General features: G+C 60.3%; 49 protein-coding genes. 19 read left to right on the top strand and 30 right to left on the bottom strand.

Annotated elements, in window-relative coordinates; translation table 11 throughout:
* Positions 1 to 245 precede the first annotated feature (245 nt).
* The 3 genes from VF684_RS18750 to VF684_RS18740 all read right to left on the bottom strand — a co-directional run bounded on the left by VF684_RS18750 (position 246) and on the right by VF684_RS18740 (position 2,281).
* Positions 246 to 1,292: an NAD(P)H-dependent flavin oxidoreductase gene (locus VF684_RS18750; RefSeq protein ID WP_139441953.1), complete on the bottom strand. Its 1,047-nt coding sequence runs from the start codon at positions 1,290 to 1,292 to the stop codon at positions 246 to 248.
* Positions 1,289 to 1,567, bottom strand: coding sequence for a helix-hairpin-helix domain-containing protein (locus VF684_RS18745; RefSeq protein WP_139441954.1), 279 nt, complete (start codon positions 1,565 to 1,567; stop codon positions 1,289 to 1,291). Before VF684_RS18745 ends, VF684_RS18750 begins: the two co-directional genes overlap by 4 nt.
* Positions 1,568 to 1,639: 72 nt before the next feature.
* The gene (locus tag VF684_RS18740) at positions 1,640 to 2,281 is read right to left on the bottom strand and encodes a ribonuclease T2 family protein (protein ID WP_139441955.1); all 642 of its coding nucleotides are present in this window, start codon (positions 2,279 to 2,281) and stop codon (positions 1,640 to 1,642) included.
* A 203-nt stretch (positions 2,282 to 2,484) separates the two neighbouring features.
* On the opposite strand from VF684_RS18740, the gene VF684_RS18735 reads away from it, so the two are divergent.
* Entirely contained in the window at positions 2,485 to 3,045 is a 561-nt protein-coding gene (locus VF684_RS18735) for a gamma carbonic anhydrase family protein (RefSeq protein ID WP_005343397.1), read from the top strand.
* A gap of 80 nt (positions 3,046 to 3,125) precedes the next feature.
* Here the strand turns inward: VF684_RS18735 and VF684_RS18730 are convergent, their stop codons facing one another.
* Positions 3,126 to 4,034, bottom strand: a complete 909-nt coding sequence (locus VF684_RS18730) for an SAM hydrolase/SAM-dependent halogenase family protein (RefSeq protein ID WP_376899724.1) — start codon at positions 4,032 to 4,034, stop codon at positions 3,126 to 3,128.
* A gap of 198 nt (positions 4,035 to 4,232) precedes the next feature.
* Here VF684_RS18730 and VF684_RS18725 point away from each other — a divergent pair, with 198 nt between their 5' ends.
* From VF684_RS18725 to VF684_RS18715, 3 genes are all read left to right on the top strand, one after another.
* A complete protein-coding gene (locus VF684_RS18725; RefSeq protein WP_368173602.1) occupies positions 4,233 to 4,697 on the top strand; it encodes a hypothetical protein in 465 nt (154 codons plus the stop codon).
* Positions 4,698 to 4,823: 126 nt separating this feature from the next.
* A complete protein-coding gene (locus tag VF684_RS18720) occupies positions 4,824 to 6,323 on the top strand; it encodes a GGDEF domain-containing protein (RefSeq protein ID WP_376899722.1) in 1,500 nt (499 codons plus the stop codon).
* A 97-nt stretch (positions 6,324 to 6,420) separates the two neighbouring features.
* Positions 6,421 to 7,668: a DEAD/DEAH box helicase gene (locus tag VF684_RS18715; protein ID WP_376899720.1), complete on the top strand. Its 1,248-nt coding sequence runs from the start codon at positions 6,421 to 6,423 to the stop codon at positions 7,666 to 7,668.
* Positions 7,669 to 7,751: 83 nt separating this feature from the next.
* Here the strand turns inward: VF684_RS18715 and VF684_RS18710 are convergent, their stop codons facing one another.
* Complete coding sequence (locus VF684_RS18710) at positions 7,752 to 9,023, bottom strand: hypothetical protein (protein WP_376899718.1); 1,272 nt, start codon at positions 9,021 to 9,023, stop codon at positions 7,752 to 7,754.
* Positions 9,024 to 9,251: 228 nt separating this feature from the next.
* On the bottom strand, positions 9,252 to 10,016 hold the full coding sequence (gene cphA, locus VF684_RS18705; protein WP_376899716.1) for a CphA family subclass B2 metallo-beta-lactamase: 765 nt from the start codon (positions 10,014 to 10,016) through the stop codon (positions 9,252 to 9,254).
* A 461-nt stretch (positions 10,017 to 10,477) separates the two neighbouring features.
* Between cphA and VF684_RS18700 the strand changes: the two genes are divergently transcribed.
* The 3 genes from VF684_RS18700 (at position 10,478) to VF684_RS18690 (ending at position 13,077) form a co-directional block, all read left to right on the top strand.
* Entirely contained in the window at positions 10,478 to 11,191 is a 714-nt protein-coding gene (locus tag VF684_RS18700; RefSeq protein WP_376899714.1) for a hypothetical protein, read from the top strand.
* A 410-nt stretch (positions 11,192 to 11,601) separates the two neighbouring features.
* On the top strand, positions 11,602 to 12,504 hold the full coding sequence (locus VF684_RS18695) for a hypothetical protein (protein WP_376899712.1): 903 nt from the start codon (positions 11,602 to 11,604) through the stop codon (positions 12,502 to 12,504).
* A gap of 111 nt (positions 12,505 to 12,615) precedes the next feature.
* On the top strand, positions 12,616 to 13,077 hold the full coding sequence (locus tag VF684_RS18690) for a CesT family type III secretion system chaperone (protein ID WP_440174360.1): 462 nt from the start codon (positions 12,616 to 12,618) through the stop codon (positions 13,075 to 13,077).
* 96 nt (positions 13,078 to 13,173) lie between these two features.
* Here VF684_RS18690 and VF684_RS18685 read toward each other — a convergent pair whose 3' ends face one another.
* Complete coding sequence (locus VF684_RS18685) at positions 13,174 to 14,877, bottom strand: amidase (protein WP_376899708.1); 1,704 nt, start codon at positions 14,875 to 14,877, stop codon at positions 13,174 to 13,176.
* A gap of 128 nt (positions 14,878 to 15,005) precedes the next feature.
* Positions 15,006 to 16,103 (bottom strand): agmatine deiminase, encoded by a 1,098-nt coding sequence (aguA, locus tag VF684_RS18680; protein WP_159157587.1) that lies wholly within the window; start codon positions 16,101 to 16,103, stop codon positions 15,006 to 15,008.
* 156 nt (positions 16,104 to 16,259) lie between these two features.
* Between aguA and VF684_RS18675 the strand changes: the two genes are divergently transcribed.
* On the top strand, positions 16,260 to 17,213 hold the full coding sequence (locus tag VF684_RS18675) for a LysR family transcriptional regulator (protein WP_139441979.1): 954 nt from the start codon (positions 16,260 to 16,262) through the stop codon (positions 17,211 to 17,213).
* A gap of 473 nt (positions 17,214 to 17,686) precedes the next feature.
* Complete coding sequence (locus VF684_RS18670) at positions 17,687 to 18,031, top strand: endonuclease domain-containing protein (protein ID WP_139441978.1); 345 nt, start codon at positions 17,687 to 17,689, stop codon at positions 18,029 to 18,031.
* Between the two features lie 50 nt (positions 18,032 to 18,081).
* Here the strand turns inward: VF684_RS18670 and VF684_RS18665 are convergent, their stop codons facing one another.
* Positions 18,082 to 18,648 carry a TetR/AcrR family transcriptional regulator gene (locus tag VF684_RS18665; RefSeq protein WP_005335495.1) on the bottom strand — a complete coding sequence of 189 codons (567 nt, stop codon included), beginning with the start codon at positions 18,646 to 18,648 and terminating at the stop codon, positions 18,082 to 18,084.
* Between the two features lie 199 nt (positions 18,649 to 18,847).
* Between VF684_RS18665 and VF684_RS18660 the strand changes: the two genes are divergently transcribed.
* Positions 18,848 to 19,885, top strand: coding sequence for an alkene reductase (locus VF684_RS18660; RefSeq protein ID WP_162516188.1), 1,038 nt, complete (start codon positions 18,848 to 18,850; stop codon positions 19,883 to 19,885).
* 96 nt (positions 19,886 to 19,981) lie between these two features.
* Here the strand turns inward: VF684_RS18660 and rpoS are convergent, their stop codons facing one another.
* The 10 genes from rpoS to putP all read right to left on the bottom strand — a co-directional run bounded on the left by rpoS (position 19,982) and on the right by putP (position 28,445).
* Positions 19,982 to 20,965, bottom strand: a complete 984-nt coding sequence (rpoS, locus tag VF684_RS18655; protein WP_005335504.1) for an RNA polymerase sigma factor RpoS — start codon at positions 20,963 to 20,965, stop codon at positions 19,982 to 19,984.
* 45 nt (positions 20,966 to 21,010) lie between these two features.
* Positions 21,011 to 22,081: a LysM peptidoglycan-binding domain-containing protein gene (locus VF684_RS18650; RefSeq protein WP_139441975.1), complete on the bottom strand. Its 1,071-nt coding sequence runs from the start codon at positions 22,079 to 22,081 to the stop codon at positions 21,011 to 21,013.
* A 9-nt stretch (positions 22,082 to 22,090) separates the two neighbouring features.
* Positions 22,091 to 22,672 carry a YqaA family protein gene (locus VF684_RS18645; RefSeq protein WP_162516420.1) on the bottom strand — a complete coding sequence of 194 codons (582 nt, stop codon included), beginning with the start codon at positions 22,670 to 22,672 and terminating at the stop codon, positions 22,091 to 22,093.
* Positions 22,669 to 23,286, bottom strand: a complete 618-nt coding sequence (locus VF684_RS18640; protein ID WP_033138377.1) for a protein-L-isoaspartate(D-aspartate) O-methyltransferase — start codon at positions 23,284 to 23,286, stop codon at positions 22,669 to 22,671. Before VF684_RS18640 ends, VF684_RS18645 begins: the two co-directional genes overlap by 4 nt.
* Before the next feature lie 7 nt (positions 23,287 to 23,293).
* Positions 23,294 to 24,055, bottom strand: coding sequence for a 5'/3'-nucleotidase SurE (gene surE, locus VF684_RS18635; RefSeq protein ID WP_005335515.1), 762 nt, complete (start codon positions 24,053 to 24,055; stop codon positions 23,294 to 23,296).
* Positions 24,036 to 25,094, bottom strand: a complete 1,059-nt coding sequence (gene truD, locus VF684_RS18630) for a tRNA pseudouridine(13) synthase TruD (protein WP_139441974.1) — start codon at positions 25,092 to 25,094, stop codon at positions 24,036 to 24,038. The genes surE and truD overlap by 20 nt, the downstream gene beginning before the upstream one ends.
* Entirely contained in the window at positions 25,094 to 25,570 is a 477-nt protein-coding gene (gene ispF / locus VF684_RS18625) for a 2-C-methyl-D-erythritol 2,4-cyclodiphosphate synthase (RefSeq protein ID WP_139441973.1), read from the bottom strand. The genes truD and ispF overlap by 1 nt, the downstream gene beginning before the upstream one ends.
* Positions 25,571 to 25,716: 146 nt before the next feature.
* Positions 25,717 to 26,409 carry a 2-C-methyl-D-erythritol 4-phosphate cytidylyltransferase gene (gene ispD / locus VF684_RS18620; RefSeq protein WP_139441972.1) on the bottom strand — a complete coding sequence of 231 codons (693 nt, stop codon included), beginning with the start codon at positions 26,407 to 26,409 and terminating at the stop codon, positions 25,717 to 25,719.
* Entirely contained in the window at positions 26,402 to 26,719 is a 318-nt protein-coding gene (gene ftsB, locus VF684_RS18615) for a cell division protein FtsB (RefSeq protein WP_005335520.1), read from the bottom strand. The genes ispD and ftsB overlap by 8 nt, the downstream gene beginning before the upstream one ends.
* A gap of 208 nt (positions 26,720 to 26,927) precedes the next feature.
* A complete protein-coding gene (gene putP, locus VF684_RS18610) occupies positions 26,928 to 28,445 on the bottom strand; it encodes a sodium/proline symporter PutP (RefSeq protein WP_139441971.1) in 1,518 nt (505 codons plus the stop codon).
* Positions 28,446 to 28,771: 326 nt separating this feature from the next.
* On the opposite strand from putP, the gene VF684_RS18605 reads away from it, so the two are divergent.
* Positions 28,772 to 29,665, top strand: coding sequence for a VirK/YbjX family protein (locus tag VF684_RS18605; protein WP_047439441.1), 894 nt, complete (start codon positions 28,772 to 28,774; stop codon positions 29,663 to 29,665).
* 69 nt (positions 29,666 to 29,734) lie between these two features.
* Here VF684_RS18605 and VF684_RS18600 read toward each other — a convergent pair whose 3' ends face one another.
* The 8 genes from VF684_RS18600 to VF684_RS18565 all read right to left on the bottom strand — a co-directional run bounded on the left by VF684_RS18600 (position 29,735) and on the right by VF684_RS18565 (position 37,814).
* On the bottom strand, positions 29,735 to 30,661 hold the full coding sequence (locus VF684_RS18600) for a L,D-transpeptidase family protein (RefSeq protein ID WP_005354531.1): 927 nt from the start codon (positions 30,659 to 30,661) through the stop codon (positions 29,735 to 29,737).
* Between the two features lie 187 nt (positions 30,662 to 30,848).
* The gene (locus tag VF684_RS18595) at positions 30,849 to 32,090 is read right to left on the bottom strand and encodes a mechanosensitive ion channel family protein (protein WP_040068363.1); all 1,242 of its coding nucleotides are present in this window, start codon (positions 32,088 to 32,090) and stop codon (positions 30,849 to 30,851) included.
* Between the two features lie 143 nt (positions 32,091 to 32,233).
* A complete protein-coding gene (locus tag VF684_RS18590; RefSeq protein ID WP_005354534.1) occupies positions 32,234 to 33,433 on the bottom strand; it encodes an acetate kinase in 1,200 nt (399 codons plus the stop codon).
* Between the two features lie 221 nt (positions 33,434 to 33,654).
* On the bottom strand, positions 33,655 to 34,125 hold the full coding sequence (locus VF684_RS18585) for a YhcH/YjgK/YiaL family protein (RefSeq protein WP_047439443.1): 471 nt from the start codon (positions 34,123 to 34,125) through the stop codon (positions 33,655 to 33,657).
* A 314-nt stretch (positions 34,126 to 34,439) separates the two neighbouring features.
* Complete coding sequence (locus VF684_RS18580) at positions 34,440 to 35,546, bottom strand: 1-acyl-sn-glycerol-3-phosphate acyltransferase (protein ID WP_047439445.1); 1,107 nt, start codon at positions 35,544 to 35,546, stop codon at positions 34,440 to 34,442.
* A 130-nt stretch (positions 35,547 to 35,676) separates the two neighbouring features.
* Positions 35,677 to 36,375: an aspartate/glutamate racemase family protein gene (locus VF684_RS18575; RefSeq protein WP_204381570.1), complete on the bottom strand. Its 699-nt coding sequence runs from the start codon at positions 36,373 to 36,375 to the stop codon at positions 35,677 to 35,679.
* A 126-nt stretch (positions 36,376 to 36,501) separates the two neighbouring features.
* Positions 36,502 to 37,092 (bottom strand): LysE family translocator, encoded by a 591-nt coding sequence (locus VF684_RS18570; RefSeq protein ID WP_040068358.1) that lies wholly within the window; start codon positions 37,090 to 37,092, stop codon positions 36,502 to 36,504.
* Between the two features lie 125 nt (positions 37,093 to 37,217).
* Complete coding sequence (locus VF684_RS18565) at positions 37,218 to 37,814, bottom strand: LysE family translocator (protein WP_005335536.1); 597 nt, start codon at positions 37,812 to 37,814, stop codon at positions 37,218 to 37,220.
* A gap of 116 nt (positions 37,815 to 37,930) precedes the next feature.
* On the opposite strand from VF684_RS18565, the gene VF684_RS18560 reads away from it, so the two are divergent.
* The 3 genes from VF684_RS18560 (at position 37,931) to VF684_RS18550 (ending at position 41,659) form a co-directional block, all read left to right on the top strand.
* Positions 37,931 to 39,307, top strand: coding sequence for an aminotransferase-like domain-containing protein (locus VF684_RS18560; protein ID WP_139441967.1), 1,377 nt, complete (start codon positions 37,931 to 37,933; stop codon positions 39,305 to 39,307).
* Between the two features lie 54 nt (positions 39,308 to 39,361).
* Complete coding sequence (locus tag VF684_RS18555) at positions 39,362 to 39,829, top strand: hypothetical protein (protein WP_139441966.1); 468 nt, start codon at positions 39,362 to 39,364, stop codon at positions 39,827 to 39,829.
* A 168-nt stretch (positions 39,830 to 39,997) separates the two neighbouring features.
* A complete protein-coding gene (locus VF684_RS18550) occupies positions 39,998 to 41,659 on the top strand; it encodes a hypothetical protein (protein WP_139441965.1) in 1,662 nt (553 codons plus the stop codon).
* 117 nt (positions 41,660 to 41,776) lie between these two features.
* On the opposite strand, the gene VF684_RS18545 is transcribed toward VF684_RS18550, so the two are convergent.
* Positions 41,777 to 42,190 (bottom strand): CBS domain-containing protein, encoded by a 414-nt coding sequence (locus VF684_RS18545; protein WP_040068349.1) that lies wholly within the window; start codon positions 42,188 to 42,190, stop codon positions 41,777 to 41,779.
* 154 nt (positions 42,191 to 42,344) lie between these two features.
* Between VF684_RS18545 and VF684_RS18540 the strand changes: the two genes are divergently transcribed.
* From VF684_RS18540 to VF684_RS18530, 3 genes are read left to right on the top strand one after another with little or no spacing between them, the layout of a single operon-like run.
* On the top strand, positions 42,345 to 44,255 hold the full coding sequence (locus VF684_RS18540; RefSeq protein ID WP_139441964.1) for an ABC transporter ATP-binding protein: 1,911 nt from the start codon (positions 42,345 to 42,347) through the stop codon (positions 44,253 to 44,255).
* Positions 44,248 to 44,709 (top strand): DUF2390 domain-containing protein, encoded by a 462-nt coding sequence (locus VF684_RS18535; protein WP_162516419.1) that lies wholly within the window; start codon positions 44,248 to 44,250, stop codon positions 44,707 to 44,709. Before VF684_RS18540 ends, VF684_RS18535 begins: the two co-directional genes overlap by 8 nt.
* A complete protein-coding gene (locus tag VF684_RS18530) occupies positions 44,703 to 45,557 on the top strand; it encodes a 23S rRNA (adenine(2030)-N(6))-methyltransferase RlmJ (protein ID WP_139441963.1) in 855 nt (284 codons plus the stop codon). The genes VF684_RS18535 and VF684_RS18530 overlap by 7 nt, the downstream gene beginning before the upstream one ends.
* A 103-nt stretch (positions 45,558 to 45,660) precedes the next feature.
* On the opposite strand, the gene VF684_RS18525 is transcribed toward VF684_RS18530, so the two are convergent.
* A complete protein-coding gene (locus VF684_RS18525; protein ID WP_127006139.1) occupies positions 45,661 to 45,867 on the bottom strand; it encodes a hypothetical protein in 207 nt (68 codons plus the stop codon).
* 191 nt (positions 45,868 to 46,058) lie between these two features.
* Between VF684_RS18525 and VF684_RS18520 the strand changes: the two genes are divergently transcribed.
* Together VF684_RS18520 and VF684_RS18515 are read left to right on the top strand one after the other, a co-directional pair.
* Positions 46,059 to 46,424 carry a DUF2061 domain-containing protein gene (locus VF684_RS18520; RefSeq protein WP_042084552.1) on the top strand — a complete coding sequence of 122 codons (366 nt, stop codon included), beginning with the start codon at positions 46,059 to 46,061 and terminating at the stop codon, positions 46,422 to 46,424.
* Positions 46,425 to 46,610: 186 nt separating this feature from the next.
* Positions 46,611 to 47,207 (top strand): MliC family protein, encoded by a 597-nt coding sequence (locus VF684_RS18515; protein ID WP_088868527.1) that lies wholly within the window; start codon positions 46,611 to 46,613, stop codon positions 47,205 to 47,207.
* A gap of 38 nt (positions 47,208 to 47,245) precedes the next feature.
* Here the strand turns inward: VF684_RS18515 and VF684_RS18510 are convergent, their stop codons facing one another.
* The gene (locus VF684_RS18510) at positions 47,246 to 48,421 is read right to left on the bottom strand and encodes an aspartyl protease family protein (protein WP_440174359.1); all 1,176 of its coding nucleotides are present in this window, start codon (positions 48,419 to 48,421) and stop codon (positions 47,246 to 47,248) included.
* Positions 48,422 to 48,913 lie beyond the last annotated feature (492 nt).

Below are 48,913 nucleotides of genomic sequence, written 5' to 3'. Positions count from 1 at the left end.
AGATCCAGCTCACATTGGCAAGGCTTTACCGCAATAAAATTGCAAAAAAGTGCAATTTATTAGTTATTCATATCAGCACACAGCCTTTATACAGACTTATCCACAGGAGTGGGTGAAATGCGGGGTTTTGTCTCCGGATAAGCGCCTCACAAGGGGACAGGCACTCATCCATCATCGCCGCACCGTCGCGTCCGACGCACTGCACCAACTGCCGCTTCTATATAAAGAGGCGTATATAGCACTGCTTACCCCAATCCAGCCTCTTTGACCCAGCACGCTATCAGCTCGCCAGCGGGAAGCTCCCGGCAGCCCGATACATCCTGCCCAGCCCAGAGCGGAGAGAAGCCACTGTCCCCCGCCTTCTCGGCGGCGACGCGCAGCGGTGCCAGTGCGCCACTGGCATAGGGGAAGTGAGGGGAAAAATCCGAGAGCGGGCCCAGCTCTTTCATGAGACGGTTGACGATCCCCCGCGCCGGACGGCCACTGAACAGATTGGTCAGTGCCGTCTGCTGGCCCTCTGGTGAATGGATGGCAGCGCGATGCAACGCCGAGGTGGTCGCTTCATGGCAGCAGAGAAAGGCGGTGCCCATCTGCACGGCGCTCGCCCCCATTGCCAACGCGTTGGCGATCCCCTTGCCATCGACGATACCGCCAGCGGCAATCACCGGCAGATCGGTCACCGCGAGGATCTGCGCCAGCAGGGTCAAGGTGCTCTGCTGCAAGGCGAGATCATCGGAGAGGAAATGACCGCGATGGCCGCCCGCCTCCAATCCCTGGGCGATGATGGCGTCGGCACCGTGCTGGGCAAGCCATACGGCCTCCGCCACCGTGGTGGCACTGGCAAATACCTTGGCCCCCGCAGCCTTCACCCGGGCAAGCAGCTCGGGGGCGGGCAAGCCGAAGTGGAAGCTGACCACAGCCGGTCTGAACTCGGCCAACATGGCGGCATGTTCCCCATTGAATGGGGCACGAGTTGGCGCTGTCGTAACGGCTGAGGGAAGTATGCCGAACTCGGCGTAGTAGGGAGCAAGGCGCTGCTGCCAACTGGCCAGAGCAACGGGATCAGGTTCACGTTGCCGATGGCAGAAGAAGTTGATGTTAAATGGCCCAAGGCCGCTTTGGGAAAGGCACTCCAATTCGCCGCGCAGCTCCGCTGGCGTGAGCATGGCGGCAGGCAAGGAGCCCAAGCCGCCCGCTCGGGTTACGGCCAGCGCCAGCTCGCAGCCCTGCACACCGGCCATCGGCGCCTGAATGATGGGATAACTCATCCCAAGTTCGCTAAAGAGACTCATTCATTCACCCCACTTGTCGTATCGGCGACCAGATGTGCACGGGCCAGTGCGATGGCACCGTCGATGGCACTGCGGGCCTTCGGGCTGTTCTGCCAGCAAGTCGAGCCCAGCATGCTGGCCACCAGCTGGACGATATGGGTGGTGTCGGCCTCGGCCAATCCGGTCAGGGTATGGTAGCCCAGCTGTTCGAGCCGCCCGATAACGGTCGGCCCCACCCCTTTCACCCCAAGCAGCATTGCCCGCTCTTGCGGGCCAAATCGGTTGTTGCCATCCATCTGTCAGACTCCTTTCCGATAGCTATGGTTACACATCAGGCCCGCAAGGGGCCCGATGAAGAGAGTGGAGGCTTAACGCACGCTGCGCAGCAGGAAGTCCGGCTGACCACAGGAGCGACGCTCACGCTTTTGCATCTCGGCGGAGCAGGTGACCGCATCTGTCCCCTCTTTATTGACGCAGATGTAGATCTCCCGCAGGAAGCGGCCACCATCGGCGCAAGCCACCGTGATGTTGTCGGGGGCTAGCCACTCGTTGGCGCTCGCCAAATCGGCCTTGAGCTGGAAACTGGTTTTGCGCAGCGGCTCTTCCGGGGATTGATAAGCCGCCGGGATCTTCACCTTCTGGCGCAAATCGCTCGCCAGCTGATGGAAGTCCTGCTGGCTCAAGCCGGAGCAGGTACCGTGCTTCTCCCACTCATGGCGATAGAGAAAACGGCTGGGGTAGAGGTCGGCAAACTCGCTCTCCATATCGGGATTGAGCCGTTCGCGGGTGCAGTTGCTGGGGTAACCGCGCTCGTACTGGGGCCAAAGACCATGCAGCACAAACCCCAGCTTGCGGGAACACTGGTCCCGATCCGCCGGTTTGACGGCACAATGCTCGGGCGACCAGGAGAGCGCCATGGCGTAATAGTCAAACTCCCCCGTCTCCCCTTTGGCCTGCACGGCCGAGGAGAGCAACAAACCACCCGCCAACAGGGCAATCATCTTCTTCATCTTTATATGTCCACCTTATGCGACTCGGGATGACAGCCATGCTCCCATATTCTGGCGGCGGGAAACAGCCATGCCGAGACGCCGCGCGACAAGGGTCAGACCAGTCAGGGGTTTCACCAGAGGGCGAGCAGGGGTAAGCTGACCGACCGGTAGGCTCCTCGTCCACCACCAGATAATCCCTCTTGGCAACCACAGGATGTAACATGATCCGCAAGAATCCCTCCGGCCATCTGCCTGTCATCGACGAATCCGCCTATATCGACAAGACCGCCATCATCTGCGGCAAGGTGATCATCAAAGAGAATGTCTTCGTCGGCCCCTATGCGGTGATCCGCGCCGACGAGGTGGATGCCAACGGCGAGATGGAACCCATCGTCATCGGCGCCAACTCCAATATTCAGGATGGCGTGGTGATCCACTCCAAATCCGGCGCCGCCGTCACTATCGGCGAGTACACCTCCATCGCCCACCGCTCCATCGTCCACGGGCCGTGCGAAGTGGGGAACAGGGTCTTTATAGGCTTCAACAGCGTGCTGTTCAACTGCCATATCGGCGATGGCGCCGTGGTGCGTCACAACTCGGTGATTGATGGCTGCGATCTGCCGCCGGAGTTCTACGTCCCCTCCACCACCCGCATCAACCAGCAGAGCGATCTGACCCATATCCCGCGGGTTTCGGTAGATGCCGCCGAGTTCTCCGAGGACGTGGCCCACACCAATATCGATCTGGTCAAAGGGTACAAGGCGCTCTCCAACGAGTTCTGATCCCTTTCTTTATTACCAGAGAACAAAACGGGCACCGAGGCGCCCGTTGCTGTTTCTATTTCTACTTATATATGTGCGGGTCAGGAGCACTTCTTCAGGCTGATATGCCAGTTGGCGCCGGATTGCACCTGATGCTTGGCGGCAAAGCTGTCCATGTTCAGCGCCACCGAGACCTGCAGCAGACTGTTGAGGTATACCAGCGGCTGACCTTCCGGTACGTCACCGAAGCTGCTGACGTAAGGGGCCTTGCCGTCATATTTGACCACATCTCCTTCGCGGATCTTGATGCAGGCGTTATCCCCCTTGTTGATCCCCGCCTTGGTCAGCAGGGCATCGTCGATATTGGTCCAGACGTTGCCGTACTGCACATCGAGGATCGGGATGGTGCCCTTGAGGGTGCCATCTTTCTCGGCTACTGCAGGCTGATAGGGGATCTTAACCACTTCGGCGGGCAGCAGCGGGCCCACCTGCTCGTAACTGATGGCGCCGGAGGCGAGCCGTGCGCCGGTATAGGCATACACATCGCGGCCATGGAAGGTGTAGGACTTCTCGGAGCCCTTGAGGCGGTTGAGTTTCTCGTCAATCTGGCGCACCGCCTCGATGCCGAAGTGCTCGGCCACCAGGGTCAAAGTGCCGTTGTCCGGAGTCACGATGTAGTGGCCGCTTCTGGTCTTGAGCACTACTGATTTGCGCTCGGTGCCGACACCGGGATCCACCACGCTGACAAACACGGTGCCCTTGGGCCAATACTGCAGGGTCTGGTAGAGGCGGTAGGAGGCTTCCCAGATGTTGTAAGCCGGGATCTCGTGGGTCAGGTCATAGAGCGGCAGGGTGCGATCCACCCCGAAGGCAACCCCCTTCATGGCCGACACGGCGCCATCTTTGAGGCCGAAATCGGTCTGGATCACCAGCGCTTCGTTGGCGGTGGCGATGCCGCTTGCCAGCATGAGGGCGAGCGCAATGGCGCGGGGAGCGGTACGAATATCCATATCTGAACTCCTGAATCATCTGAGGATAACGAAACGGCGACAGCCATTTAGACATCTAGACTGCCACCAATGGATTTTTTTGCAAGGGGTTTGCAACAAAGTGAGGGACGACTCGCAGAAATTGTGCTCGCCAAACGTCGATAGCGGGGGTATCAAAGGCAGAATGGGAAAACGTTTACAATACAGGAGCTCAGCACCATGACACAACCCGTACCGGAGATGATGACCCTGCTGCTGGAGATTGGTGAACAGAGCAGTCAGCTCTGGCTGAGCCAGCCAGATGCGGCCCCGTCACACTACCCGCTGGCCTTTGGCACCCACGCCATCCAGCCCGGACCGTTTCGCAATGCGCCACCCACCCCGCTCGAACTGGAGCGGGCCATCATGGTGGTGGAAGATGAGCTGATGCGCATCGCCCCGCAGATCCCGCCCGGCTTGCAGCTGACCCTGCGCAGCCAGCCATCGCTGGCCGAAGCGCTGGGGGACAACCAGCTCGACCGGGATCTGGTGGAACAAGCCTTTGGCCAGCTGGCCGCGATGGCGGAAGGGGATCCCCTCGCCGCCAGCTTGCTGCCACGCGACGAGCACTTTGCCGCCGTGCTGCTGATCGTCAGGGAGTGGCTGCACCATCTGGCCAGCGAGAACGTGCTGATCGTGGAGTAGGGATAAATAAGTGGTGAGGGCTTCAGCTTCTGGCAAGGTTTGTCGGTGGATCCTGTCGGGATTTCCTTCGCGTATACTTTGCCCGTATGGCGCCCGCGCCCCTATCGGTACTCTAACCAGACACCTATGACCTTATTTTCAGGTAACCCCCCAGCCTTGCGCTGGCCACCGGCGTTTGCTCGCCAGTTCATCGTCAAAGTGGCCGGATTGGCCCTGCTCGCCCTGACCGGGTTGGGCATTGTCTTCTACTACACCTATCTCACTATCCAGCACGACATGGATCTCATCACCGCCAGACAGAAGAACGTGTTCGAGGTCTTCTACCAGCGAGCCAAGATCCTCAAGGTGGAGAACATCACCAGCTATCTGGCACAACACCATTTGCTCGATCAGCCACCGCCCCCGAATAGCGTCGGCAGCGACTATCTCTACGGGTATGACCTCAAAAGCAAATACCGCTTTGCCGATATTCCGCTGCAATACCCGGCAGCCAATATCCTCAACACCTTCCGCTATGCCCTCTCCTATCCGGAGGTGATCAATATCTACACCATCTGGAATGACTACCGGCTGATCGGCATGGTGGCCGACAACAATGTGTTGCCCGCCAGACTGGCGCCGCTCAAGGTGGATCTGATGACACTGCCCGCCTGGTATCACTACTTCGGTTGCGCCAGCTTTGCCCCCGGCCGCCCCTTGTGCAGCGCCGATGAAGCCTTTGTCTCCGATATCGAGATCGACAGCTTCAGCATGCGCAACACCATAGTGATGTACTTCCCCTTCATCCATCAGTCGGGGCGCGGCGGTTACAAATACGGGCTGCTCGGTATCGATATCACCGTCGATGAAGCATTTAACGATGTGCTGCGACCCTTCGACACCATCAACCCGACCCGCACCAACATATCGTTTGAAGCCGCCGAGCCCTGCCGCCCCAGGCATCTCTGCCTGAGCAAACCCTTTATGCGCACCAAGGCGGGGGATGATCTCTATCTGAAGTGGTCCTACAGCTGGTTCGATTTCGTCAAGCTGGCCCTGCAAAGTGCGGCCTTCAAGGTCTATCTCATCGTGCTGTTGCTGGGCATGGTGGCCTGGAAGCAGATCTACCTGCGGCTGCGCACCCTGGCGCACACCGACCACTTGACCCGGCTGCCACGCAGGGATGTGCTCTGCCAGAGTCTGCTCCATGAGCACGACTACCTGATGATCCTCGATATCGACAACTTCAAGTCGATCAACGACACCTATGGCCATGGCATCGGGGATCTGGCACTGGTCGCCTTTGCCCGCCACCTCAGAAGCAATATCCGCAAGGTGGACAGCGCCATCCGTTGGGGCGGCGAGGAGTTTATCGTGCTGTTCAAGGGGATGGAGGATGACGAGATGATGATCCACTCCGCTGGTCGCCTGCTGGATCGGCCATTGGGGATCCCCGAGCTGCCCACCCCCATCACCTTCTCCGCCGGGGTGATCCGCATTCGAGACTACCTCACCGTCACCGAGGCGGTGCATCTGGCCGACGAGCTGCTCTACCACGTCAAACAGCACGGCAAGCACAACATTGCCTGCTACGAGGGCAAAAGGATCCGGCTGATCCGGCCGTTGCCGGACGACGCAGAGCCATAGCCGCCTTCTGCCGATCCCCCTGCTTCTGTTACCATCGCGGCCACGATCACTCATTGCATCGTGGCCGCAGGCCGCGATAACCCCGACTGGTGCCCCTATGTCCACAGCCTCCTTTGCCGAACTGGCCCTCTCCCCCTGCTTGCAGCAGACCCTGACCGAGCTCGGCTATGCCGCACCGACCCCCATTCAGGCTCGCGCCACCCCCGTCATTCTGGCGGGGCGCGATCTGATGGCGGGCGCCCAGACCGGCACCGGCAAAACCGCCGCCTTTGTGCTGCCGCTGCTGGAACAGCTGCTACAGCAGCCACAAGCAGAGCCCCGCCCGATCCGCGCGCTGGTGCTGGTGCCGACCCGTGAACTGGCGGTGCAGGTCGCCGAGAGTGTGGCGCGCTACGGCCAGGGGACAGGTCTCACCAGCACGCTGGTCTACGGCGGGGTGAGCATTGCGGCGCAGGTAGAGGCGCTTCAAGCCGGGGTGGATATCCTGATCGCCACCCCGGGCCGCCTGCTCGACCATCTGCGTCAGGGGGCATTGAGCCTTGATAGCCTCCGCCATCTGGTGTTTGACGAGGCGGACCGCATGCTCGACATGGGCTTTATGGACGAGATCAAGGCGCTGCTCAAACAGATCCCGGTGGATCGCCAGACCCTGCTCTTCTCCGCCACCTGCGACGACAACCTGTTTGCCCTCTGCAAGGTGCTGCTACGCGACCCCGAGCTGATTGAAGTGGCGCCTCGCAACACCACGGCGGCCGAGGTGGAGCAGCGGGTCTACACGGTGGACAGCGATCGCAAGCTGGCGCTGGTCGAACATATGCTGAAAGTGAAGGGCTGGGCCCCGGCGCTTATCTTCAGCCGCACCCGTCAGGGGGCGGACAAACTGGCCCAGCAGCTTGGCAAGGCGGGCATCAATGCGCTGGCCTTCCACGGCGATCTGTCGCAAAGCGCGCGTGAAAAAGTGCTGCTGGAGTTTCGCGCCGGTACCCTGCAGGCGCTGGTCGCCACCGACGTGGCGGCTCGCGGCCTCGATATCAGCGATCTCAACTATGTGATTAACCTCGAGTTCCCGTTTGTGGCGGAGGATTACGTCCACCGTATCGGTCGCACCGGCCGTGCCGGCAACAAGGGGCTCGCCATTACCCTGTTCAGCCCGGAAGATGCGCCCCTGCTGGAGAAGGTGGAAGCGGTACTCGACACCCGCCTGCCCCAGCAGTGGTTCCCGGGCTTTGAGCCGGATCTCACCCGCTTTGAGCCCGAGCCGCGCCGCAACAGCAAGGCGGCCCAGAAGCAGCGCGCCAGAAAGCAGGCCCTCGCTGGCAGCAAGGGTGGCAAGGGCAAGCGTTAAACCTCCCCTGCACCGCCAATAAAAAACGCCCGCACGGGCGTTTTTTGTTATCTGACAGGTGTCTGCTCTTGGCGAGTCACACCCTAGCGGGTCGCCAGCACCAGTGGCAGGGATCGCAAGATCTGCCGCTCCGCCAGGCTCGAGAGGATAAACATCACCATATAGCCAAGCCCCAGCGCCACGATAATAGCCACCACGTTGGCGGTGAACTCGGCCACCAGATAGTAGGCGGCGACCAGCGCCACTATGCCCGCCAGCCGGATCAACAAACTCCGGGTAAAGTGGCCGTGAGCCTTGATATAGGCGAGCTGATAGCCGTTGAGCATCATAAAGATGAAGAATATGGAGAAGTGGAACAGCACCGGCACCGCCCCCACGTAGTCGGCGGGAAAGAACAGCAACACCAGCGGCTTGCCCGCCAGCAGCATCAAGCCAAAGAAGATCAGGCTGACGATGGCGGAGAGGCGGAAGATCCAGCGCCGGATCAGCCTTATCTGGCGGTGATCGCCGTTGCGCAAATTGACCGCCAGCTCAGGCAGCACAAAGCGGTAGATGGGGAAGACAAACAAGGTGGTCATATAGGTAAAGATGGGGCGCACCACCACCTGAAAATCCCCCAGCTCGTCGATGCTGAAGTGGCGGATGGTGAGCAGCACTGTGATGTAGATCATCAGGATACTGGCCCCCGCCTCGAGGGATGCGGTAAAGCTCTTCTTCACATAGCTCACCATCTCGGGGCCGAGCGCCACCTTGGCGAGCGGCCTGGTGGCGATGGCCCGGCGGCGCGAAACATACATATAACCGGCGATGGCGAGCGACGAGAAAGTCAGCCCGTAGAAGAGCGAAGGGAGCGCATCCATCCCCAGTCCGAAATAGCAGGCCATAAACAGCAGGCCATTGGCCAGCGGCTCCAACCAGGTGACCCGGTTGGAGAGCGTATACATCCGGTACATGGCCACCAGATTGGTGAAGTAGACCTTGAGCCCCAGCCCGAAGATAACCCCCACCAGTTGCAGATACTCCACCCGGATATGGAGCCCGTGTTTGATATAGGGGATCACAGCCCCCCAGGTGAGCAGCACAATGCCGATGAGGAAGTAGCGGAAGATATTGATGATGTCCCGATCGTTCTTGGTCTGGGAGTAGCTCACCACCATGGAGGAGCGAAACCCTGTCATCAGGATAAAAGAGAGGGAGATCAAATCCACCACGCTATTAAACAGCGCCAGCTCCCCCTTGGCGACCCACTGCGCCAGCCACACCTTGAAGGCGAAGCCGATAACGATGCTGACCAGCGAGGCCCACATCCCGGTGATAAAGGCCTGCTTGAGGCGCGCGAGAGAGGCGTATTGCATAACGAAAATGGATAACTTTCAGGGAAAAGAGAGAAGGCCATCTTATGAAAGCCTCCCTCCCTTGAACAGCCTTAATCTCGCAGTGCCAACGCCCGCAATAAGTGGCCGCAGAAAAGCCGCAACAGCAAAACCCCCGCTTATTTCCTGAAAGCGGGCGTTTTGGGGTGTGCCGTTATGGCTGCTGATTGCAGCGATGGCTCGGCTTGCAGCCAGTCTGTCGCGCAACCCTTATGACTGCGGCGCCGCCTTGATCAGCTCCTCGTAGTGATCAATCAACTCGGGGCCGTGCAGCGGTGAGTCGTGACCGCCAATCACCGTCTTGATCGGCAACTTCATCGCCTTGAGCCGCTCGATGGTCTGCGGATAGGCCTTCACATTGGCAAAGCTCAGGTTGCCCAGCTTCTCCTTGAGGATGCAGTTGCCATAGAGCACCTGCTCGTCGGGGAAGTAGACAAAGATGCCGTCCGGCGTATGGGCCGGGCCCGCGTAGAAAGCGCGCACCTTGCCCTCTTGCAGGGTGAAGTCGCCATCGTGCACCACGTTGGGCAGCACCAGCGGCAGATCCGGATACTCCGGCAGCCCCTTGCGGGTAAAGGCGACAATCTCGGCCCAGTCGCTCTTCATCAGATCCCGGGTCTGGCGCGTCGCCACCACCTTGGCCCCGATGGACTTCCAGTAGGCGTTACCGCCCGCCCGATCGGTGTGGTAGTTGGTGTTGATCACCTCCAGCACCGGCTTGCTGCTGACCCGTTTGATCAGCTTGTGCAGCTCGCGCGCGGTATCCGGCGTCCAGGTCGCCCCCACCACCGTCACCCCCTTGGCCCCGAAATAGACCATGGAGTTTTCCTTTACGTAGTAGTTATCTTCAACAACATAGACAGGGCCGCTCACCTGCTTGAGCTCGATCCCCGCCGCCCGCACGCTGCCACCCCAGAAGCTCGCCATCAGCACCAGGGCCCCGGCCAATGTGCACTTCATCCAACCTTTCATCATCTTGCTCCTTCGAACCAACCGCCCCCTCACCACCCCTGTGGCAAGCCGGGCCTTTTAAGCAGTGGGCAGAAGATACGGGGGATTTGTGAGGGAAAAATGAGGTTGTGTGAAGTCTGGGTGAAGTCAGGTGGAATTCAGAAATATCAGGGGGAATCGGCAGCGAACCACGACAAAAATGGCGATTGGCAGTGCGGGAAGTGAAGAGAGGTAAAAGGCTCAAAACACACCATCACCGCCTTGCAGTAGGGGCGATTAGCGCAGCGTAATCGTCCGTTTACCGCGAACATGATGATGTAAAAACGTTCAAGCAACCTTGGATGCCAGCAACCTCTCGGCAACCTCCCTTTCGCGACCGTCCGAATACGCTTCGCTATTCGAACCTACGTCCCGAAGCAATAGATATCTCCCGAACATTCAGTTATATTTTTGAGCGGTCCAGGTTACTAGTTGAAGGTACGATAGTGTTCAATAAATATTTCTTATTTTTTGCATTACTCCTTCTTGCTTTATATCTTGCTTCCATGGTTGTTTACCCATTTTACATTAGCGGCCTAGACTGGAATTATGTACAGGGTGTGTGGAACACATGGCAAACTTTGAATGCGGCAATGATAGCCCTTTTGGCTAGTATTATTGCTCTTGCTGCCGCTATGTACTCAGAGCACCAGAAAAGGGAAAGAGAACTTTTAGCTGCAAAAGCTCTCCTGCCAGAAGCCTTAACTCAGTTAATCTATTTTTGTAAACACTCCGCGGGCCTTCTAAAGGATGCCTATATAAATAGGAATGAACCTAACAGCGATCGATATTTACTATATATAAATGGCGACTTCTATCAAATCCCAGAATGGGTGGGTTCAGCCTTTCAAGGTTGTATTGTTGCAGCAAATAAACCTGATGCCATATATATGGCTGATATTCTTGCTGAATTGCAAATCATTCGGGCTAGACTGGTAGATATTCATTATGATAGCAATAGAGAACAAGAATTGCTTGTTATGCCTGATGATATAATCGCTCATATTAGAAAACTTGGTTGTTTTGCCGCCAGGGTAACCGCATTATTTCCCTACGCTAGAGATGGAAAGCCTATCTTAAGAGAAGAAGTTAACAATGAGATGATTAATAAGGGCCTATCACAAATAGATGCTATTGAATCAGCATACACAATTGAGTAGAGCAAGAATTAAACAGAGCCATGATGCCAAATAATCTCTATTTAAAGCAAAGTTTCATTTTACTACTGCATCTACTTACGATTAAAAATTTGCATCCCTGATGACTAAAAGTAAAAATCATATAAAACCACCTGCATTTCGCAGGTGGTTTTTATTTTATCACCTAATTAGCACGGGATATTAATCCCAACACCACTCACCCCAACGGCGGCGTCCGCAGCGGCACCATTAGCTTGCTGCCGGTGGACTCAACGCCGAGGCAACACAGCAAACTGTTCCCCTCACACACAGCCAACACAGACCAGCCCCAAACTAAAATAGTGCAACCATGGCTAATAAACGCCGTTTTCACTGACGGGTATGATGCAGGCCAGATGTATCGCTTGTTAGTGAGATAAGGAACCAAGGTCATGGCTATTCATGGAGCTACCCCGGTGATGTTGAAGGCTATCGACAGCCTGCAGCTCGCCAACGTCAATCCCGGCAGCAATCAGAAGCTTGCCCTTCATCTGGGTGAAGGCAAGGAGTACACCATTCATATCGGCAAGAGTGGGGATGTCTCCGTACAACGGGACCTGGCCCATTTAAGCACGCTGGGCCGCATCAAAAATGCGGTGGTCGACTTCTTTAGCCGCGCCACCACCAAGGGGGAGAGTGCGCTCACCACCCGGGCCACTCAAATTCAGTCCGAAGTGCAGCGGCAGCTGACCGAACTTGGCCAAGCCAAGAAGATTGTGCAGCAAGCCTTTAACCAGCCCGTCAGCGAGTTCAAGAACGAGGCCCAATATCTGAAGCCGGGTAGCGACCCCAAGACAGCGACCATGGCCGATATCACAGATGCCAACAAGAAGCGCCTCGGTCTGGAGACGCTGAATAAGGACTCCCTGAGCTTTGTCCAGCAGCACTTCTCCAGCTTTATCAACGGTAAAGATGCCATCTTCAGCATGCTGAGCAGTCGGGTGATCGAGCGGACGATCGCCCTGCACGAGTCACTCTCGGGTGAGGCACTCAGTTCGGCGTTGAATACGCTGGGCCATGAATCGGAGGCGTTCAACGCCAAGGTCAATGCTGAGTTCAATCGCAGCTTCGTCCAGCTGTTTGAGCAAAGAGCCACCGCCGAACTGGACGCCCTGACCAAGGCAAACACCCGCGCCAACAAGACCTCACCGTTGGTCGAAGAGCACACTGGCTTATCGGACGGGGAGAACGTCGCCGCCAAGATGAAGAAAAGCGTGCGCTTTAACGACAATCCGGTGAGCGATGTCCGGATGTTCGAGCTGGAAGAGGGCCGAGCACTCAATATCAAGGTGTAACCCTTGCCATGAATATGGATGACGGCCCGGCCCGCTCGGTGGCGGGCCGTCTCTTTATGATCTTGCCCTGCCCCTTCGAAGACGACCGGGCAACCGGACTGGAGTGTTGTGTTGGATATCTATCAGAAAATCGTGGCCGAGCTGTCGGTCGAACCGCTGGCCTTCGATGAAAACGGCGTCTGCACGTTCGAGATCCAGCGAGCAGCAGGGGAAGCGAGCGCCCCCTTTGTGGTCAATATCGTGGCTCAACCCGACGAGATGGCACTGGTGCTCTCGGTGACCACGGCGAGCGATCTTCCCGAGCGCCTGTCTCGCGAATTGTTCCTGCGCTTTGGCGAGCATGCCCTCGCCCCCTTGCGCCATGGCTACGGGGTCGGCATCTATCCGGGCACCGAGCGGGTATCGTTTTTCTCCCGGATAGCGCTGGGGAGCTATCGTCCGCAGCAGATCAGGGAAAGACTCGCCGATCTGCTGGAGAAGGCCCACGAGTGGGAGGCCAGCTTGTCCCAGGATGAGCAGACCCCGCATGTGACAAAACGCGAAATGGGCGCGGGCCAGAACATCCGGGTGTGATGGCCAAAGCCAGAAAATGGACGAAAAAAGAGGGAGGCATGATGCCTCCCTCTCTCTTTGTGCCTGACCTAACAACAATCAGGCCAGTTGTGACGATCAAGCCAGCGGCGGCGTCCGTGGCGGCACCATACGCTTGCTGCCAGTGGACTCGAAGGCCGAGGCGAAGCGCAGCAGGTTGTTGTCGTCATAGGCGCGACCGGCAAAGGTCAGGCCCACCGGCATACCGATATCGGCCATCACCCCCATGGGGACGGTGACGGTCGGCACGCCGAGATGGCGAATGGCGAGGTTGCCGTTGGCAACCCAGATGCCATTGCTCCAGGCGATATCGGCGGAGGCCGGATTCACATCCGCATCAGCCGGGGCGACGTCGGCGACGGTGGGGAACAGCACGGCGTCGAGCTTGAGCCCGTCCATCCAGTCTTCCAGATCCAGCTTGCGGGTCTTTTCCAGACCACGCAGGCCGTCCGGCACTGTGGGGATCTCGTCCCAGGATTTCAGGCCACGCTTGGCCATATTGACGTACTCGTCCATGCCCGCCGCCAGATCGCCCTCGCGGTTCGGCAGGGTGCCCGGATCGTGGGGGAAGATCTTCGGCCCATCGACATCGGCCAGCTTGTTGAGCTTGGAATCGCCGTTGGCGCGCAGGAAATCGTCGAACGCCCAACCGGAGAGCTCCCACAGCTCGTCGTTGAGAAACTCCGAACTCACGATACCGCGATTGAACACAGTCGGCGCGCCGGGTCGGTCCCCTTCGCAGTTGGAGACCAGCGGGAAGTCCACTTCGATGACTTCGGCACCAGCGGCTTCCAGCGCCTTGCGCGCATCTTCCCAGAGGGCGATCACGGTCTCGCGGGTATGGATGCGCTGACCGGTCGGGCCGCCGATACCGGGGTTTTCGCTGGTGCCGGCCAGTTCATCCTTGTTGATAAACATGCGCGGCACGCCGAGGCGCTTGCCCTTGAGGGCATCGGGCTTGGCAGCCAGCTCCAGATAGGAAGCCGGACGCACTTCGGAGGCCTTGGGCAGTTGCACCCAGGGCTGCAGGCGCCACAGATCGCCACGGGTATCGGCATCGTCGGCGACCACTACGTCGAGCACTTCCAGCAGATCATTCATGGTGCGGGCATAAGGCACCACCACATCCATGGTCGGAGTCAGCGGCCAGTTACCGCGCACCGAAATCACGCCACGGGACGGGGTGTAGGCACACAGACCGTTGTTGGAAGCCGGGCCGCGGCCGCTCGACCAGGTTTCTTCCGCCAGACCGAAGGCAGAGAAGCTGGCGGCGGTGGCGGTACCGGCACCGTTGGAGGAGCCGGAGGCAAAGGGCGCAGTCAGGTAGTCGGCGTTGTAGGGGCTCTCGGCACGGCCATAGACGCCGCGCTGCATGCCGCCATTAGCCATCGGCGGCATATTGGTTTTGCCAAGGCAGATGGCACCGGCGGCGCGCAGGCGCTCAACGGTAAAGGCATCGCGCTGGGCCACCAGATCCTTGAAGGCCGGGCTGCCGGAGGCGGCGGTCAGCCCCTTGACCAGATAGCTATCTTTGGCGGTGTAGGGGATGCCGTCGAGCGGGCTCAGGGTCTCGCCACGGGCACGGCGGGCATCGGAAGCCTCGGCCTCTTTCAGTGCATCGGGATTGGCGACCACCACGGCGTTGAGTTTGGTGGCAGTCTCGGGGCCGTTATAGGCCTCGATCCGGGCGAGATAGGCCTTGACCAGTTCGACCGCGGTGGTGCGGCCTGATTCGAGCGCGGCACGCAGCTCGGCAATGGAAACCTCGGTCACTTCGATCATTTAGGATCTCCTGTAAAAGGGTGACTGTTTGTCATGATGATCGCCGCATCAGCGCCTGCGACCATCACACCATCAAGGGATAAAACCCCACGGCGTGGGGTTTTGAATTTCTACACTCTTCGACCAGCTTACTGACCTGAAGGGATCTGCTGGGTAATGCAGTGGATATTGCCACCGCCCAGCAGGATCTCGCGGGCCGGTACGCCGATCACGGTGTGCTCCGGGAAGATCTCTTCCAGAATGCGCTGGGCTTCGCCATCGGTGGCGGCATCCAGCAGCGGGTAGACGATGCGATCGTTGGTGATGAGGAAGTTCACATAGGAACCGGCCAGACGGCCTTCTGCCTCGCGCGGCACACCGCTGCCGCTCTCGACGCCGGCAGACTCCTCTTCAGTGCAGAACAGCGGGCCCGGCTGGGGCAGCTTCCACACTTTCAGCTTGCGACCCTTGGCATCGACCGCCGCTTCCAGCACCTTGAGGGCGGCCACGGAGCGGGCGTACTGGGGATCGTTCTGGTCGTCAGTCCAGTGCAGCGCCACTTCACCCGGACGCACGAAGCAGCACATGTTGTCGATGTGGCCGTCGGTTTCGTCCATGTAGACGCCTTCGTCCAGCCAGATAAAGCTGGTAACGCCCAGATAGTCGCGCAGGTAAGCCTCGATCTGCTCTTTGGTCAGGTGCGGGTTGCGGTTTTCGTTGAGCAGGCACTCGGCGGTGGTCAGGCAGGTGCCTTCGCCATCGACGTGGATCGAGCCCCCTTCCAGAATCAGCGGCGCATCGTAGCGAGCCATCTCGTGTTGGGTCAGCATCTGGGCTGCCACTTCCTCATCCTGATTCCACGGGTAGTAGAGACCGCCCTTGTGACCACCCCAGGCGTTGAAGCCCCAATCCACGCCACGGCACTCGCCGGCAGCGTTGGTAACGATGGTCGGGCCGGTATCGCGGGCCCAGCAGTCATCGCTGTCCATTTCGACCAGAGTGACGTGGGCGGGCATGATGGCACGGGCCTGCTCCATAAACTGGGCCGGTACACCCATAAAGACCGGGGTGGCGCCACCGATGGCATCGGCCACCTTGGCGAAGGTCTCTTGCGCGAAGCGACCGGCTACGCGCCAGTTGTCCGGGCGAAACGGCCAGATCATCCAGACGGCCTGCTGGTGCGCCCACTCGGCGGGCATGGTGAAGCCGTCGGCGGCCGGCGTGGAGTTAATGGTCTTGATGCTCATCGCAAGGCTCCTTGCATGGATTGAGGCCCCCGTTTACGCCAGATGCGGCGCGGGAACCTTGGAAAAATAACAGTGAGTCGCAGATTAAGACGTTGCGCCCCCATCCATCAAATGAATAGGATGGATTGTCCCATAAACACGGCGAATAATCCCCCCATGAAACTACACCAGCTCGACCTCAATCTGCTGCTCGCTTTTGACGCCCTGATGACGCAGGGCAGCGTCACCCGCGCCGCCGAGGCGCTCTTTATCAGCCAGCCCGCCATGAGCCACTCCCTTAACCGGCTGCGCACCTTTCTCGGCGACCCGCTTCTGGTGCGCACCCCGCAGGGGATGCTGCCGACCCCGCGCGCCCAACGGCTGCATCTCGGGGTGCAGCAGGCGCTGCGGCTGCTGGAGCAGCAGCTCACCGAAGAAGAGGAGTTCGAGCCAAGCCAGTCGAAGCGACGCTTCGTGCTCTGCACCACAGATTACGTGGAGTGTGTGCTGATCCCGCCGCTTATTCAGCGGCTCAGACGGCTGGCGCCCGGGGTCACCATCGAGATCCGCATCCTGCGCGACACCCTGCCAGAGGCCGAACTGGCAAGCGGCGAGATCGATCTGGTGCTGGGCTTTGACGAGTACATGCAGGTGCCGGGGTATCTGGGCAAGGAGACCTGGCTCACCGAGCCGCTGGCCGGCCTGGTGCGCGCCGATCTGCCCATTGCCAAATCGGCCCCCGCCGGCGCCGAGGATGACCCCTCCCAATGGATGGAGCGCATCACCTTGCAGCAGCTCATCGCCATGCCCCACGTGTTCCACTCGCCCCTTGGCACCTCGGAGGCGAGCCTCGACCGCTATCTGAAGAGTCAGGGCTTTAGCCGCACCATCTCGGTCAACAGCCAGAGCTATATGTCCGCCGCCGCCATCGTCAGCCAGAGCGATCACCTGCTGGTGCTACCCAGCATGGTAGCCGAGCTGCTCGCCACCCACTGGCCGCTGAAAAGCCTGCCGCTGCCCGAAGATGTGCCCGACTACCACCTCAACTGCGTCTGGCACCCCGTGCACGCGCAGCAACCGGCGCTGGTATGGCTGAAAGATTTGATGCAGGAACTGGTGGGGCCGAGGTAGGGCCGCAGCGTCTGGCATACCCCATCGGCGCATACGCAACAACCGGCACAGGTGTGGCTCAAGGATTTGATGAAGGAGCTTGTTGGCCGACCATGATGCCCAAACCGAACCTCGATCAATTCCCTCTCCCTCTGGGAGAGGGTTAGGGTGAGGGCGGCTCCCTCCCCCCTCATCCCCAGCCCTTCTCCCGCAAGGGGAGAAGGGAGCCGTTACGCTGCAACTTGCAGCATCGTAGACAGCCAGGCGATTCCCCATATATTCAAAAAGTTACCGTCATCTTCCTATTACTCAATCCAGCTTCCCCTGCTCGAATCCGGCAATGAACACAGTGATGATCAGCCCAATCCCAACCACAACTCGATCTGTTCCCTCTCCCATTGGGAGAGGGCTAGGGTGAGGGGACGCAATACCCAACCAGTAAACAGATGGGAAGCTGGCTATATCTATAAGGCGATACAGAGTGGGAGCAATTAATGGAGAGCAACCGTGGTGCCAAGAGACTGAGACGAGATGCCACACAGGCAGAGCAGAAACTGTGGCAACAGTTGCGCAATCGCCGTCTGGCGGGGCTGAAATTTCGCCGCCAAATGCCCATCGGCCCCTATGTGGTGGACTTCATCTGCCTTGAACAGGGATTGGTCATCGAAGTGGATGGTTCGCAACATGGAACACTAGCGAACCAGATGCATGATGAGGCTCGGACAGCTTATCTCAACCAGCAGGGATTTCGGGTGATACGAGTGTGGAATAACGATGTACTGGGCAGGCTCAACTCCGTGCTGAATTTTATCCTGCTCTCATTACGCCAATCTGGTTGACCCCTTCCCCCTCAATTCAAAAAGCAAAGAAGGAGAAGGGGAAACCGAACTTACGCCCGCAGGGCCCGCATCAGCTGGGCGACTACGTCGTCGAGCAGAGGGCGATCGGGGCGGCACTGGGCGAAGGTGACCAGACCTTGCAGGTTGATCAGCAGCAGGGCGGTGAGGGTGTGGATATTGCTATCCGGGGCCAGTTCACCCTTGGCCTGCGCCTGTGTCAGCAACTCGGCCAGATCCTGCTCCAGCTCGCCATAGATCCCCTTGACCCGCTGGGTCAGCTCCTCATCCTGCTCGCTCAGCTCCATCATGGTGCGGGTCACCAGACAGGAGCCGCAGAGCGCCTCCCCCACAATCCGGTCGAGATAGGCCGCAAGGCCCGCCAGCGGGCTCGGGTTGTCGAGCAGGGAGCGGCGCAGGGTGCGTTTGCCCTCGACATAGTGATCCACCGCCGCCAGCAGCAGGCCGCGCTTGTTGCCAAAGGCGCCGTAAATGCTGCCCGGGTGCAGGCCGGTGGCGGCCACCAGCTCCTGCATGGTGGTCTTGGCATATCCCTTGGCGCGAAACGCTTCCATGGCATTTCGCAGTACCTCGTCCCGATCAAACTCGGCTATGCGCATGGCTCCTCCCGTGGGAAATGGTTCACCGGCAAGGGGCAACAGGGCCCGCCGATAAAGAGTGGCTGGAAAGGGTGGCAAGTTTACCCCAGCCGCCCGCTCGGGCCAACCTTCTTGAACGCGCATTCAAAAAAAGCTTGCGCCCGACGCAAAAAACGTCTTGAATGCACGTTCAAGAATAACCCGTTCAGGACAACCTATCATGAATACCCTGTTTCAGCCGTATCGACTCAATGACACTCTGACCCTGGCCAACCGTTTCATGATGGCCCCGCTCACCCGCTGCATGGCAGGCCCAGGTCTGGTGCCGACCGAGCAGATGGCTGCCTATTACGGCCGCCGCGCCGACATCGGCCTGATTGTTTCAGAGGCCGTCATCATCCGCCCCGATGCTCAGGGCTACCCCAATACCCCGGGTCTCTTCACCCAGGCGCAGATCGATGGCTGGAAGAGAGTGACCAGCGCCGTACATGCCAAAGGCGGCAAGATCTTCGCCCAGCTGTGGCACGTCGGTCGCCTCTCCCACCCCTTCTTCCATCAGGCTGAAGTGCTGGCCCCCTCTGCCGTGGCGCACGAAGGCACAGTGCCCCGCATGCGCGAGCTGACCTATCAGGTGCCGCGTGCCCTGACCGAGGCCGAAATCGCCCAGCTGGTGCAGGATTACGCCCAGGCCGCTGCCAACGCCATCGAGGCGGGCTTTGACGGGGTGGAGATCCACGGTGCCAACGGCTACCTGATCGACCAGTTCCTGCACCACTCCACCAACCTGCGCAGCGACAACTACGGTGGCAGCCCGGAAAATATGAGCCGCTTCGCGCTGGAAGTGGTCGATGCCATCAGCGCCCGTATCGGTGGTGATCGGGTAGGTATTCGCCTCTCCCCGGGTGCCTATGTCCATCTGGCGGGCAGCCCGGAAGATCGCGCCGTGTTCGACTATCTGCTGGGCAAGCTGAACGATCGCCCGCTGGCCTATATCCACCTCGGCATCTTCGATGACAACCTCACTTTCGATTATCTGGGTGGCCGCGCCTCCGACTATCTGCGCGCCCACTACAAAGGCAATCTGGTCGGCGTGGGCAACTACGACGCCGAGCGCGCCGCTGCGGCCATCGAGGCCAACCGCTTCGACCTGGTGGCCATCGGTCGTCCGCTTATCGCCAACCCGGACTATCTGTCCAAGGTGAAGAAGGGTGAAGCGCTGGTGCCCTACGCCGACACCATGCTGGCCGAGCTGGTATAACAGCCCGCTATCGCCAGACAACAGGCAATAAAAAACGAGGGGAGCTGTTGCTCCCCTCGTGCTATCTGGCTGATGCCGTATTGCGTTGGTGCGGACTTAATTGGTACGAAATAGCGCCTCGATGGAGAGCCCCTGACTCAGCAGGATCTCCCGCAGACGGCGCAGCCCCTCCACCTGGATCTGGCGTACCCGCTCGCGGGTCAGGCCAATCTCGGCCCCCACATCCTCGAGGGTGGCCGGCTCGTACCCCAGCAGACCGAACCGGCGTGCCAGCACTTCCCGCTGTTTGGGGTTAAGCTCCTCCAGCCAGTGGACAATGCTGCTGCGCATATCATCTTCCTGTGACTCCAGCTCAGGCCCCATGCCGCGCTCGTCGGAGAGCACATCCAGCAGCGCCTTGTCGCGATCGCCGCCGATGGGGGTGTCCACCGAGGTGATCTTCTCGTTGAGCTTGAGCATGCGGTTCACATCATCCACCGAACGATCCAGCGCGAAGGCGATATCCTCGGCGGTCGGTTCATGATCGAGACGGTGAGAGAGTTCGCGCGCGGTGCGCAGGTAAACGTTTAACTCCTTGACCACATGAATGGGCAGACGGATGGTGCGGGTCTGGTTCATGATGGCCCGCTCGATGGTCTGACGGATCCACCAGGTGGCATAGGTGGAGAAACGGAAGCCGCGCTCGGGGTCAAACTTCTCGACCGCACGGATAAGGCCGAGGTTGCCCTCTTCGATGAGATCCAGCAGCACCAGGCCGCGGTTGTTGTAACGACGGGCGATTTTGACCACCAGTCGCAGGTTGGACTCGATCATGCGCTTGCGGGCGGCTTTGTCACCTCGCAAGGCACGACGGGCGTAGTAGACTTCCTCTTCGGCAGTGAGCAGCGGGGAGAAACCTATCTCCCCCAGATAGAGTTGCGTGGCATCCATCACCTTGTTCAGCTCAGGTGCCAGCAACTCATCGGAGATAGTCTCGTCCGCCTCGGCGGCTACCTCCTGCAACTCTTCTACCTCGTGAGATTCGGGTTCAGCGTCAAACTCTAACTCTGCATCCTGCATTACCAGTTGTTCTTGGCTCATGGTGTGTCTCCCTGACGTTACCAGAGTAAGACGGTCTCTCTGGGGTTAACGCTTTGGCAAATAGCTCATCGGATTGATCGACTTGCCTCTGTACCGGATCTCGAAATGCAATCGCACATCCGGCGCGTCCGTGCTACCCATGTTGGCAATGACCGAGCCCCCCTTGACGCTGTCCCCTTCCTTCACCCGCAACTCGTCGTTGTGTGCGTAAGCGGAGAGATAGTCATCATCATGCTTGAGGATAATCAGCTTGCCGTACCCCCTTAAAGCACTGCCAGCGTATACCACTTTACCGCTGCTGGCGGCGTAGACGGGTTGCCCCTTCTGGCCGGCTATGTCGATCCCCTTGTTACCCTGTTCTGCAACAGAGAACCCCTCGACAATCCGGCCTTTTGCGGGCCAGTGCCAAGCAAGTCTCGACTGGGAGTTGTTTGTTTTTTGTTCTTTGGACTGAGCGTATTCCTTCGGTGCTGCCGGAGCAACGGATTTCTGAGAGATGAATGGCGTGGTCTGACCAGATCCACTCGGCTCGGCCAACGGACGCGGACCGCTGCTCGGACGGCTCACGGCCACCGGTGTCACGGTTGCCGGACGAGTCGCAGCTACCATCTGGGTCGAACCGCCGCCTGCGGTCTGGACATTGAGCACCTGACCCGGTTGCAGCGCATAGGGGGCGCTCAGGTTGTTGCTCTGGGCCAGCGCCTGCGGTGTCATGCCGAACTGGCGGCCGATGCTGCTCAGGGTATCGCCGCGGCGCACCTCATAGGTACCGGTGCTACGACTGCTGCCCACGCTGGCGCTGGAACCATCGAGTCGCAGTCGCTGCCCCGGATAGATGTTGTAGGGCGGGCTGATGTTGTTGAGGCTGGCCAACGAGGGTACGTCGTTGCCGGAGTTGAAGGCGATGGAGTAGAGGGTATCGCCCCGCTTCACCACATAGCTGCCGCCCTGAATGGGGGCGCTGACCTGGGCACCGCTTTGGCGAGCCGGAATGGTCGAGACAAACTGCCCCTCATCAACACCATCTACCGGAGCTGCATTTTTACTGGAGGAGCAGGCAAGCAGCAGCCATGACAACACCACGACACTGCTTCCTTGCCAAATACGCGAACGCATAATGGATCCTTAACGACTAAACCAGAAATAGGCCACCACGGCCAGACCAATACAGAGCCAACCGAGCACATCTACGTAGTGCATCAGTTTGCGTTCCATCTTCTCGCCACCCCAGCGCATCAGGCCTGCAACCAGGAAAAAGCGCATGCCACGACCGATGAGGGAGGTGATGATGAAGGGCAGCAGAGCCATTTGCAACAACCCTGCCGTCACGGTAAACACCTTGTAGGGGATAGGGGTGAAGCTGGCAATGAAAATGACCCAGATCCCCCACTGCTCAAACCAGTGGCGAGCGATTTCGATCTTGTCCTGATAACCCACAGACTCCACCAGTGGCAGCACGACCGGATCCCACAGCGCATAGCCAAGGGCATAGCCAAACAGGGCGCCCAGCACAGAGAAGACGGTAGCCAGTGTGGCGTAGTGCCATGCCTTGTGGGGCTTGGCGAGCGCCATCGGCGCCAGCATCACATCCACCGGGATCGGCCAGAATACCGACTCGATGAAAGCGGTGATGGAGAGATACCAGGGGGCATGCTTGTGGCGAGCCCACTGCATCACCAGTACGTACAAACGGGAAAACAACTTCACTCAACATCTCCGTCAATCAGGGGAACAAAACGTACCGGCTCCAGAATACGGCTGGTCAGCTGGGATCCGGATCGTTCGATCAGTTGCAGGGTTTGCTGGCTGTCACCCACGGGCAACACCAGTCGGCCCCCTTCGGCCAGCTGATCGGTGAGCGCCGTCGGGATCTCGCTCGCCGCGGCCGTCACCAGAATGGCGTCATAAGGCCCCTTGTTGGGCCACCCCAGCCAGCCGTTGCCGTGCTTGGCCGAGACATTGTGCAGATCGAGCTGGCGCAGTCGGCGTCGGGCCTGGAACTGCAGCGACTTGATCCGCTCCACGGTATACACATGCTCCACCAGATGGGCGAGGATCGCCGTCTGGTAACCGGAGCCAGTGCCAATCTCCAGCACGTGGGCCGGATCATTTTGCATCAGCAGCTCGGTCATTCGCGCCACCATATAGGGCTGCGAAATGGTCTGGCCATGGCCAATGGGCAAGGCGGTGTTGTCCCACGCCTTGTGCGCCATGGCCTCGTCCACGAACAGCTGGCGCGGCACTTTCGCGATGGTCGCCAGCACGCGAAAATCGCGAATATCCTGCGCAATGAGCTGATTTAACAGGCGCTGTACTATCACACCACCCTCATCCCTGCAGATCTAACCAGGCCCCCAGACCGGCGAGACTGTCGTAGGCAGTCATGTCGATGGTCAGAGGGGTAATCGAGACATAGCCCTGCTCGATGGCAGCAAAATCGGTGCCTTCACCGGCATCCTGCTGGCTACCGGGGGGGCCGATCCAGTAGATGGGCTGGCCACGGGGATCCTCGGTGCAGATCACCGACTCCGCCCGGTGGCGATTGCCAAGGCGGGTGGTCTTGATCCCCTTGATCTGCTCGAGGGGCAAGTCCGGCACGTTGACGTTGAGGATCTGATCGGCAGGCAGGGGGTGTTTCATCAGCCCCTTCACCAGCAGGGCCGCATAGTGGGCCGCCGTGGCGAAGTGGGTCTTGCCTACCAGCGAGATGGCGATGGAGGGATAGCCAAGATGGCGCCCCTCGGTGGCCGCGGCGACTGTGCCCGAGTAGATGACATCATCCCCCAGGTTGGCACCGTGGTTGATGCCGGCCACCACCATGTCGGGTTCAGGACGCACCAGCTCGTTGACCGCCAGATGCACGCAGTCGGTAGGCGTCCCCTTCACCGCATAGCTCTCGCACCCATTAAAGCCGTTTTCTGCAATGCGGGTAACCCGCAGCGGTACTTCCAGCGTCAGGGAGTGACTCGCGCCGCTGCGGTTGCGATCCGGCGCCACCACAATGACCTCGCCGCAGGCGCGCAGCGCCTCGCTGAGGGCACGAATCCCCTCGGCATGCACACCATCATCATTACTGACCAGAATTCGCATCGGTCTGATTCCTGAAACCGTGATCGGCCTCTTCGGCCTGCATTAACTCGCGCACCACGCTGGTGGCAAACGCGCCCGCCGGCAGGAAGAAGGAGAGGGTCAGCGCCTCGCCGTCCAGCTGCCAGCTCATCTGCTCCGGCTTGAGCAGCAGCGGGCGGCGGTCCTGATCCAGCCCGGCCTTCTCCAGCCCGTCACACCAATCGCTGTAAGGAGCCAGCACGCCCTGTTCGAACTCGGCAGCGGCGCCCTGACTGGCCAAACGGCCACGGCCCCACTGGGGCGCGGTAAGTTGCACGTCGCCGGAGGCAAGACGCGCTTCCAGCTCGGGGGTCACGCTCTCTTCGCTGAAGATGGAGTGGCTGCCCTTGAGCATCACGCAATCACCGGCCAGCAGCTGATGAGCCAGCCCCTGCTCGATACGGGCGCTGACAATGGCGTTGAACAGCATGCTGCGGGCGGCAGAGAGGTAGAGGGAACGCTTGTTGCGATCCTTGATCCGCTTGCCGGCAAACATCGCCTTGGCCGCTTCCAGGTTGTTGCCATCGCGGCCAAAACGCTGCTCACCATAGTAATTGGGTACACCCTGAGTGGCGATGGCCTGCAGGCGCGCTTCCAGCCCGTCGGCTTGTTCCAGACCGGTGAGACGCAGGGTGAAGTGGTTGCCCTTGAGGTAGCCGACCCGCAGCTTCTTATTGTGGCGCTTCACCTCGAGGATCCGGATGCTGTCACCCTCGATGACGGAGAGGTCCGGCTCGGCCTTGCCCGGCAGGTGAATGCCGAACCACTGCTCGGTCACCGCGTGGCGATCCTTCAGGCCCGCCCAGGTCACCGCATTGCGGTTGACTCCAGCCGCATCGGCCAGCAGACCCGCTACCCAGGCGGTGTTTTCGCCGGTTTTGCGCACCCGGACGAAGATATGCTCCCCTTCCCCGCAAGGCTCGAAGCCGAGATCTTCATTGACCACGAAGTCGGCGGCCTCGGCCTTGAGGATACCGCGGGCGGTGGGCGCCCCGTGCATATAGGCAAGTTGTTCCAGCATTATTGTTTCACCAGTAGGACGACGGCTTCGGTGGCGATCCCTTCCTTGCGCCCCGTAAACCCAAGCTGTTCGGTGGTGGTCGCCTTGACGTTCACCCGGTTCAAATCACATTGCAGATCGGCGGCCAGCACGGCGCACATGGCGTCGATATGGGGCGCCATTTTGGGGGCTTGGGCGATGATGGTCACATCTAGGTTGCCGATGGCATACCCCGCCTTCTGTACCCGGACAAAGACATCACGCAGCAGAATGCGACTGTCGATCCCCTTGAACTCGGCAGCGGTATCGGGGAAGTGGCGACCGATGTCACCGGCACCGATAGCCCCCAGCAGGGCATCGCTTACCGCGTGCAGCACCACGTCGCCGTCAGAGTGGGCAACCAGCCCCTGCTCGTAGGGAACCGGCACGCCACCCAGCATGCAGGGGCCAACACCACCAAATTTATGGACATCAAAACCATGACCAATGCGCATCATCAGCGGCAACCTCCCAACATGCTGAAACCAACCCCATCAATTTTGTGTACGTCCACACCATGTCCAATCCGGATCATGCTAACTCCTTGTTCGGGCCTGTTTGTTCGAGACACTCTGCTCTGAACGGTCTGTTCTGACTGAGGGGCTTATGCCTGCTGGCTTAAAAACAGCCCCGCCAGCGACAAGTCTTCCGGCCGGGTCACTTTGATATTGTCGGCGCGCCCCTCCACCATCCGCACCGTGAATCCGGCCCGCTCCATGGCGGAGGCCTCGTCGGTGATGGTGGCGCCCAGCAGCAACCCCTCTTCGAGCGCCCGTTTCAGGGCACGGGTCGGGAACATCTGCGGCGTCAGGGCATGCCAGAGCTGCTCGCGCTCGACGGTAGCGATGATATTGCCCTCCCCATCGGAGCGTTTCATGGTATCGCGCACCCGACTGCCGAGAATGGCACCGCCGCAGTTCATGGCCGCGGCAATCAGCGCATCGAGATCGCCGTGAGTCAGACAGGGACGGGCCGCATCGTGCACCAGCACCCACTCCCCTTGCGCCACATGGAGGCCATGGAGGACGGAGAAGGCGCGCTCGGCGCCTCCCTCTACCCGCACAATCCGCGGGTCGGCCGCCACGGGTAGGGCCTCGAACCAGCGGTCATGGGGCGCAAGCGCCACGATCACCTGGGCGATGGCCGGGTGGGAGAGCAGCCGCTCCAGGGTATGTTCGAGAATGGTTTTACCCGCCAGTTGCAGGTACTGCTTGGGGCAATCGGCCCCCATCCGGCTGCCGATACCGGCGGCAGGGACGATCGCCGTCAGGCCGGATATCCGGCTGGCATCAGTCATCGTAGGGCTCATCGTCCGGCGCTGTCTCTTTGTCTTTCTCTTTGGGGATGATCCGGTAGAAGGTCTCCCCCTGCTTGATGTAACCCAGATCGTTGCGCGACAACTCCTCGATGGCCTCGAGGCCAGAGGTGAGATCATCTATCTCGCGGTAAATGAGGTCGTTACGATCCTTGAGAGTCTGGTTGTCCCGCTGTTGCTGCGAGATGGCCTCCGACAGGTTCTGATAATCGGATAGCCCGTTCTTCCCCAGCCAGAGGTCATATTGCAGTCCCCCCAGCAGGAGGATCAGGATCAGGGTGAATAGCCGCATGCACTAGGTCTCCTTCAGGCGGCCTAGTGTCCCATATTCGGTGCCAAGACAAAAGAAAGCGAGCACCCGGGAGCCACCGGCCGAACATAAAAAAGTGCCCAAGAGTGAATCAGATAGCACAAAGCCCCGCCAAACCGGTGCAAGGATGGCCAACCAGGGCGCTCCTTGTCCGGGGGCGGGGCTCTCAATCAGAAAGCGGTAAGGGGGATCAGTTCACCACGACCGGCTCTCCCGCGCTCTCGGCCGGCGTGTTGTACTCCTCCTCGGCATCGCGGAAACGCTCCAGCATCGCTTTTGAGGGCGCTTCGCCCAGCAGACTGCCCACCACGATGGCCAGCAGTGCAAACAGGAAGCCCGGGATGATCTCATACAGCCCCAGCCAGCCGAACTGCTTCCAGACGATGACGGTGATGGCTCCGACCAGCATGCCCGCCAGCGCGCCATTGCGGGTCATTCGCGGCCACAGCACCGATAGCAGCACCACGGGACCAAAGGCGGCACCGAAACCGGCCCAGGCGTAGCTCACCAGCCCCAGCACCCGGTTTTCCGGATTCATGGCGACGGCGATGGCAATCACCGCGATCAGCAGCACCATCAGGCGACCCACCCACACCAGCTCACGCTGGGAGGCGTTCTTGCGCAGGAAGGGTTTGTAGAGATCCTCTGTGATGGCGCTGGAGCAGACCAGTAGTTGACAACTTAGAGTGCTCATTACTGCCGCCAGGATGGCGGAGAGCAGCACCCCGGCGATCCAGGGGTTGAACAGGATCTTGGAGAGCTCGATAAAGACCCGCTCCGGGTTGCCGGTCACTCCAGCCGCCACTTCCGGGAAGCGGGCAAAATAGGCCAGCCCGAAGAAGCCGATGGCCACTGCGCCTGCGAGGCAGAACACCATCCAGGTCATGCTGATGCGACGGGCATTGGCCATGGAGTGGTGGGAATCCGCCGCCATGAAACGGGCCAGAATGTGGGGCTGACCGAAGTAACCAAGGCCCCAGGCCATCAGCGAGACAATGGCGATCACATCCAGATTCTTGAACATGTCGAGGTTGGTGGCGCTCTTGGCGGCCACCTCGATAATGGCGCTGTCTATCCCGCCGACGGCGATGATGACGAAGACCGGGGTCAGGATCAGGGCGAAGATCATCAGGGTCGCCTGCACCGTATCGGTCCAGCTCACCGCCAGGAAGCCGCCGAAGAAGGTGTAGGTGATGGTGGCGGCGGCACCGACCCAGAGGGCGGTGTTGTAATCCATGCCGAAGGTGCTCTCGAACAGGCGGGCACCGGCCACCACGCCGGAGGCGCAATAGATGGTGAAGAAGAGCAGGATCACCAGCGCCGAGAGAATGCGCAGCACCTTGCTGTGATCTTCAAAGCGATAGGTGAAGTAGTCCGGCAGGGTCAGGGCATTGCGGTTCTTCTCGGTATGTACCCGCAGGCGACCCGCTACCCAGCGCCAGTTGAGGTAGGCGCCGATCACCAGACCGATGGCGATCCAGCTCTCGGAGATGCCGCTGACGAAGACGGCGCCGGGCAGCCCCATCAGCAACCAGCCGCTCATGTCGGAGGCGCCGGCAGAGAGAGCGGTCACCCAGCTCCCCATCCGGCGGCCGCCCAGAATGTAGTCATCAAAGTTGCGGGTGGCACGATAGGCGACAAAGCCGATCAACACCATTCCGAGGATATACACCAGGAAGGTGATTAACATGGGTGTGCTAGCTGTCATGCAAAACTCCGTTTTGTGTCATTTTCTGCCCGCTCTGGTGACGGGCTCATCCCTAAAAAACCGGCCTAGCTTAATCAGCCGTTCGCGCCAGCTCAACCACTTTTAACAAACACAAAACACAATAAAAACCTTTGCGCATCAAATCATCTGCCGCATCAAGAGGATGGCGCCAGATTTCCTGCCGTGGCCGTGACGGTCATCTCGCAGCGCCAGCCGCTACTGAGCGTTATGTTTTCACATTTTGTTACTATCCATTTTTTTACAAGCCAGCGCCCCGCTCCTACACTCCCCGCCCTGTCTCATCACACCAGTCAGAGGTCGGCACCATGTCATCTCATCTGTCACACCTGCGAACCCTCGCCCGCCGCCTTCACCCGGTGGAGGAGTCGGGTCATCTCATCCGACGGGCCAAGTATGTGGGGCGTCTCTGGCTCAATCCCGGCGCCCGCGCCCTCTATCGCCAGCAGCAGGAGCAACCGCTGCTGGCGCAGGCGATCAGCCGCTTCCCCGATATTCTGGAAAAGCCGATTCACCCCTATCGCCACAAGGGGCTCCGCAAGCGCCTGCGAGCCGGGCTTATCAGCGGCCACTACCAGCAGCTGGCACGTCAGCTGCCCAAGGCGCAACAGCTGGCAATCTACAGCGGGCGCGGCCTGCTGCTGACCCAGTGGCAGAGCGACAAGCTGACGGCACCGCTGACCCTGCAACTGGATTACCAAACCCACATGGGCAAAGAGGGGGAGATGAGCCTGACCCTCAAGCTGGGTGACGCGGCCCTCTATTACATGGCCCTCAATCTGCGCCCCGCACCGAACCCGACCCTCGAAATCTGCTCGCTGCAGGGCGGCAAGGGGCAGAGCGAGGAGATCAAGCAGGTCACCAAGGCGTGCGGCGGACTGCGCCCCATGTCCCTGCTGGTCTATATGGCCGCCGAGCTGGCTCGGGGGCTGGCGTGCAAGAGCCTGCTCGGGCTCCGCACCCAAAGCCACGTCTATCAGAGCAGCAAACGCACCGCCGATCGGGTCAAGTTCGACCTCGACGGCTTGTGGCAGGAGCATCAGGGCAGCGTGCAGGATGAACTCTGGATGAGCCTGCCGCTGGAGGTGCCCCGCAAGACACTGGAGGAGATCCCCTCCCGCAAGCGGGCCAGCTACAAGGCGCGCTACCAGCTGCTCGATCAGCTCGGCAGCGAGCTGCAGGCAAATCTGCTGCGAAGCTGAGTCAACCTAGCAGAAACAAAAAGGGCGAACAGCATGCTGTTCGCCCTTTGTCATGACGGGGATTTACCGTTAGCGGTTGATCGCCATCGGCATGCCGTTGCGCTGCTCCAGCGCCTGCTTCACCAGTTGGGAGTCGCTGTCGGCGTGGGCAATGAAGCGGGTCACCGCCGGAGTCATCGGCAGCGGTGCCGGCAGCTTGGAGTTGAACTCCTCTTCGCTACGCGACAGCGGCTGATGCACTTCCAGATAGCGGACACCGTTGGGCTCGAGAGAGGCCTTGATCGGCTGGTTGACGAACTGGACGCGGGTACCGACCGGTACCTGCTTGAACAGGTAGGCGATGTCGTCGTTGCGCAGACGCACGCAACCGTGGCTCACCCGCAGGCCGATGCCGAAGTTGGCGTTGGTTCCGTGGATGGCGTACATCTTGCCGATGTAGAGGGCAAACAGACCCATGGGGTTGTCCGGACCGGCCGGCCATACCGCAGGCAGGCTCTCGCCACGGGCGGCATATTCGGCATGCATCTTGGCGGTCGGGGTCCAGGTCGGGCCCGCTTTCTTGCGCTGCACGCTGGTCACCCAGTTTTCCGGAGTATCGGTACCGAGCTGGCCGATACCGATGGGCAGCACTTCCACCACTTTTTTACCCTTGGGGTAGTAGTAGAGGCGCATCTCGGCCACGTTCAGCACGATCCCTTCACGGGGGGCATCCGGCAGGATCAGCTGCTGGGGGATCACCAGCTTCTCGCCGGTCTGTACCAGCAGGGGATCCGCATCGGGGTTGGCTTCGGTCATGTTGGTGAGCCCCAGCTGGAATTTGGCCGCAATGGCCTCCAGCGGCTGGCCGTTCTCTTCGGCCGGAACCACGTATTCCAGATTTTCCCCTACCAGACGGCTGTTGGCCGCAGGCAGAGCATATTCAACAGCGAAAACCGGCGCAGCGGTCAGCAGCAGGCTGTAGCAGAGTGTTGCCACACTATTGCGAAGGAGCTTCATAACTTTCCCATGATGATGACTTGAAGTGACGTCTCTGGGCTGGCAGCTGATCAAGAGGGGATCAGGGGCGCGAAGAGAAGGCCGCCATTTTTCTCCTCTGCACGGCAAATTTCAACTGACAAGTGGCGACGGGTCGATGATTAATATGCGGTTTTTTCCACGTCCTCGACCCGCCCCATTTCCCTGTTTATCCCCGTTGCCAGGCACGCATATCGTAACCTGTGGGAGATTGATGCAACCGCAGATGAAATTGCTCAATGATGGCGAAGATATGGTCGAAAATATCGGCCTGGATCCCTTCGTAATCGGCCCATGCGGTAGTCGCGGTGAAGCAGTAAATTTCCAGCGGCAAACCGTCTGACGTGGGTGCCAGCTGGCGCACCATCAGGGTCATGTCCTTGCGAATGCCGGGGTGGGCGCGCAGGTAGGCATCCAGATAGGCGCGCAGGGTGCCGAGGTTGGTGAGGTGACGACCATTGATGGGACAGCTCAGGGCATCGCTCAGCTGCTGGTTGTAAGCGCTCAGCTCCTGCTCCTTGCGGCTGAGATAGGGTGCCAGCAGTTGGGCCTGCTTGAGCTGCAACTGCTCCTCGGCCGTCAGAAAGCGCACGCTGGTCATGTCGATATTGACGCTGCGCTTGATGCGGCGGCCACCGGACTCGGTCATCCCCTGCCAGTTCTTGAAAGAGTCGGAGATCAGGGCATAGGTGGGAATGGTGGTGATGGTCTTGTCCCAGTTCGACACCTTGACCGTGGTGAGGCCAATATCGGTCACCTCGCCATCGGCGCCGTACTTGTCCATCTGCAGCCAGTCACCGACGCTCAGCATCCGGTTGGCGGAGAGCTGGATCCCCGCCACCAGCCCGAGGATGGGGTCCTTGAACACCAGCATCAGCACTGCGGTCATGGCACCCAGACCGCTGAACAGGAACAGCGGCGACTTGCCGAGCAGCAGGGCGATCATCAGGATGCCCACCAGAATGCTGCCTACCAGCTTGGCCCCCTGGAAGATGCCACGCAGGGGCAAATCCCGACCAAGGCGGGTGTAACGGCTCACCGACAACAGGCAGTCGAGCAGGGCGAAGAAGGCCAGCAGCAGGAACAGCAAAATCCAGAGCTGGGCCACCATTTCGATAAGCTTGAGGCTATCCGATTGACGGGGCAGCCAGATCTCCGCCTGACCGAGCAGCACGGCCCCCTGCAAAACGAAGGCGAGCCGGTTGAAGAGGCGCTGTTGCAGCTGGGGCGGCAGCCACACCTGCTTGGCCTTGCCGAGGATCCCCACCAGCCGGACCAGCAACACCCGGTGCAGCGCCATGTGCAGCAGCAACGAGGTGATGACGATAAAGCCCAGCGCGATCACCAGCGCCATCAGGTTGGTCACTTCCACCCCAAGGCCCGACAACCAGTTAAAAAACGCCTCTTTCATTGCTCTCTCCCGAACCGGGCAGCCCGCTGGCTGCAAAAACAGTGGTGGTCAGGGTACCGCTCCCCTCCCCCATGTCAAATCGGCGTACGCCAGAAATGACAACGCCCGGCACAGGCCGGGCGTTGTTTCAAAGCGAGGCTGACTTAGCAGACCAGGCTCAGGGCATCGCGAGCGATGACCAGCTCTTCGTTGGTCGGGATCACCATGGCGCAACGGCTGTCGGCGGTGGTGATGCGACCTTCGCCACCCAGAACCGCGGCGTTGTTGGCCTCTTTGTCCACCTTGAAGCCAAACAGCGCCAGACGGTTCAGCACCATCTCGCGCACCATGGCGGCGTTCTCACCGATACCACCGGTGAAGACCACGGCGTCCAGACGACCGTCCATCGCAGCGGCATAGGCGCCAACATACTTGGCCACCCGGTAGGTGAAGACATCCAGCGCACGCTTGGCACCGGCGTCGGTGGCGTAGTTGGTGGTGACGTAGCGGCAATCGCTGCTCGCTTCTGTCATCCCCAGCAGACCGGACTCACGGGTCAGGGTGTGGTTGATCTGCTCCACGCTGTAACCGAGCTGGTCGTGCATGAAGAAGACCACGGCCGGATCGATATCACCGGAGCGGGTACCCATCGCCAGACCTTCCAGCGGAGTCAGACCCATGGAGGTGTCTACGGATTCGCCGTTCTTGATGGCGCAGACAGAGGCACCGTTACCCAGGTGGCAGTTGATGATGTTCAGCTCATTCAACGGCTTGCCCAGCTCTTTTGCCGCTTCTTCCGCGATGTAGCGGTGAGAAGTACCGTGGGCACCGTAACGACGGATGCCGTGTTCGCGGTAGAGCTTGTGCGGCAGCGCATAGAGGTAGGCCTCTTGCGGCAGGGTCTGGTGGAAGGCGGTGTCGAACACGGCCACGTTCTTCTCGGACAGCTGCGGGAACACTTTCAGCGCGGCGCGAATACCGATGAGGTGAGCCGGGTTGTGCAGCGGGGCGAACGGAATGGCGGCTTCGATACCGGCGATCACGCCGTCATCGATACGCACGGAGCGGGAGAACTGCTCGCCACCGTGTACGATTCGGTGACCGATGGCCACCAGTTGCTCGGCAAGAGTCGGATCCTGCGGCAGGATGTGACCCACGATATGGTCGAGGGCCTCCTGGTGAGCGGCACCCGCTCCCAGCATGGCTTCGCCCTTGACCCCGTGGAGTTTCCATTTGATACGTGCATCATCCAGATTGAAGCATTCGGCCAGGCCGGACAGCATGTCCTCACCTGTTTCGGCGTCCATTACGGCAAATTTCAGGGAAGAGCTACCGCAGTTAAGGATCAATACCAACTTGCTCATTTTCTACATCTTCCTGTGCTTCGGCTTTATGCCGACAGTGTCGTGTCATCCAAAAGAGGATGGGATTCCCCTGCCGGGGGCTTATGGTCGCAGGAGGGTGCGTCCAATTTTTCAATTCTTGCTCTTGAAAGAGTGATCGCAACTTGTGGTGCGTATCACTGGTTTCAATGCTTGCGAGCCTCAACGCATCAGCTGCGCAGGGCTCGCCTCAATGGGAGTGCTCAGGCGATAGCCAGCAGATCCTTGTGTACCTTGACCACCAGCTTCTTCACCTTGGCGGGCTGATTGAAGGTACAGAGCGGGCGGTGCAGCTCGCCCGGCCAGAAGATGGCGAAATCGCCCGGTTGCAGCGCCAGGTAGCTGGTCTGCTCGTCATCGACAAACCAGAGGTCGGGATGGGGATGGTCGGCGCCGTCGCTCACGTAGTCGTGGGGGCCCACTCCTATCCACTCTTCACCGCGCAGCAGCAACTGGATATCGAGATACTGCTCATGGAATTCGCCACGGCGATCCGCGGCTGGCTCGGTCAGATCCTCGCTCACCAGACAGAACAGGTTGAGGCCATCGATCTCGGTCTTGCCGAGCGGAGCATCACCCCAGTGCGCCACGCTCTTCACCACCTCGGCCATAATGCGGGCCAGCGGGGCGGGCAGCGGCGTCCGCTGCAGGGTGTTCAGGCTACCGGTGATCATGGCGTCTGTTTCCTGTTAGGTATATCTGGGCGGCATCTTTGCCAGCCAATGAAAAAGGACCTGTGACAGGTCCTTCAATAATGCCGTCTGCAATCCGTGCAAACCGGTTTAGAGCTTTTGCTCATGTTCAGCTATATGGGCACTGTTACACACTCGTCAGCACCTTGCCAAGAGACATAATCCCATTTTCATAGTGATCGTACCAGCTGAAACCATATTATTCACCACCCTTTCCCCCTCGACTTTGACCAGACGCAAAAACGGGCGCATCAGCGCCCGTTTTTTTCGCAAAACCGTTTAACAACCGGTTTCATTCAAGCCTTTTTGGCGTTTTCCACCGGTTTGGCGTACATGGCACGCCAGATCGCCTTGTGCTCTTCCGGCACCTCTGACTGACGGGTCAGGAAGGCCGCCTGCTCGATGGTATTGGCCTTGCCGGAGACATCTGCCGCCAGATAGTTGCTGGGGAAGAGGTGGTAGCTGCTCCAGATCGCCTTGTCGATCAGCGCGGCCAGTTCGTCCGGATCGCTGAAGCCCTCGGTAATCGGCGCACCGAAGGAGACGTGTACCCGCCCCTTCATACCGACGATACCGGCGACGATACTCTCGATATCCTCGAACTCGCCCTTCTCGTAGCTGCCGTTGACCGACTTCTCGTAGAGCTCGCGCGCCTTCGCCTTGTCGGTAGGGTCCAGCTCGTAGCTGATGCTGACCGGCACGATATTGAGGCTGCGCATGTACTCGACGAAGTCGATCTTCTGCTTCTTGCCGTCGACGTAGAACATCTTGAGGATGGCGGGATCTGTCTTGTCATCGCCATTCTTGGCGCGCCCTTCCTTCTGGGCGATCCAGATGGAGTGACCTTCGTGAACCGAGTTGCCGATATAGGCAGACAGCTCGCCGAGCGCCTTCATCATCTCCCGCGGCCCCTTGGCGGAGCGTTTGACGATAAAGCTCTTGTTGAGCTTCATCAGCTCGGTAGCGCAGGGTTTGCGCAGCAGGTTGTCACCGATGGCGATGCGCACGGTATCGAAACCGTGGGTGTGCAGCCCCCAGTTGACGAACGCCGGATCCATGGCGATGTCTCTGTGGTTGGAGACAAACAGATAGCCCTGCTCTTTCTTCAGATGCTCGATCCCGGAGAAGGTCACCCCCTTGGTGGAGGTGGCGATCATGCGGGACATATACCGGGTGACCCCCATCTGGACCTGATGCACAGTGGTCACTTTTGACCATTTGCGGCGCAGGAACAGGCGGATCAGCGGGCGGATGGCCCAACCCAGCCAGCTCATCAGGGAACCGAAACGATACTTGGCGATGGCGCCGATAAATTCATCATCCTGGATCAGCCGTTCGATGGCTGCCGGCACTTCTTCATCGCGGTAAGGGCGAATATCCGCGAATCTATCTACTTCAGTCACAATGTCAGCCTTGCATGCTAGGAAACCGCAGCCAACCCGCGTTGGCCGGGGAAAATTCAGGGCGCAATTTTACACGCTTTTATGGCAAGGGGTATGAGACAAGCATGAATAGTGAGATCTGACCAGTTTATTAATCGGATGCCAGTGCCAGCGCGACCGCCGCTTCGGCATGGATGGCGGTAGTATCGTAGAGCGGCACCGCCGCCCGGGCATCCCCCACCAGCAGGGCAATCTCGGTGCAGCCAAGGATCACCGCCTCGGCACCCGCGGCTGCCAGCCCCTCGATAATCGCCAGATACTCGGCCCGCGACGATTCGCGGATCTCCCCCAGACAGAGCTCGTCATAGATGATCCTGTGTACCCGCTCCCGCCCGGTCTCATCGGGTACCAGCACCACCAACCCGAAGCGCTCCTGCAAGCGCCCCTTGTAGAACTCCTGCTCCATGGTGAAGCGGGTGCCGAGCAGGCCAACCCGGGTTATCCCGTCCGCCCGCAATTTGACCGCAGTGGCATCGGCGATATGGAGCAGCGGGATATCGATGGCCGCCTCAATCTCGGGGGCCACCTTGTGCATGGTGTTGGTGCCGATCAGCAAGAAATCGGCGCCGCCATCCTGCAACTTGCGCGCCTCCGCCGCCAGCAGACGGGCGGTAGCGGGCCAGTCACCGGCATGCTGCAACCGCTCGATACCGGCAAAGTCGACACTGTTGAGCAGCACCCGCGCCGAGTGCAAACCACCTAGCTGTGCGCGCACCCCGCGGTTGAGCGCCTGATAGTAACTGACGGTGGACTCCCAGCTCATGCCACCCAGCAGACCGATACATTTCATAGGAACTCCTTTCATCCCAAGGGAGGGCAGAACCACGCCACCTTGCAGGCAAGGTCACGCAGGCGAGATAAAAAAGGCCCCGCAGGGCCAACAAGACAGCCGGTAAAGGCCCGGGTCAACCCCGGGCTAAATCCAGATCATCCCGACACAGGCGGCCGTCGCCAGCCCCATGCCGAGATTGAAACGCCGCCAACCCCGGGCAGTGCGAATGATTTGCCGCACCTGGGCACCAAACAACACCCAGAACGCCCCGGTGTAGAGGCCGGTAATAAAGAAGATCACCAGCACCCAGAGCGCGGAGGGCCAGTAAGCCTCCCCCGCCAGAGTGAAACCGCTGATGGCGGAGAGCGCCATCATCCATGCCTTGGGGTTGAGCAGTTGCAGCATGGCCCCCTGATGGGCGGGAATGAGCGGACGGTTGCCCTCGGCCGGGCCGCTGGCGGTCGCCACCTTCCACGCCAGCCAGAGCAGATACGCCGAGCCGATAATCTTGAGGCCATCGTGCAGCAGCGGCACCTTCTCGAACACCACGCCAAGCCCCAGCGCGGTAGCGAGGATCATCAGATTGATCCCCCCCACCACCCCCACCAGCAGGGGAATCGTGCGGCGAAACCCCTGCGCCGCCCCGGCGCTGGTGAGCAACATGTTATTTGGCCCCGGCGTGCCGCAGGTAACCAGGGCAAACCCCGCCAGGGGCAGTAACCAGTTCAGATCCATCTCAACCTCTTGTCGATTCAACGCCCCAGTTATGGGGAAAGCCTTCTAATATGCAGAGCCAACCCCGTGGCGACAAGTCAGAAATGCCTCTTTCTCGGCCACCTCCCCCTCCAGCGCAACACGGCTCAATACCAGAGCATCACCACGCAGAGCGCCGTCAGCAGGCCGAGAGAACCGTTGAGTCGCCGCCAGCCCCGATCCGAGCTGATCCAGTTGCTCAGCTGATGGCCGAACAATACCCAGACAAAGCAGACCGGCAGGGCCACCAGCACAAACATGACCATCACCGCCAGCTGACTCGACCAGTAACTGGCGCCGGGCAGGCTGAACAGACTGATGGCGGAGATCCCCATCATCCACGCCTTGGGATTGAGGAACTGAAAGCCCAGCCCCTCCAGCATGGTTAGCGGACGGGCCCTCCGTGCCGGATCCCCCGGCGCCCCGGCCACCGCGATACGCCACGCCAGCCAGAGCAGATAGAGGCTGCCGAAGATCTGCAAACCGAGGCGCAACAAGGGCCAGCGCTCGAACAGCGGATAGAGCCCCAGCGCCAGCACCAGTTGCAACACCGGCTGCCCCAGCCCCACCCCGAGCAGATGTGGCAGGGTGCGGCGCACCCCGAAGTTGGCGCCGGAGGCCGTCAGCATCAGGTTGTTGGGCCCCGGCGTACCGCAGGTGAGTACGGCAAAACCGAACAGGGTGACATACCACTCCATCGTCATATTGTGACTCCTTACTTGCCACATTGTATCGATACAATGTGTGCTATTTGGTTGTTATCAGGTTGAAATTCACGCTATATTGACAACAAATTTGGATCAATGGATTTATTGTCACCATGACAATCTGGACACCCGACCTTGCTGCCTTCGATGGCCCCCTCTACCTCAAGCTGGTCAAAGCGATCGAACAGGGGATCGCGAATGGCGAGCTGCCACCGCAGACCCGATTGCCTACCCACAGATCCCTGGCGGATCGTCTGGGTGTCACCGTCGGCACCGTCACCCGCGCCTACAGCGAGGCGGAGCGGCGCGGCCTGCTGGCCGCCCGGGTGGGCCACGGCACCTGGGTCAAGGGAGCGAACACGGATCCCGCCAATGAGTGGGTGATCCGCCAGGAGGAGGGGCACCGCATCGAGCTGTGGCAAAACCTGCCGGTACAGCTGGATCGGGCGGCCATCATTCGCCCCATGCTGGGGGAAGTGGCGGACGGGGATCTCAACGCCCTGCTCGGCTACGACAAGGAGGCGGGACGACCGGATCAGCGCCAGCAGTTTGTCGATTGGCTGGCGGAGCAAGGGGTGGCCTGCAGTGAGGATCGCCTGCTATTCAGCCACGGCGCCCAGCACGGCATCATGCTGGCGCTGCTGGCGACCAATTGCGTGGGGGAGACCATCCTGTGCGAGGGGCTGAGCTACCCCGGTATGCTGGGCAATGCCCGCCAGCTGAAGAATCAGGTGGTGGGGCTGGCGATGGACGAGGAGGGGCTGCTGCCCGAGGCGCTGGACGCCGCCTGCCGTACCCGCCGGGCCAAGCTGCTCTACCTCACCCCGACCCTGCAAAACCCCACCACCGCCATCATGAGTCTGGCGCGGCGAGAGGCCATCGTCGCCATCGCCCGTCGCCACGATCTGCTGATCATCGAGGATGACGTCAACGGCCTGCTGCCCCAGCAACCTGTGATCCCTCTGGTCAATCTGGCGCCGGAGCGGGTCATCTATCTGGGCAGTCTGGCCAAGATCGCCTGCGGCGGCCTGCGGGTGGGCTTCGTGCTGACGCCCCCCGCCTTGCGCAGCGCCTTCGCCCAGACCATGCGGCTGTCGAGCTGGATGGTGAGCCCGCTGCTGATCGAGCTCGCCTGCAAAATGGTCAGTCAGCGCCAGATCATGCCGCTGGTCGAGCAGCAGCGAGAGATCCTCAAACGCCGTGGCGAACTGCTGCGCCACCTGCTGCCCGCCGCCCGCTGGCAGCCGGGCAGCATGCACGCCTGGCTGCCGCTGCCGGAGCCCTGGCGCAGCCAGCAGTTTGCTGCTGCCGCCGACGCCCTTGACGTTGGCGTGGCGAGCGGGGAACACTTCGCCGCCGGTCAGTTTGCCGCTCCGCAAGGGGTGCGCCTGAGCCTGAGCCAACCCGCCACCGACGCCCGGGTCGGCGAAGGGCTGGCCCGTCTGGCCCAACTGCTGCAGGGGACGCCCCCCAGCAATCCCCTGCTATAGTCAGGGCCAGCCGACCTGACCTTCACGCTTCATCGTCATAGCCAAGGAGATGCCGTGCCCTCCATCAGAGCCGCCCTGCTGCTTGCCCCCCTGTTGTTGGGTGGCTGCGCCTCGTCAACGACCCACCAGCAGCTGGGGGCCGCGCTCAATGGATTGGAAGGGGAGTTGCAACGACTGGAAGAGGAGCTGGCGGCGATGAACGGCCTGCACTATCAAAAGGCGATCGATGCACCGCTCAGTTTGCGCCGCGCACTCGGGGCGCCGCAGCCCACCCCAGAGGGGCTGGTGCCGGTGGCCAGCAAACTGGAGGATGGGCCACTCCTGCGCTATCAATACCGACTGCCAGCGGGGATGGCGAGTCTGCCCCAGGACAACCTCTGCCAGCGCTACGAGTTCGAGCTGCGCCATCTGGGCCGCCTTGGCAAACTGGAATTAAGCTGGCTGGGGGAACAGGGCAAGGGGTCGCGGCTGATCCGCCAGAGCGACTGCCCCTTCGGGGCGCAGATCCGCCCTCGTCAATAACAGGTTGCCGCCCTGAGATGTGGCATAACCGATTGAAATAACAGCCCATAGTGCGCCCTCCAGCCCCCTGCTGGCTACTGTCAGCTTTTAACTCAGCGAGCACTGTGCCTATGTTCCTCTTGGGTCTACCATAATCAACCTAATGGTTTGCTCACAGGAAGTACCTGCATGACGATACTGCTGCTCGAAGAGGATCCCCTGCTCCGTAGCGCCATCACCCGGGAACTGACCGAACAGGGGGTGCCCGCCGACCGGATCCACTACCACAGCCATCCAAACCACGAGCGCAGTGGCCTGCTGGCCCTGCTGCAACAGCACGCCTTCGACGCCATCATCTGTCAGCAGGACAAGCAGCAGGATCTTGACGGAGCCCGGCTACTGCACGAAGCGCACTATCTCGGCCTGCTGCAACCCGGTTGCGTATTGCTGCTGCTCGATGCCGATCAGAGCGAGCAGGAGTTTCTCCCCTCGGATCTCTACTTCTCCCTCTATCTGGCTCTTCCCTTCATGACCCAGCAGCTCACCGCGGTGCTCGGCCAGCTGGTGAAGTTAAGCAACCTGACCCGCACGCTGGCCGCCCCCATTCTGCTGCGGGAGTGGCAACTGGCTACCGCCCTCTGTGAAGACCTGCTGTTTCAACGGGAGAATCGCTCGCTGACCCCCTGGCTGGATCGGCTCAAGGGCTACCTTCTGCTGCAATCAGCCGAGCGGATCACTGCCGCCCAGCACTATGCCCTCTGTGCCAACGAATATCAGGCGAGCTGGCCAAGGGCCGGGCTCTTCTACGCCATGCTGGGGCTCGGCAAATTGCAGAGCGCCCGGACCGACTTGCAGCGCCATCAAGCCAGCGTCTCGATGGCCACCCGGCTGGAGCTGCAACTCGCCAGCCAGCTGCATCAGCATCACTGGCTGGCGGCGTGGGAGACCATGGGAGAGCTGCTGCAGATCCGCCCCCATCAGCCGCGCTGGCACCAGCTGGCGATGTTGCTCGGGCTGGTGCTGCAAGATGAGGAGAAGGTGCTGGAGCAGGCCAACAGCCTGACCCTGCGCCACTTCAGCGAGCAGCGCGTCCGGCTCGCCATCGACAGCTTCATGCTCAATGCCAGTCTGGCGGTGCTGTGGCACGCCCCTTCCAGCAACCGGATCCGCTCCCTGCAACAGGAGTGGGAGCACCTCAAGCGCACCGTCCACCTGCAACCCCACGAATATGAGCTGCTGCAGGCGTTGATGCTGGGGCTGGATTACCGATTTGACGAGGCGCTGATCCTGATTGCCCACCACCAGCCGGATGAGGGGAGCGACAACCACCTCACCCTGCTGCTCGGCTTTGCGGTCAGCCAGTTCTGCGGTTTGCCCCACCACGCCCAGCGCTACCTGACCCAGCTGACCCAATACCGCGTCAGGGTGGCGCCCCACCCGCTCACCCGCCAGCTGTTCCACCATCTGGTGGCCGAGCTGGGCCAGCGCCTGACGGCGAGGGAACAACGGCTGAGCGAACTGCGCCAGTTGCGCCACAAAGCGATGCAGGCCAGCCAGTATCAGACCGCCCTGCAAGCGGGCTTGCAACTGCTGGAGGAGTTCCCCGCCCTGCCGGGCGATGCCTGGCAACTGCTGGAGCTGCTGCAACACTGCTGGCCTGCGGGTATGGCCGCTCCCAGGGTGGCGCTGCTGGTCGATACCCTGGAGCGGCGCCTCAAGCACAGCCCCGCGTTTCTCGATCAGCATGCCCAGCAGTACCAGCGCACCCTGCAGGAGATCCGTACCCATCTGCAGCCACACCTCTCCGGCAGCGGCCCCTCCTGTCTTGTCGCAGGGCAGCCCGAGCTGTGATGATGCAAGCAGCGTGCAAACCGGCATTGTCGGCAAAGCCAACATAGAGAGAGGGGAGCCTTGGCTCCCCTCTCTCTATGTTGGTTCTCTGTCAGCTGATGACGATGAGCGTTGGGCTCAAACCAGCGCGTCACTCTCCAGCGCCGCCTTGAGAAAATCTTTCCAGCTGATGATGCCGACCAGGGCGCCATTCTCCAGCACCGGCAGGCAGGAGACCCCCTTCTCCAGCATCAGCTTGACACCGTCGCGCACGGTGAGATGGGGAGCGATGGTGACGAGCTGACGACTCATGATCTGGTGGGCCCGCTTGTTGAGGGTTTCGGTATCGCGGCTCATCTCGGCTTCGGAGTCGAGATAGGGGCTGATGGCGCGGAACAGATCCCGATCCGAAATGACCCCCACCAGCTCCTCCTCTTCCAGCACAAGCAGGTGGCGAAAGTGTGCCTGCTCGAAGATATCCCTGATGACTCGGAGTCGATCATCCATTGAAACGGTGGCGACACGGGTCGTCATAATATCCCTGATATGCATGCTAACCTCCCGTAACCAAACTGGTTTCTCTGTTATGGCATGTTTTTGCAGCGCCAGCCAGTGGCCAGCCCTCCGCTACAGTGCAAATCAGCGTCATTTCACGTAAGATCCGCGCCAGTTTTTCTCCTCCATTTTGAGCAAGCAGATCCCACCCATGATAGTTGCCAGTCAAATCGAACTGATCCGCGGCGGCCGCAAGCTGCTGGACAACGCCTCCGCCACCATTCACCCAGGCCACAAGGTGGGTCTGGTGGGCAAAAACGGCTGTGGCAAGTCCACCTTTTTTGCACTGGTACGGGGGGAGCTGGCCATCGACAGCGGCAGCTTCAGCCTGCCCGCCGGCTGGCAGATTGCGGGCGTGGCGCAGGAGACCCCGGCGCTCGATTGCTCTGCCCTCGACTACGTGATCGACGGCGACAAGGAGTTCCGCGCGCTGGAGGCCGCGCTCGCCCAGGCCGAGCAGGATGACAACGGCCTGCTGGTGGCCGAGCTGCACAGCAAGCTCGACACCATCGGCGCCTACAGCATTCGCGCCCGCGCCGCCGAGCTGCTGCACGGCCTCGGTTTCAGCGATGAGCAGTTGAGCTCGCCGGTGCGCAGCTTCTCAGGTGGCTGGCGCATGCGTCTGAACCTCGCTCAGGCGCTGCTCTGCCGCTCCGATCTGCTGCTGCTCGATGAACCGACCAACCACCTGGATCTCGATGCGGTGATCTGGCTGGAGAAGTGGCTCAAGGGCTATCAGGGCACGCTGGTGCTCATCTCTCACGACCGCGATTTCCTCGATTCGGTCATCAGCCGCATCATCCATATCGAGAACGGCAAGCTCAACGAATACACCGGCGGCTACTCCGACTTCGAACTGCAGCGCGCCGAACAGCTGGCCCAGCAGCAGTCCATGTACGAGAAGCAGCAGCGGGAGATGTCCCACATGCAGGCGTATGTGGATCGCTTCCGCTACAAGGCCTCCAAAGCCCGTCAGGCCCAGAGCCGCCTGAAAGCGATGGAGCGGATGGAGAAGATCCTGCCCGCCCACGCAGACTCCGAATTCAGCTTCGAGTTTCGCGAGCCGTCGGCCCTGCCGACCCCGCTCATCGCCATGGAGAACCTCTCTGCCGGTTACGGCGACAAGGTGATCCTGGAGAAGATCAAACTCAATCTGGTACCGGGTTCGCGCATCGGTCTGCTCGGTCGCAACGGCGCCGGTAAGTCTACCTTTATCAAGATGCTGTCCGGCTCCAACCCGCCGCTCTCCGGCAAGCTCGAAGTGAGCGCCGGGGTGAGCATCGGCTACTTCGCCCAGCATCAGCTGGAGACCCTGCGTCTCGATGATTCCCCGCTCGCTCATCTGGCCCGCCTCGCGCCGGACAAGACCGAGCAGGAGCTGCGCAACTATCTGGGCAGCTTCGGTTTTCACGGTGACAAGGCGCTCGACAAGGTGGCCCCCTTCTCCGGCGGCGAAAAAGCGCGGCTGGTGCTGGCGCTGATCACCTGGCAAAAGCCCAACCTCTTGCTGCTCGATGAACCGACCAACCACCTGGATCTGGAGATGCGCCACGCCCTCACCATGGCGCTGCAAGGCTTCGAAGGGGCCATGGTAGTGGTCTCCCACGACCGTCACCTGCTGCGCACCACCACAGATGATTTCTATCTGGTGCACGGTGGCCGGGTCGAGCCGTTCGACGGCGATCTCGACGACTACCACAAGTGGCTCGGCGAGCAGGAGAAAGAGGCCAACGCCAAACCGGCGGATGGCCCTGTCTCCGCCAACTCGGCGGTGGCGCGCAAGGATCAGAAGCGACGCGAGGCGGAGTTCCGGCAAGCGACCCGCCCCCTTCGCCAGAAGCTGGAAAAGCTCGAAGCGAGCATGGAGAAGCTGCAAGGCAAGCTTGGCGACATCGAGAGCCAACTGTCCGACCCCGCCATCTACGAAGAGAGCGCTAAAACCAAGCTCTCCGAGCTGCTCAAATCCCAGGGCCCCCTCAAGGAGCAGCTGGAAGAGGTGGAGCTGGAGTGGATGAGCCTCTCCGAAGAGCTGGAAACCATGGAGCAGGCCTTCTTTGCGTGACGAACAGCTGATGGCCGGCGAGCGGGTCGCGGTCCACGAATTGCCGACGCCGATCGGCTTCTGGCACTGGAGCGGCAAGGTCTATGGTGAGCGCAGCCTGGATTGGCTCACCGTGCAGGAGCAGGGGGGCAACGTCAATCTGGCGCTGCTGCTGCACCGGCTCGATCAGCTCGGCATCGTGGTCGATCTCACCGATCTGCAACCGGCGCTGGTGCAGACCGAGGCGGTGCTGACCCCGTGGCGCGCCCTGCGCCAGAGCGCCAAGACGCGGCTCGACGAGCAGCAGTATCAGTCGATGCTGGCCCACGAACTGGAGCTGGAGCGGCTGCAACAGGGCGTCCTGTTGCAGACCCTGCGCAGCCTCTCCCTATTTCGCGGCAACAGCCGCAATTTGTTGAACTATCTATCGTTACTGGGTGCCCAGCAGGGCCCCCTCAGAGATCTAATATGCTGAGCTACCGCCACGCCTTTCACGCCGGCAACCATGCCGACGTGCTGAAACACGCCGTTCAGGCCCTGATCATCGAGTCCCTCAAGAAGAAGGAGAAACCCTTCATCGTGCTGGACACCCATGCCGGTGGCGGTCTCTACGACCTGCGCGGCGACTGGTCCCAGAAGAAGGCCGAGTATGCCGGCGGCATCGGCCGCCTGTGGGACGAGCGGGCCCAGTGGTCTGCCATGGCCCCCTATCTGGGCGTCATTGAGGAGATGAACAGCGATGGTCAGCTGCACTACTACCCCGGCTCGCCAGAGCTCTCCCGTCGCCTCACCCGCGAGCAGGACAAGCTGGCGCTGATGGAGCTGCACAACAACGAGGTCGAAGACCTGCGCGCCAATATGGGTTACGACCCTCGCGTGGCCGTGCACCACCGCGACGGCTTCGAGGGGCTGATCGCCCTGCTGCCACCGACCCCGCGCCGCGGGCTGGTGCTGATCGACCCGCCCTATGAGCTCAAAGAAGATTACTTCGCCGTGGTCGATACCCTGAAAAAGGCGCAGAAGCGCTGGGCGACCGGCATCTACGCCCTCTGGTATCCGATCCTCGGGCAAGAGGCAGACAAATCCCGCGACATGCTGCGCGCCATCAAGCGCGAGAACTTCGGCAACGTCCTAGTGGCCGAGCTGGAAGTGGCCGGTCAGACCGCCGACTGGGGCATGAACGGCTCAGGCATGCTGATCATCAGCCCGCCCTGGATGCTGGACGAGCAGATTGAAGCCTTCCTGAAGCCCCTGTGTGCCAAGCTGGCACAGGGCGCAGGCGCACAGTACAAGGTGGAGTGGCTCAACAAGGCTGAGGATTAATCCCCGCCCCCGCTGCGCTCACCGAATTCAAAAGCAAAAGCCCCATCACGGGGCTTTTGCTATTGGTGCGGCCGGTGTGTGCGGCAGCCTGAACCTGCGCGCCCTATGAGCGGGCGGGCAGATCCTGTTTCAGCGCAACCAGCAACAGGGCCAGCAGGCCAAAGGGCGGAAACAGGCAGAGCAGGGAGCAGATTAGGGTGACCAGCGCCGGATGCTCGCTCTTGCTGCGCGCCAGTCGCCAGGCGATGAGGCCGACAATGACCATTAGCAACGCAATGAACTGGCCAAGCAGGGTGGCATTGATATTCATGAAAGATCCTTTTTCATGGGCAAGTGTGAAGAACCTGTACTTTATCGCCTTGGTTGCGATTGGCAACCGCTGAAGCGCACCGGCAACTCGCCCGTTGATAGGTTCTCTCTATTCTGGCAATAGATGAGAATAGTTTTCATTTAATCTTATTTCGGCGGATACTCTCACCATCAACCAAGGGAGCCGCCATCATGAAAAAGACCATCAGCTTTGCCATCCTGCACTTCGGTGTCGCCTTTACCGTGGCCTACCTGCTGACCGGTGAGCTGCTGACCGCCAGCCTGATTGCCCTGATCGAGCCCGCCGTCAACACGGTCGCCTTCTACTTTCATGACCTTGGCTGGCACAAGCTCAAGCCAAATCACAGCCTGCAGGCCAAGACCAGCAGCTTCGCGGTAGTCCACTTCTCGGTGGCCTTCGGGGTTGCCTTCCTGCTGAGCGGCGAGCTGCTCACCGGCGGCGTGATGGCGATGATCGAACCGGCCATCAACACCGTGGTGTTCTTCTTCCACGAGCGGCTATGGCGCGCCCGCAGTCAGCAACTGGCGCTGGCCTGATCAACCGGGCAAACCACCCCCCCCTTTATCGCGGCCACAAAAAACCCGACATTCCGGCCAGGAGTGTCGGGTTTTTCCGTTTGGCAACCATTCAGCAGTGAAACTGGGCTCGGCTCCCCTGCTGCATTGCCCTGTAGAGTGTGCTGTAGTAGGCAGATATGCCCTCCTCATTGCTGGAATCTATCGATGAACAAGACCTTGCTTGCCACCCTGCTGTTTGCCCCTCTGCTGGCCAGCGCCGCAACCCCTTCCTTTGACTGCACCAAAGCCTCCGGGTCGGTCGAAACCCTGATCTGCAAGGATGCCGGACTGGCCGCCCTTGATAACGAACTGGCGGCCCTCTACCCCAAGGCGATTGCTGCGCTCTCTCCCGAACAGCTCAAGACCGAGCGCGCCATGCAGCGCGGCTGGATCAAGGGTCGTAACGACTGCTGGAAGGGGCAGGATCTGCGCCAGTGTGTGGAGGATAACTACCTGCTGCGGATCACCGAACTGCAGATCAGCGGCGGCCAGCTGATGGTGCCGGCACCGGTCAACTACCAGTGCGGCAAGAACGTCACTCTCTCCACCTACTTCTATAACGATGCCAAGCTGCCCGCCGCGGTGATCAACCTGAGCGAGGGCGACAAGCAGCAACAAGTGCTCGCCTATGAAGCCCCCAGCGCCAGCGGCGCCCGTTATGAAGGGCAAAACCTTACCTTCTTCACCAAGGGGGACGACGCCACGCTGGAGCGTTACGGCCAGCCAACCCTCACCTGCATGGAAAATCCGACCAAGGGCTGAGGCTCATGGGGGCGGCTCGTCTTGCCGCCCCACCTTGACTAGATAGCGATATCCAGCGGTTTTCCTTCCCGCACAATCCGCAACTTGAGCGACCCCGGCTTGCCGGTGCTGAGCAGCTCACGCACCTTGTCGATATCGAGGGGACGATAAGCCACCCCGTTGATCTGCTCCAGAATGTCGCCGTTGGCCAGACCATAGAGGGCCAGATCCCGTTCGTCGCTGTAGTAGACCTGCAGATGCTCGCCATCAAAACGCACCCCGATATTGCGCAGGATTGGGGGCACTTTGCGCGCCAGGCTGTCGGCGTCGTAGCAGAGCATCATCCGCCCGGGCATGATCGCAAAGCGATTGAAGCGGTTAACAAAATCCAGCCCCAGACCATACTGCTCATTGCTGTTTTCCGACACGCGCAGCTCACCGAGCTGGCGCTCATCAAAGTGCAGGCCGGTGAGGATATGTTCACGCCCCTCCACCATACCGCTGGCGTCCACCCCTTTGCGTGGCATCGCATCTTCGCCAGAGATCGCCTTCTGACTCACCATAAAGTCGATAAAGGCATGGTCGGCATAGCTCTGATCGGCCCCGGTATCCAGATACATGCGCACGCTGCTCTCACCGTGGGTCAGATACACTGCCGGGGAGCGGTTGTAGCTGTCTTCATAGCCGATGCAACGCTCGAACGTGGCTGCCGACGGTGCCGTCAGCAAAGCAGTTAGCTGATGCTTGTCGCGCTCAAACACCCAGTTGAAACGGCGGATGGTGTCGATCCCGAGGATGCCATCGATACGGCTGCCGAGAGACTGGGAGAAAAGATCGAAATCAACGGTTGCCCACAGATCGCTGTCATCAATGGTGACCGACCCCACCGAGAAGGGCTGCGGCTCAACAAAGCCAAGCTGCTCGCTGCCCAGTTGGCTCGAAACGCTGTTCACACTAGCAAAATCAGCCTGATAGGCCCTGGGCAATTCACTTAAGGTCAGCGCCTTGAAGCGGCTGGCCAGACGACGATCGATAAAGGTGATACTGGCCCCGGTATCCAGCAAAAACTGGTACTGCTCACCAGCGATGGTGACGGGGATCAGGGGGGCACTTTCGTAATGCACTGTCAGCACCGGGCCGGGTGCATTGCGTTTGGCGGATGAATCCGGGGCTGTGCAGCCTTGGACGACGAACAGGGCCAACATGGCCAGCGCCACTTTGAACTGCGACTTCATAACTCTCCTTCCCGATAGCAGATGCCCCCGCGACGCCACCACATAATGCTATCTTGTTGATTTATAGATAAATAAGCTATTTCAGCGGGGAATGCGGACAATAACAAAGAGTTTTATGCTAGCTCAAGCCAGATATGACCATGAATATTCTATGGAGATAGTTCAAGAATGGTTGTTCACGCTATCTGGGCGCGTCATCAATCGTGGGTGACATTTGATTAATTTATTGATCTTGCACAGAAAATCTCAATATTGAGCTTTCTCTCCACAGCGCCATGGTTAATATTGCCATTTGGCAACAATTGCCTCGTCGGAGTCTCCCATGAGCCATGCCAACCCCATCCCGTTGGTGAAACGCAGCAGACTGGAGGCTGAAATTCAGGGGCGGTAGCCATGCCATATCTCGCCCGGTCCCTTTTTGATCCAAACACACTGACCGGCAAGCCGCTGACTCATCCACAACATGCAAATCAAGGTGGTGTATGGAAACAC

It is taken from the genome of Aeromonas sp. Lyrl_2 (assembly GCF_051948815.1).
GTDB classification, from domain to species: Bacteria; Pseudomonadota; Gammaproteobacteria; order Enterobacterales; family Aeromonadaceae; genus Aeromonas; species Aeromonas veronii.
This window is presented reverse-complemented; position numbering and strand designations above follow the sequence as displayed.

What these genes read in the sequence shown, in the direction of transcription:
- VF684_RS18725 (WP_368173602.1), top strand. Translation starts at nt 4,233, where the DNA reads ATGACACAACCCGTACCGGAGATGATGACCCTGCTGCTGGAGATTGGT.
- VF684_RS18650 (WP_139441975.1), bottom strand. Translation starts at nt 22,081, where the DNA reads ATGCGTTCGCGTATTTGGCAAGGAAGCAGTGTCGTGGTGTTGTCATGG.
- VF684_RS18685 (WP_376899708.1), bottom strand. Translation starts at nt 14,877, where the DNA reads ATGATCGAAGTGACCGAGGTTTCCATTGCCGAGCTGCGTGCCGCGCTC.
- aguA (WP_159157587.1), bottom strand. Translation starts at nt 16,103, where the DNA reads ATGAGCATCAAGACCATTAACTCCACGCCGGCCGCCGACGGCTTCACC.
- VF684_RS18550 (WP_139441965.1), top strand. Translation starts at nt 39,998, where the DNA reads ATGACGATACTGCTGCTCGAAGAGGATCCCCTGCTCCGTAGCGCCATC.
- ispD (WP_139441972.1), bottom strand. Translation starts at nt 26,409, where the DNA reads ATGACTGATGCCAGCCGGATATCCGGCCTGACGGCGATCGTCCCTGCC.
- VF684_RS18665 (WP_005335495.1), bottom strand. Translation starts at nt 18,648, where the DNA reads ATGCGCATAGCCGAGTTTGATCGGGACGAGGTACTGCGAAATGCCATG.
- VF684_RS18590 (WP_005354534.1), bottom strand. Translation starts at nt 33,433, where the DNA reads ATGAGCAAGTTGGTATTGATCCTTAACTGCGGTAGCTCTTCCCTGAAA.
- rpoS (WP_005335504.1), bottom strand. Translation starts at nt 20,965, where the DNA reads ATGAGCCAAGAACAACTGGTAATGCAGGATGCAGAGTTAGAGTTTGAC.
- VF684_RS18745 (WP_139441954.1), bottom strand. Translation starts at nt 1,567, where the DNA reads ATGGATGGCAACAACCGATTTGGCCCGCAAGAGCGGGCAATGCTGCTT.
- VF684_RS18740 (WP_139441955.1), bottom strand. Translation starts at nt 2,281, where the DNA reads ATGAAGAAGATGATTGCCCTGTTGGCGGGTGGTTTGTTGCTCTCCTCG.
- VF684_RS18605 (WP_047439441.1), top strand. Translation starts at nt 28,772, where the DNA reads ATGTCATCTCATCTGTCACACCTGCGAACCCTCGCCCGCCGCCTTCAC.
- VF684_RS18510 (WP_440174359.1), bottom strand. Translation starts at nt 48,421, where the DNA reads ATGAAGTCGCAGTTCAAAGTGGCGCTGGCCATGTTGGCCCTGTTCGTC.
- VF684_RS18585 (WP_047439443.1), bottom strand. Translation starts at nt 34,125, where the DNA reads ATGATCACCGGTAGCCTGAACACCCTGCAGCGGACGCCGCTGCCCGCC.
- VF684_RS18560 (WP_139441967.1), top strand. Translation starts at nt 37,931, where the DNA reads ATGACAATCTGGACACCCGACCTTGCTGCCTTCGATGGCCCCCTCTAC.
- VF684_RS18710 (WP_376899718.1), bottom strand. Translation starts at nt 9,023, where the DNA reads ATGCAATACGCCTCTCTCGCGCGCCTCAAGCAGGCCTTTATCACCGGG.
- ftsB (WP_005335520.1), bottom strand. Translation starts at nt 26,719, where the DNA reads ATGCGGCTATTCACCCTGATCCTGATCCTCCTGCTGGGGGGACTGCAA.
- VF684_RS18670 (WP_139441978.1), top strand. Translation starts at nt 17,687, where the DNA reads ATGGAGAGCAACCGTGGTGCCAAGAGACTGAGACGAGATGCCACACAG.
- VF684_RS18715 (WP_376899720.1), top strand. Translation starts at nt 6,421, where the DNA reads ATGTCCACAGCCTCCTTTGCCGAACTGGCCCTCTCCCCCTGCTTGCAG.
- VF684_RS18575 (WP_204381570.1), bottom strand. Translation starts at nt 36,375, where the DNA reads ATGAAATGTATCGGTCTGCTGGGTGGCATGAGCTGGGAGTCCACCGTC.
- VF684_RS18730 (WP_376899724.1), bottom strand. Translation starts at nt 4,034, where the DNA reads ATGGATATTCGTACCGCTCCCCGCGCCATTGCGCTCGCCCTCATGCTG.
- ispF (WP_139441973.1), bottom strand. Translation starts at nt 25,570, where the DNA reads ATGATGCGCATTGGTCATGGTTTTGATGTCCATAAATTTGGTGGTGTT.
- VF684_RS18595 (WP_040068363.1), bottom strand. Translation starts at nt 32,090, where the DNA reads ATGAAAGAGGCGTTTTTTAACTGGTTGTCGGGCCTTGGGGTGGAAGTG.
- VF684_RS18695 (WP_376899712.1), top strand. Translation starts at nt 11,602, where the DNA reads ATGGCTATTCATGGAGCTACCCCGGTGATGTTGAAGGCTATCGACAGC.
- truD (WP_139441974.1), bottom strand. Translation starts at nt 25,094, where the DNA reads ATGCTGGAACAACTTGCCTATATGCACGGGGCGCCCACCGCCCGCGGT.
- putP (WP_139441971.1), bottom strand. Translation starts at nt 28,445, where the DNA reads ATGACAGCTAGCACACCCATGTTAATCACCTTCCTGGTGTATATCCTC.
- VF684_RS18720 (WP_376899722.1), top strand. Translation starts at nt 4,824, where the DNA reads ATGACCTTATTTTCAGGTAACCCCCCAGCCTTGCGCTGGCCACCGGCG.
- VF684_RS18565 (WP_005335536.1), bottom strand. Translation starts at nt 37,814, where the DNA reads ATGACGATGGAGTGGTATGTCACCCTGTTCGGTTTTGCCGTACTCACC.
- VF684_RS18530 (WP_139441963.1), top strand. Translation starts at nt 44,703, where the DNA reads ATGCTGAGCTACCGCCACGCCTTTCACGCCGGCAACCATGCCGACGTG.
- VF684_RS18540 (WP_139441964.1), top strand. Translation starts at nt 42,345, where the DNA reads ATGATAGTTGCCAGTCAAATCGAACTGATCCGCGGCGGCCGCAAGCTG.
- VF684_RS18570 (WP_040068358.1), bottom strand. Translation starts at nt 37,092, where the DNA reads ATGGATCTGAACTGGTTACTGCCCCTGGCGGGGTTTGCCCTGGTTACC.
- VF684_RS18675 (WP_139441979.1), top strand. Translation starts at nt 16,260, where the DNA reads ATGAAACTACACCAGCTCGACCTCAATCTGCTGCTCGCTTTTGACGCC.
- VF684_RS18520 (WP_042084552.1), top strand. Translation starts at nt 46,059, where the DNA reads ATGAAAAAGACCATCAGCTTTGCCATCCTGCACTTCGGTGTCGCCTTT.
- VF684_RS18600 (WP_005354531.1), bottom strand. Translation starts at nt 30,661, where the DNA reads ATGAAGCTCCTTCGCAATAGTGTGGCAACACTCTGCTACAGCCTGCTG.
- VF684_RS18735 (WP_005343397.1), top strand. Translation starts at nt 2,485, where the DNA reads ATGATCCGCAAGAATCCCTCCGGCCATCTGCCTGTCATCGACGAATCC.
- VF684_RS18750 (WP_139441953.1), bottom strand. Translation starts at nt 1,292, where the DNA reads ATGAGTCTCTTTAGCGAACTTGGGATGAGTTATCCCATCATTCAGGCG.
- VF684_RS18525 (WP_127006139.1), bottom strand. Translation starts at nt 45,867, where the DNA reads ATGAATATCAATGCCACCCTGCTTGGCCAGTTCATTGCGTTGCTAATG.
- surE (WP_005335515.1), bottom strand. Translation starts at nt 24,055, where the DNA reads ATGCGAATTCTGGTCAGTAATGATGATGGTGTGCATGCCGAGGGGATT.
- VF684_RS18515 (WP_088868527.1), top strand. Translation starts at nt 46,611, where the DNA reads ATGAACAAGACCTTGCTTGCCACCCTGCTGTTTGCCCCTCTGCTGGCC.
- VF684_RS18545 (WP_040068349.1), bottom strand. Translation starts at nt 42,190, where the DNA reads ATGCATATCAGGGATATTATGACGACCCGTGTCGCCACCGTTTCAATG.
- cphA (WP_376899716.1), bottom strand. Translation starts at nt 10,016, where the DNA reads ATGATGAAAGGTTGGATGAAGTGCACATTGGCCGGGGCCCTGGTGCTG.
- VF684_RS18660 (WP_162516188.1), top strand. Translation starts at nt 18,848, where the DNA reads ATGAATACCCTGTTTCAGCCGTATCGACTCAATGACACTCTGACCCTG.